Below are 55,367 nucleotides of genomic sequence, written 5' to 3'. Positions count from 1 at the left end.
GAAGGCCAATGATTGTTCGTGCACACTCATAGACCGCTGGAAGTAGCTACCTATTCGATGATGCCCTCCCGCTCTGTGCCGTCGATTGGCTGATTAGCAGTGACTTTCCCGAAATAAAGATACACACCAGTTAGCAGGCTAACTTTTCCGCCGAATATCGTTCCATACAAAATCTGAACGCCAAGACTGGACGCGGTCGACTGGAATGTGTAGTTATTGGTCAAGCCGTGGCCTTGAATGTATTGCTGCGTCATATCATCGGGCGCGTTTGGGGTTGTGCCTGCACCAATGAACTCGTAATCGGCTGGCACTCCATTTCTAGAATATCTGATCAACTCTGAAACAGGGGCCACTGGAATTTTTGTTGTATCTTTGCTTCCAATGCTAAGATTTTTTAGCATGGCTGATGGGACGGCTCGGCTGGGGCTAAAATTTATTTGATGAGATTGATTTTCCCCTGGATTAACCGGAGCCAAAAATCGAATCTTCACCCTCTGTGCCGGCAGTGTGCTGGTATTGGAAAGGCTGAGTGTTAAATAGTCTTCGCTATCCGATGCCCATTTCTCAATTTTAGCGGAGGCTAAGTCCAATTTGGTTGGATTTGAGGCTTCGATATATCTCTCTATTTTTGCGAGTGCATCTGCCGCATCCTTTGCGACAGAGAATTTCGGGCAGTACTGCGCAGGGAATGATTTTGGTGTAGCCGAATTAACTACAATATTGCAGTCGCCGGTGACGATTTGCGCATTCCCTGCACCTTCAGCGCTAGTGGACAACGAGGGGCATGAAGAGAGTGCGGCAACTAGAGCGATGAGCGAAATTTTCACTTTCACTTCTGTTTCCCCGCTTGGTTGGTAACATTATTGTTCGAGCCATTCACCACCTGGACATTATTGGACAAAAGGCCTCCCGTATTAATGCCGGTGACAACAGGAGCCGACGATCCCGAAGCGGGTGCAATCGGGGCCGCATTTAGTTGTACATTCCCTACGGATGAAGATGCGCCTTGCGCAACACTGTTGCCATTGCCATTGCCATTGCCATTGCCATTGCCATTGCCATTGCCATTGCCATTGCCATTGCCATTGCCATTGCCATTGCCATTGCCATTGCCATTGCCATTGCCATTGCCATTGCCATTGCTTGATTGTGCTCGCGCGTTCTCAACCGAGCCTCGATTCTGGCCTAAGACTGTACCGGCAGATACAAGGAGAACACCAAGGGAGATGAGGAAAAAGCACACAACCGCCAGTTGGATGATTTTTTTATCCGATTTCTTGGTTTTCAGCACGGCGAAGACGACGCCAGACGCGACTGAAACCACGAAAGCAGCGCAGACAATAGGATTATTAAGATATGGAGCCCAAGCTCCGGATTCAATTGCCACTCAACCACCTCCTAGTCGTCCATTGATCGCGAGCGCATTTATTGCACCCACATGGATAACGGCATGAATTCATCAGATCTTTACATTGGCATGACCCTAGCCCACAAAACTGTCCCATTTGAAAGTGGAAAATTCCGGCATGGCGTTGTCATCGAGACCAGGAGGTCATGCCGTGAAGAAGAGCAAGTTCACCGAGGAACAGATCACATACGCATTGAAGCAGGCCGAGCTGGGCACGCCTGTCGCGGAGGTGTGCTGCAAGATGGGGATCAGCGACGCGACGTTCTACAATTGGCGGACGAAATATGGCGGGCTGTCGCGCTCGGAACTGCGCCGGCTGAAGCAACTTGAGGAAGAGAACGCCAAGCTCAAGCGGCTCGTGGCCGATCTGTCGCTGGACAAGGCCATGCTGCAGGACGTGCTGTCAAAAAAGCTCTGAAGCCTTCTCGGCGCCGTGAGCTTTTCACGGACTTGATGCAGCGTTTCGGCGCAAGCCAGCGGCAGACCTGCGCGTTATTGCAGCTGTTCCGCACGGTCTACCGCTACGAGTCGGTCGCGCGGGATCAAAGCGCACTGGAAATGCGCATCAAGTAGATCACGGAAGTGCGAGTGCATTACGGTGCGCATCGGCGGAATTCGCCCGCCAGTGCACCGATCGGGCCGGTTCGGCCCGCCCCGAAGAGCCGGAATTTTCCAACTAAGACTGGGACGGAAATTGGGCCAGCCTCAGAATTGAAGCCATTCCAGTTTCTTGTGAGACCGGAGTGGGACAAGATCGATTTTTCGTATGCTAGCAGTCAGATTCGAGGCGATTTCGTCAAACGAAGGTGATACCGGGGTGGCCGGTATGGAATCGAAGAAAGGATTTACGAAACGGAGTCTTATTCCTCCGCCTTCCAGTCCCCCGACTTCCCGCCGCGTTTCTCGCGCACGCTCACGTCGGTGATCACCATCCCGCGATCGACGGCCTTGCACATGTCGTAGACGGTCAGCAGCCCGACCTGCACGGCGGTCAGCGCTTCCATCTCGACGCCGGTGCGCCCGAACGTCTCGACCTGCACGACGCAGTGGACGCCGGGCAACGCGTCGTCGAGTTCGAACTCGACGGCCACGCGCGTCAGCGCGAGCGGATGGCACAGCGGGATCAGGTCGGCCGTGCGCTTGGCGCCCTGGATGGCCGCGATGCGCGCGACGCCGAGCACATCGCCTTTCTTGGCCTTGCCGTCGCGGATCAGCGCGAACGTGGCCGGCAGCATCCGGATCGTGCCGCGCGCGATCGCGATGCGTCGGGTTTCCTGCTTGCCGCCGACGTCGACCATGTGCGCATGGCCGGCGGCATCGAAATGGGTGAGTCCTGACATGTCTTCCTCTAGTGGAACGGCGGGCGCGAGCACGTCCCGCGATCGCGCATCGCGATTGGCCGGGGCATCGAATCCCGTCTCTGCGCCCCGATCCGATCCAACGGTTCAACGGGCGCCTATCATAGCAGTGGCATACGCGGCGCCGGGGATGCAGATGGCGTCCATGCCGAACGGGACAGTCACGCTGCCGCCGGTACAATGACCCGAATATTCAGACCAAACGCCGCGATGCGCGCCCGGCGCGCGGGACGGCGTCGTTTTCATCCTGCCATGCGTGTCAAACAGTTGCTTGCCGTGTCGCTGTCGGTGGCGCTCGCATTGCCGCCGAGCGGCCGTGCGCAGAGCGCGTCCGCGCCGCCGCTCGAATCGGCGGCCGGCGGCGCGCGGTCGATTTCCACCGTGCCGTCCGGCATCGCGGCCGGCGTGTTCGGCACGTACGGCGGCGCGGAGAGCCGGTTTTCGGACGCAGGCGGCGCGTCGGCACCGGCCGCGAGCCTGCGCGCGCCGCTTCGCTCGCTGGAGCTGCCCGACCTGGGCGACGGCTCCGGCGGTTCGCTGACGCCGCAGGCCGAGCGCCGGCTCGGCGAGCGCGTGATGCGCGAAGTGCGGCGCGATCCCGACTATCTCGACGACTGGCTCGTGCGCGACTACCTGAACGCGATGGCGGCGCGGCTCGCGGCCGCGGCGGCCGCGCGCTTCATCGGCGGCTACACGCCGGACTTCGACCTGTTCCCGGTGCGCGATCCGCAGATCAACGCATTCTCGATGCCGGGCGGCTTCATCGGGATCAACAGCGGCCTCGTCGTCACGACACAGACGGAGTCGGAACTCGCATCGGTGGTCGGCCACGAGATGGGGCACGTGCTGCAGCGGCACATCGCGCGGATGATCGGCGCGAATGAGAAGACCGGCTACACGGCGCTCGCGACGATGCTGCTCGGTGTGCTGGCCGGCGTGCTCGCGAGAAGCGGCGACCTCGGCAGTGCGATCGCGATGGGCGGGCAGGCGTATGCGGTGGACAACCAGCTGCGCTTCTCGCGTTCGGCCGAGCGCGAGGCCGATCGTGTCGGCTTTCAGCTGCTCGCGGGCGCGGGCTATGACCCGTACGGGATGCCGGGCTTCTTCGAGCGGCTCGACCGCGCGTCGATGGGCGATGCGGGCGTGCCGGCGTACGCGCGCACGCACCCGCTGACCGGCGAGCGGATCGCCGACATGGAGGATCGCGCGCGCCGCGCGCCGTACCGGCAGCCGCGCCAGTCGCCCGAATACGGGTTCGTGCGTGCGCGGCTGCGCGTCCTGCAGAACCGCGCGCCGACCGACATCGCGGCCGAGGCGCGGCGAATGCAGTTCGAGATCGACGATCGCACCGCGCCGAACGTCGCGGCGAACTGGTACGGCATCGCACTCGCGGATGCGCTGCTCGGCGAGTACGACGCGGCCGGCAAGGCGCTCGCGTCGGCACGCAGTGCGTTCGACGCCCGCGAGCGGCGTGAGGACGATCCGGCGACGGGCTCGCCGAGCCTCGACGTCCTGGCCGCCGACATCGCGCGCCGCGCGGGGCAGGCCGACGACGCGGTGCGGCTCGCGGCGCTTGCGCAGCGGCGCTGGCCGGCGTCGCACGCGGCGATCGTCGCGCATCTTCAGGCGCTGATCGCGGCGCGCCGCTTCGCGGAAGCGCAGGCGCAGGCACGCGCGCAGGCGAAGGCCGACCCCGAGCAGCCGGACTGGTGGGACTATCTCGCGAAGGCGAGCGACGGCAAGGGTGACCTGCTGGCGCGGCGCCGCGCGCTCGCGGAGAAGCTCGCGCTCGACGGCGCGTGGCCGTCGGCGATTCGCCAGCTGAAGGAAGCGCGCGACGCGAAGGACGTGTCGTTCTACGAGCAGTCGATGATCGGCGCGCGGCTGCTGGAATTCGAGGCGCGCTACAAGGAAGAGCGCGAAGACGAGAAGAATGGCCGCGGGTAGCGGCCGATACTCGGGAAGCGCGGGCGCGGCCGCTGCGGGTCAGTTGCCGCTGTCAGCCGTATTGCGGGCCTGTTGCGCCGGGCTGGCGACGTAGCCGAACCGCGCGGGCACGTCCGCACCGACGATGCTGCCGAGCGGCAGCGTGCGGCCGTCGCGCCAGCGCAGCACGGGCGGCGCGGCATCGAAATCCGCATGATCGGCGAACAGCCCGAGGTCGTGATCGTGCAGCGCCGCGATGCGCGGCGGCGTGCCGGCCGCGCGAAACAGCACGCCGCCCGCGTCGTCGAGCCAGGCTTCGTCCGGTTCGAACGGCGCGCCGGTCTGGTCGGTGAGCGTGAGCTGCCCGTCGCGCTCGGCGAGCCGGACGATCCACGGTGTATAGGCGAGCTCGACGTACACGCGCTGCGGCCCGTTCTGGAAGAACCACTGGCCCTGCGCATCGCATTCGTAGTTGCGGCCGATGAACGCGTTCAGCGCCGCATGCCGGATCGGCGAGCCGAGTTCGCCGGCCGCCTGCGCCGCGTCGTCGCGCAGCCGCCATTCGCCGCGCCGGTCGAGCAGCAGCCAGCCGGTACAGTGCGGCACGTTCGGCCACTTGGCGAGGGCCTGCGTGACGATGTCATCCATGGTCGACGAATTTGGAGCAATAGCCGAACACCCGCGCCGACAGCCAGTCGAGGCGGCCGGGGAACGGCCCGGTCATGAATCCCGCGTGCCCGCCGGCCGCAGGCTGGTCGAGCTCGACGGCCGGCGATACGTCGGCCGGGCCCGGTAGCGCCGATTCAGGCAGGAACGGGTCGTTGCGGGCGTTGAGGATCAGCGTCGGCACATCGATCGCGGGCAGCAGCGGCCGTGTCGTCGCCTTCGTCCAGTAGTCGTCGGCGTTCGCGAAACCGTGCAGCGGCGCGGTCACGACTTCGTCGAAGTCGCGCATCGTCACGGCCTGCAGCATGGCGTCGCGGTCGAACAGCCCCGGGTACTGGTCGAGCTTCGCGAGTGCCTTGCGCTTGAGCGTCTTCAGGAAGCTGCGCGTGTAGACCATCGCAAAGCCTTGCGACAGCGCGCGCCCGCCGGCGTGCACGTCGATCGGCGTCGAGATCGCGGCGGCCGCCCGCAGGATCGACGTGTCGCTGCGATGCTCGCCGAGCCAGCGCAGAAGCACGTTGCCGCCGAGCGACACACCGGCCGCGACGAGCGGCCCGCGATGCTGCGCGGCGAGCCGGCGCAGGATCCAGTCGACCTCGGCGCTGTCGGCGAGATGGTAGAAGCGCGGCTGGCGGTTGATCTCGCCGCTGCAACTGCGGAAGTGCGGCACGACGGCGTGCCAGCCCTTCGCGCGCGCGGCGGCCATCATCGCGAGCGCGTAGTGCGAGCCGGAGCTGCCTTCGAGGCCGTGGAACAGCACGAACAGCGGCGCATCGGGCGCCGGCGCCGCGCTGTCGAGATGCGCGACCCAGTCGAGATCGATGAAGTCGTGATCGGGGGTTTCCCATCGCTCTCGTCGGTAGGCGACGACGGGACGCCGCGCGAACAGCGCGGGCACGATGGTTTGCGCATGGCTGTTAGGCAGCCAGCGTGGTGCGCGATAGCGCAGTATGTCGTCGTCGGGGGCCGGGGCCCCGGTCAGCGGCGAGGTGGGCGGAGAAGCCGTACTCATGATCGCCCCGCGTATGCGTTGCTTCGTCTTTTCGTCAGTGCAGCGGACCCTGCCCATGACGGATCTTCGCGGCGAATTGTCCGGCCGCTTGTTCGGGAATCGGGCTCGCGTGAATGTGCGCGATGCGCCACTCGCCACGTTCGTGAATCATCACGTACGTCGCGAAAACCATGTCGGGTTCGGCCGTCAGGTCGGCCTGCTGATGCGCTTCGGCGATCGTATAGACGACCGTGCCGAGGCTGTCGTACACGCGGATGTCGAGCGGCTCGATCGTCACGGGGCGCGTGGCGAGCCGGTTGGCGAGCCCGCTGCGGATCTGGTCGAGGCCGTGCAGATGCTCGCCGTCCGCCCATACGCAGCTGGCGAAATCCTCGTCGATCCACAGTCCCAGCAGCGCGTCGAGATTGGCATCGGCGACGGCCTGGTAGTAGGCGTTCAGCGTATCGGCGGCGGCTTCGAAGAGGCGGGCAAAACGTGGCATCGGGGTTATCTCTCGCGCGCGTCGCGCGCCGTATTCAGCACGGCGGCCCGGATGGAGCCGCCGTACACCGGTGAATCGGATTGCCCGGCGCGCCGTGCGACGCTGCCGGCCAGGGTCAGCGCTGCCCGACGAGCATGCCGCGCAAATCGCCGAATACCTGCTCGGGACCGAGTTCGCGCAGGCACTTCAGGTGGCCGAGCGGGCACTCGCGTTCGAAGCAGGGACTGCATTCGAGATGAAGCCATTGTACCTTCGCCAGGTCCGACAGCGGAGGGGTGTGGCGCGGATCGGTCGATCCGTACAGCGCGACGAGCGGCCGGCGTAGCGCGGCGGCAACGTGCATCAGCCCCGAATCGTTGGTGACCACCGCGTTCGCGCGCGCGATCAGCGCGCACGCCTCCGACAGCGACGTCTGCCCGCACAGGTTGCGCACGTTCGGCGCGTGGTCGGCGATCGCCTGCGCGGCCGCGGCGTCCTTCTGCGAGCCGAGCGCGACGATCTGCGTGTACGGGAACGACTGGTGGACGATGGTGGCGAGCGACGCGAAGTGCTCGGGCGGCCAGCGCTTGGCCGGGCCGTATTCCGCGCCCGGGCAGAACACGACGAGCGGCTTGCGCGTATCGAGATTGAAACGTGCGGACACGCGCGCCGTCTCGTTGAGATCGGCGTCGAGGCGCGGCGCGGGCAGCGTCTTCATCGACTCGGGCAGCTTCGCGCCCGGCGCGTATGCAAGCGCCGCGTAGTGGGCCGTCATCGGCGGCCGCTCGTCCGATTTGTCCGGGTTCGCGTGCCGCACGTTCAGCAGCCCGTAGCGGTGCTCGCCCGTGTAGCCGACCCGCAGCGGGATGTTCGCGAGCCACGGGATCACCGCGGATTTCAGCGAGTTCGGCAGCACGTACGCCGCGTCGTAGCCGACGTCGCGCAGGTCGCTCGCGAGCTGCCAGCGGCGCAGCAGTTGCAGCTTGCCGTGCGCGAGATCGGTCGCGTAGACATCGTGGATCTCGGGCATCCGCTCGAGCACGGGCGCGACCCACGAGGGCGCGACGGCATCGATCGCGATGCGGGGATGGTTTTTCTTCAGCAGCGCAAAAAGCGGCTGCGCCATCAATGCGTCACCGATCCAGTTCGGTGCGATAACCAGCGCTCGACGCATCAGGTCGACTTCCGATGTCGTAATGAAGCACGGCGCTCAGGCGCCGCGTTCGGGTTGCCAGAATGGAGAACGGCGGCGCGCCGGCAATCCGGCTGCGCCGCCTGGGCGATCGGCGGGCCTGCATCAGCCTGCAGGCCCGGCCGCCGGGGCTCAGTGGCCCTTGACGACCTCGCCGTCACGCAGCTTGTAGCGCGTGCCGCAGTACGGGCAGCGTGCCTCGCCGTGCGAGACGTCGATGAAGACGCGCGGGTGGGCGCTCCAGCGCGCCATGGCCGGGTTCGGGCAGTACGCGGGAAGATCCTTGGCCGTCAGCTCGACCAGCGGCATTTCCTTGATTTCACTCATGAGACTTTCTCTTATCACTCTTTTGTGGGGCGGTCGGTGGCGCGGCGCGCTCAGACCTTCGTCAGCCAGTTCGCGTACTTCGCGTTCTTGCCCGACACGATATCGAAAAACGCCGACTGGAGCTTTTCCGTGACGGGGCCGCGCGCGCCGCTGCCGATCGTGCGGTTGTCGAGCTCGCGGATCGGCGTGACTTCAGCGGCCGTGCCGGTGAAGAACGCCTCGTCGGCCGTGTAGACCTCGTCGCGCGTGATGCGCTTCTCGATCACCTCGATGCCGGCGTCCTTCGCGAGCGTGATCACGGTATCGCGCGTGATGCCGTCGAGGCACGACGACAGGTCGGGCGTGTACAGCTTGCCGTTGTTCACCAGGAAGAAGTTCTCGCCGGAGCCTTCCGACACGTAGCCGTCGACGTCGAGCAGCAGCGCTTCGTCGTAGCCGTCGGCGGTGGCTTCCTGGTTCGCGAGGATCGAGTTCACGTACCAGCCCGACGCCTTCGCGCGCACCATCGACACGTTCACGTGGTGGCGCGTGAACGACGACGTCTTCACGCGGATGCCCTTCGCGAGGCCTTCCTCGCCGAGGTACGCGCCCCACGGCCATGCGGCGATCGCGACGTGGATCGTGTTGCCCTTCGCGGCCACGCCGAGCTTTTCCGAGCCGACCCAGATGATCGGGCGCAGGTAGCACGACTCGAGCTGGTTCTCGCGCACGACTGCGAGTTGCGCGGCTTCGAGCGTTTCCCGGTCGAACGGCACGTCCATCTGGAAGATCTTCGCCGAATTCAGCAGACGTTTCGTGTGCTCGTACAGGCGGAAGATCGCGGTGCTGCCGTCGGCCGACTTGTACGCGCGCACGCCCTCGAAGACGCCCATGCCGTAGTGCAGCGTGTGGGTCAGGACGTGGATCTTGGCGTCGCGCCAGTCGATCAGCTTGCCGTCCATCCAGATCTTGCCGTCGCGGTCGGCCATTGACATAGATTTCTCCTGGGATGCGGTTGTATGCAGCGTTGAGCCGGAAAGACGCATATTTTAGCGTCATTTGAAGGCGATCCGGTCGGTCGGCGCGGGGCCGGCGCTATAATCGCCCGGTACCGATTCCAATAACGAAGGGTCGACCCGGCAGGAGGCGCCGGCGCCCCGACGAACCGCCCGCTGCGGCCCGCTTCCCATGCTCGCTCGATTGTCCGCCACCGACCGCTTCGCGCTGATCCAGGGCGCGCGCGACTATTCCCCGACGCTGATGGCGATTTTCTCGTGGGGGCTCGTCACCGGCATCGCGATGAGCAAGTCGGTCATGACCCTCTGGCAGGCGAGCGCGATGTCGCTGCTGGTCTACGCGGGCTCGTCGCAGCTCGCGGTGCTGCCGCTCCTCGCGGCGAAGCTGCCGATCTGGACCATCCTGCTCACGGCTGCGATGGTCAACACGCGCTTCGTGATCTTCAGCGCCGGGCTTGCTCCCCATTTTTCCTACCTGCCGCTTTGGCGGCGCCTCGCGATCGGCTATTTCAACGGCGACGTGATCTACCTGCTGTTCCAGAAACAGGGCTTTGCGTACGGCCACGTGCCCGGCAAGGAAGCGTATTTCTGGGGGATGGCGCTCGCGAGCTGGCTGTCGTGGCAGGTGTCGTCGCTCGCCGGCATCCTGCTCGCGAGCTTCTTTCCCGCGAGCTGGGGGCTGGAACTGGCCGGCACGCTCGCGCTGATCCCCATCATGGTGTCGGCGGTCGCGAACCGCTCGACGCTCGCGGCCGTCGCGGTCGCCGGTGTCGTGTCGCTCGTCGCGTTCGACCTGCCGTACCGGCTCGCGCTGCCGCTCGCGGTGCTCGCCGCGCTCGCGGCCGGCTGCACGGCCGATTTCTTCGTCGAGCGGGCCGACTGGCGGCGCATTCGCACCGAAACCGTGCACGAAAAGGAAATCGATTGACGTCCTCCGCCGCCTAAAGGGGGCGGATTCCCACAGCTGGCGATGCACGTCCGCATCGGAGAATGTTCAAAGCAGCGTTGGTATCTCGATCATGCACGACACCACAGCCATCGCAGGCCCACTCTCTTACTCGCAGTCCCGCGATACCTTTCGGCCGCGTCGTGCTGTCTTTCGACCCGCACGCCGAACAGGACTGGGTGGAACCGCTTTCGTCGATTTCCTCGAACGTGGCCCCGTGCGCGATCGCCTTGTAACGGAGCTTGTTTCGGAAGGACGACCAGGATGCGTCGTAGACGCTCTTCGCCATCCGGGTTGTGGCGAGTTTCGCGGGCGACACGCTGCCGACCACGATGTAATCGAAGCGCCGCACCAAATCGAGCGCCAACTTGTGCTGGAAATCAGCACGCGCATTCGCCACCTTGGCGTGCAATTTCGCGATATGTCGCTTGTGCTTTCGCGCTCGCTGGGCCTTTGCCAGCTTATCGGCCGCTCGCTGGCCGAACCGGTCGTTCGGCAGCTTCTCGCCCGTCGAAAGTGTGGCGAAGTCTTTCAGGCCGAGATCGATGCCGACGCCGGAACGGATCGGGCGGGCCTGAACATCTGGCATCTCGATCACGATGTTCAAGAACCAATTGCCGCGCGCATCCTGCGCAAAGTTGGTTCCGTCCTTGATCTTGCCTTCGGGAAGCGCCCGGCTGTTGAACACGCGAAAGGTGCTGCCGGCAAAGCGAAATGCGTCGCCTTCGCGCTTCAGGTCACGCCCCTTCGACGGCACCCAGCCAAGAGATTTCTTGCCGCGATAGCGCAAGTAAGGCCGACGGCGCTGATTGCGCGACTTCGCGTATTGCTCGCACGTTGCGTTGACCGTGCCGGAGTGGATGCCGAGTATCTTGCTGCAGCCCGTCGTCAGTACGTTCAGATCGAAACCCGTCGGCCACCTCTTGTTCCACTTCAGGGCATGTTTCTGCGTGTCGTTGCAGAAGTTCCAGACATAGTTCACCGCACGGCTCTGCTTGTTGAGCAGTCCGTTGAGCGACTTCACCCGGTAGCGATAGACAAGAATCATGCCGGTGATCCTAGTCGATGGAAGAAGCTGCCTGTCAAGGGTATGTCTTTCTTGCCCGCCATCGATGGCAACATTTCAAGGAGTAGTTGATGAGCGCGACGGAAATCTGGATCGTCATCATCGGGATGACGATCGTCACGGCCGTGACGCGCGCGTTGTTCCTGATCGGCGGCGAACGCACCGTGCTGCCCGAGCGCGCGCAGCGCGCGATGCGCTACGCGCCGGCGGCGGCACTGGTCGCCGTCGTGCTGCCCGACGTGCTCGAAACGCCGGCCGGGTTGTCGTTCGCGCTGTCCAACCATCCGTTCTACGCGGCGCTCGCCGGCCTCGGCTGGTTTTTGTGGCGGCGCAGCATGCTCGGCACGATCGTCGTCGGGATGCTCGTATTCACCGTGCTGCGCCTGATCTTCTGATGGGCCGCCGTTCCGGCCCGCCGGGCGCCGGCCGCTCGCGCGGATGCATTGCTGCATTGCGGCAATGGGTCCGTTCCCGCGCGCGATCCCAAATAGGCGGAATTCGCCGCCCGCGGGTCAGTCTGCCGGGTGGATCGGCTAGAATGCCCGTTCGAGATTTTTTACCCGTGCGCGTCATGCGAACCGCCAGCCACGGCCGCATCCGGCGCCCTTTCGCGGCAGCCCGCGCACGTCCAGCGTGAACCCCCTTTCCCCATCCACTACTTCAATTTGTTCAACATGAGCCAAGTCAAGCGTCTTACCGACCTGATCGCCGCCGGCCAGCTCGCCGGCAAGCGGGTATTCATCCGTGCCGACCTGAACGTCCCGCAGGACGACCAGGGCAACATCACCGAAGACACGCGCGTGCGCGCGTCCGTGCCGGCCATCCAGGCCGCGCTCGACGCCGGCGCGGCCGTGATGGTCACGTCGCACCTCGGCCGCCCGACCGAGGGCGAATTCAAGCCGGAAGATTCGCTCGCGCCGGTCGCGAAGCGCCTCGCCGAGCTGCTCGGCCGTGACGTGCCGCTCGTGTCGAACTGGGTCGAGAACGGCGTGAACGTCGCGCCGGGCCAGGTCGTGCTGCTCGAGAACTGCCGCGTGAACAAGGGCGAGAAGAAGAATTCTGACGAGCTCGCGCAGAAGATGGCGAAGCTCTGCGACGTGTACGTGAACGACGCGTTCGGCACCGCGCACCGCGCGGAAGCGACCACCCACGGGATCGCGAAGTACGCGCCGGTCGCGTGCGCGGGCCCGCTGCTGGCTGCCGAACTCGACGCGCTCGGCAAGGCGCTGGGCAACCCGGCGCGCCCGCTGGTGGCGATCGTCGCCGGCTCGAAGGTGTCGACCAAGCTCACGATCCTGAAGTCGCTGGCCGGCAAGGTCGACCAGCTGATCGTCGGCGGCGGCATCGCGAACACGTTCATGCTCGCGGCCGGCCTGTCGATCGGCAAGTCGCTCGCGGAAGCCGACCTCGTCAACGAGGCGAAGGCGATCATCGACGAAGCGCGCGAGCGCGGCGCGTCGGTGCCGATCCCGACCGACGTCGTGACGGCCAAGGAATTCTCGCCGACGGCCGCGGCCACGGTGAAGCAGGTCGCCGACATCGAAGCGGACGACATGATCCTCGACATCGGCCCGGATACCGCCAAGGCGCTCGCGAGCCAGCTCGAGAAGGCCGGCACGATCGTGTGGAACGGCCCGGTCGGCGTGTTCGAGTTCGACCAGTTCGGCAACGGCACCAAGACGCTCGCGGAAGCGATCGCCAAATCGTCCGCGTTCTCGATCGCGGGCGGCGGCGACACGCTCGCGGCCATCGCGAAGTACGGCATCCATGACCAGGTCAGCTACATCTCGACGGGCGGCGGCGCCTTCCTCGAGTTCCTCGAGGGGAAGAAGCTGCCGGCGGTGGAAGTGCTGGAAACGCGGGCGGCCTGAGCGTGGCGGCGCGCGCAGGGGTGACGAAGGCCGCGCGCTCCGCGAAAGCGGAGCAGCCGGCCGGCGCGGGCAAGCGCAAACGCGCGCCCGCGCGGGCGAACACCGCCCCGCGCGCACCGGCGGCCGCCGGCGACGCGGCCGAGCAGCACCACGAGATTCAGAACAAAGCGATGCCGGGCGCAAGCACCGGCACGCCCCCCGGAGCGGCGGCCGCTGGGCCTGCCGCTTCCGGCTCTCGCAGCGTTTCACCCAGCGCATCCACCTTGATCCAGATGAGGAGTTTCATGCAGCGCGCCACCAAGATAGTCGCCACGATCGGCCCGGCTTCCAGTTCGCCGGAGATTCTGCTGCAGATGATGCAGGCGGGCCTCGACGTCGTGCGGCTCAATTTTTCGCACGGCACGGCCGACGATCACCGCCAGCGCGCCGAGATGGTGCGCGAGGCCGCCCGCAAGGTCGGCCGCGAGATCGCGATCATGGCCGACCTCCAGGGCCCGAAGATCCGCGTCGGCAAGTTCGAGAACGGCAAGACGACGCTCGAGCCGGGCCAGGCCTTCATCCTCGACGCGGGCTGCGAGCTGGGCAACGACGAGCGCGTCGGGCTCGACTACAAGGAGCTGCCGCGTGACCTGCGCACGGGCGACCTGCTGCTGCTGAACGACGGCCTGATCGTGCTGACCGTCGAGCGCGTGCTCGGCGACGAGATCCACACGATCGTCAAGGTGGGCGGCGAGCTGTCGAACAACAAGGGCATCAACCGCCAGGGCGGCGGGCTGTCGGCGCCCGCGCTGACTGCGAAGGACATGGAAGACATCCGCACCGCGATGTCGCTCGGCGCGGACCTGGTGGCGGTGTCGTTCCCGAAGAACGCGACCGACATGGAAATGGCGCGCCAGCTCGCGAACATCGCGGGCGCGCCGTACGGCATCAAGCCGAAGATGATCGCGAAGATCGAGCGTGCGGAAGCGATTCCGGCGCTGCAAAGCATTCTCGACGCGTCCGACGGCATCATGGTCGCGCGCGGCGACCTCGCGGTGGAAGTGGGCAACGCGGCCGTGCCGGCGCTGCAGAAACGGATGATCCGGATGGCGCGCGAGTCGAACAAGCTCGTGATCACCGCGACGCAGATGATGGAATCGATGATCCACGCGCCGGTGCCGACCCGCGCGGAAGTGTCGGACGTCGCGAACGCGGTGCTCGACGGCACCGACGCGGTGATGCTGTCCGCCGAGACGGCCGCCGGCAAGTATCCGGTCGTCACGATCGAGACGATGGCGGCCGTGTGCGTCGAGGCGGAAAAGTCGGAAGAAGTCGAGCTGGACAAGGATTTCCTCGACCGCACGTTCACGCGGATCGACCAGTCGATCGCGATGGGCGCGCTGTTCACCGCGTACCACCTGGGGGCGAAGGCGATCATCGCGCTGACCGAATCGGGCGCGACCGCACTGTGGATGTCGCGTCACTACACGCACGTGCCGATCTTCGCGCTGACGCCGCGCGTCGGCAGCGAGCGCACGATGGCGCTGTACCGCAACGTGACGCCGCTGCACGTCGACTTCAACAGCGACCGCGACTCGGCGTTGCAGGCGGCGCTCGAGATCGTCGTCAAGCAGGGCTACGTGCAGCACGGCGACATGGTCGTGCTGACCGTCGGCGAGCCGATGGGGCAGGCGGGCGGCACCAACACGCTGAAGATCGTGCGGGTTGGCGAGCACTATTGAGCGCCCGCTGAATCTCGGGTCGGCCTGCAGGCCGGCCGCCCGGGTCGGCTGAAAAATCGATCCGGCACCGTTTTTCGCGCGAAAGCCGCGTGGGGTCCGAAGCCCCGCGCGGCTTTTTTTCTCATTTTTGCCCGCATTGTGCCGTGCGAACGTAACAAATTGCGAGTCGGCGCCACCGGGCGGTCGGAATCGGAGGCGCTTCGCGATAAAATGCGGCTATTCGACGCTCAGCCGCGCCGCGCCACCCCGGGTTCGACCGGGAGCGAGCGCCGCGCCGGCGTCAGGGCGCACCGGTTTTCATTCCATGGAGTTCCACAATGCCTCTCGTATCAATGCGTCAATTGCTGGACCACGCGGCAGAGCACGGTTACGGCCTGCCGGCCTTCAACGTGAACAACCTGGAACAGGTCCAGGCGATCATGGCGGCGGCGGACCAGGTCGGCGCGCCCGTGATCATGCAGGCATCGGCCGGCGCGCGTAAGTACGCGGGCGAGCCGTTCCTGCGCCACCTGATCGAAGCAGCGGTCGAGTCGTACCCGCACATCCCGGTCGTGATGCACCAGGATCACGGCCAGTCGCCGGCAGTCTGCATGGCCGCGATCCGCAGCGGCTTCACCAGCGTGATGATGGACGGTTCGCTGGAAGCCGACGGCAAGACGGTCGCATCGTACGAGTACAACGTCGACGTGTCGCGCAAGGTCGTCGAGATGGCGCACTCGATCGGCGTGACGGTCGAAGCCGAGCTCGGCGTGCTCGGCTCGCTCGAGACGATGAAGGGCGACAAGGAAGACGGCCACGGCGCGGAAGGCACGATGACCCGCGAGCAGCTGCTGACCGATCCGGAGCAGGCCGCCGACTTCGTGAAGCTCACGCAGTGCGATGCGCTTGCGATCGCGATCGGCACGTCGCACGGCGCGTACAAGTTCTCGAAGAAGCCGACGGGCGACATCCTGTCGATCCAGCGCATCAAGGAAATCCACGCGCGCATCCCGAACACCCACCTGGTGATGCACGGTTCGTCGTCGGTGCCGCAGGAACTGCTGGCCGAGATCCGCGAATTCGGCGGCGACATGAAGGAAACCTACGGCGTGCCGGTCGAGGAAATCCAGGAAGGCATCAAGCACGGCGTGCGCAAGATCAACATCGACACCGACCTGCGTCTGGCGATCACCGGTGCGATCCGCCGCTACCTGTTCGAGAACCCGGGCAAGTTCGATCCGCGCGACTACCTGAAGCCCGCGCGCGAAGCGGCGAAGCAGGTCTGCGTCGATCGCTACCTCGCGTTCGGCTGCGAAGGCCAGGCCGGCAAGATCAAGCCGGTGGCACTCGACAAGATCGCCGAGCAGTACAAGTCCGGCGCGCTCGCACAGGTCGTGCGCTGAGACTGTAGTACGATTGCCGCGCCCGATGTGGGCAACGGCAAGGCTGTCCGGCCGGATCTGATCCGGCCCCGCAGCCGCTCCGTCCGGCCGAACGAGGGCCGGCCGGCAACCGCCCGGGCGCCGTCGCCCGGCCGGTTCGCCGACGTATTGCAAGACCGCCGTTCCCGCCTGCCGCGGGGAACGGCGTTTCCCTTTTTGTTTGGCTCCTTATCTGCGAAAAGACGATGTCTACCCTCTACGAATCCACGCTCCGCTCGCTGCCGCTCCTCGGCCGCGGCAAGGTCCGCGATAACTACGCGGTCGGCAACGACAAGCTCCTGATCGTCACGACCGATCGCCTGTCGGCATTCGACGTGGTGATGGGCGAGCCGATTCCGAACAAGGGCCGCGTGCTGAACCAGATGGCGAACTTCTGGTTCGACAAGCTCGCGCACATCGTGCCGAACCACCTGACGGGCGACGCGCCGGAAACGGTTGTCGCCGCCGACGAGGTCGAGCAGGTGAAGGGCCGCGGCGTGGTCGTCAAGCGCCTCGAGCCGATCATGATCGAAGCGGTCGTGCGCGGCTACCTGGCCGGCAGCGGCTGGAAGGAATACCAGGCGTCGGGCGCCGTGTGCGGCGTGCAGCTGCCGGAAGGCCTGCAGAACGCGCAGAAGCTGCCCGAGCCGATCTTCACGCCGGCCGCGAAGGCCGAGATGGGCGAGCACGACGAGAACATCACGTTCGAGGAAACCGAGCGCCGCATCGGCACCGAGCTGGCCGCGACGATCCGCGACATCTCGATCAAGCTGTACAAGGAAGCGGCCGACTACGCGGCCACGCGCGGCATCATCATCGCCGACACGAAGTTCGAATTCGGCCTCGACAACCACGGCCAGCTGTACCTGATGGACGAAGTGCTGACCGCCGATTCGTCGCGCTTCTGGCCGGCCGACCAGTACGAAGTCGGCACGAACCCGCCGTCGTTCGACAAGCAGTTCGTGCGCGACTGGCTCGAGGCGCAGCCGTGGGGCAAGACGGCGCCGGCGCCGGCACTGCCGGCCGACGTCGTCGAGAAGACGGCCGCGAAGTACCAGGAAGCGCTCGAGCGCATCACGGGCCAGTCGCTGGCCTGATCGGGGAACGGAACACATGAGCGAAGTTCAGACTGCCCACACGCACAGCGCGCCGCTCGTCGGCGTGCTGATGGGTTCGAGTTCCGACTGGGACGTGATGAAGCATGCGGTCGCCATCCTGCAGGAATTCGGCGTGCCGTACGAAGCGAAGGTCGTGTCCGCGCACCGGATGCCCGACGAGATGTTCGACTATGCGGAGAAGGCGCGCGAGCGCGGGCTGCGCGCGATCATCGCGGGCGCCGGCGGCGCCGCGCACCTGCCCGGCATGCTGGCCGCGAAGACCACGGTGCCGGTGCTCGGCGTGCCGGTCGCGAGCAAGTACCTGAAGGGTGTCGATTCGCTGCACTCGATCGTGCAGATGCCGAAGGGCGTGCCCGTCGCGACGTTCGCGATCGGTGAAGCCGGCGCTGCAAATGCCGCGCTGTTCGCGGTGTCGATCCTGTCCGGCAATTCGGTCGACTATGCGAACCGCCTCGCCGCGTTCCGCGTGCGCCAGAACGAAGCCGCGCACGCGATGGTGCTGCCGCCGCTGGAATGACGGCGCACCGGCGGCCGCCCGGCCATTCGAGCGGCTGCCTGACCTCCCCACTTGCGGCGGGCAGCGCCCGCCGCGACCGACCACTGACATGACCGCAACTCCTGATTCCGTTTCCCCGATCCTGCCCGGCGCGTGGCTTGGCATGGTCGGCGGTGGCCAGCTCGGCCGCATGTTCTGCTTTGCCGCCCAGTCGATGGGCTATCGCGTCGCCGTGCTCGATCCCGATCCGACGAGCCCCGCCGGCGCGGTCGCCGACCGCCACCTGCGCGCGGCCTACGACGACGAAGCCGCGCTCGCCGAACTGGCCGACCTGTGCGACGCGGTATCGACGGAGTTCGAGAACGTGCCGGCTGCAAGCCTCGATTTCCTCGCGCGCACGACGTTCGTTGCACCGGCCGGCCGCTGTGTCGCGGTCGCGCAGGACCGGATCGCGGAGAAGCGCTTCATCGAAGCGTCGGGCGTGCCCGTCGCGCCGCACGTCGTGATCGAATCGTCGGCGGCGCTCGCCGCGCTCGACGATGCCGCGCTCGACGCGGTGCTGCCGGGCATCCTGAAGACGGCGCGCCTTGGGTACGACGGCAAGGGCCAGGTGCGCGTGAGCACCGCGCAGGAAGTGCGCGACGCGCATGCGGCGCTGAACGGCGTGCCGTGCGTGCTCGAAAAGCGCCTGCCGCTGAAATACGAAGTGTCGGCGCTGATCGCGCGCGGCGCGGACGGCCGCTCGGCCGCGTTCCCGCTCGCGCAGAATGCGCACCACAACGGCATCCTCGCGCTGACGGTCGTGCCCGCGCCGGCCGCCGATGCCGCGCGTGTCGAAGCGGCGCAGCAGGCCGCCGTGCGGATCGCCGATACGCTCGGCTACGTCGGCGTGCTGTGCGTCGAATTCTTCGTGCTGGAAGACGGTTCGTTCGTCGCGAACGAGATGGCGCCGCGCCCGCACAATTCCGGCCACTACACGGTCGATGCGTGCGCAACGAGCCAGTTCGAGCAGCAGGTGCGTGCTATGACGCGCATGCCGCTCGGCAACCCGCGCCAGCATTCGCCGGCCGCGATGCTGAACATCCTCGGCGACGTGTGGTTCCCGAACGGTGCGGCGGCCGATGCCGTCACGCCGCCGTGGGACACGGTCGCGGCGATGCCGACCGCACACCTGCACCTGTACGGCAAGGAAGACGCGCGCGTCGGCCGCAAGATGGGCCACGTGAACTTCACGGCCGAAACGCGCGACGAAGCCGTTGCCGCGGCCACCGCGTGCGCGCAGCTGCTGCGCGTGCCGCTCGACTGAGACGCCAGCCGATGTCCATCGATCTCCCGAACGCCGTGACGGCTGCTCAGATCGACGCGGCCGCCGCGTTGCTCGACGCGGGCCAGCTCGTCGCGTTTCCGACCGAAACCGTCTACGGGCTCGGCGGCGATGCGGCGAATCCCGAGGCCGTCGCGCGCATCTACGCGGCGAAGGGGCGGCCCGCGAATCATCCGGTGATCGTGCACCTGCCGCCGGGCGGCGATCCCGGCTACTGGGCCGACGATCTGCCGGCCGACGCGCAGGCGTTGATCGATGCGTTCTGGCCGGGCCCGCTGACGCTGATCCTGAAGCGCCACGCGCGCATCCCGGACGCCGTGAGCGGCGGCCAGGATTCGGTCGGGCTGCGCTGTCCGTCGCATCCGGTCGCACAGGCGCTGCTGGCCGCGTTCAGCGCGCGGCGCGGCGGGCATGGCGGCGTGGCTGCGCCGTCCGCGAACCGGTTTGGCCATGTGAGCCCGACCACCGCGCAGCACGTCCGCGACGAATTCGGCGACACCGTGCACGTGCTCGACGGCGGCGCATCGGAAGTCGGTATCGAATCCACGATTCTCGACCTGTCGCGCGGCTTCCCGGCGCTGCTGCGCCCGGGCCACGTGACGCCGCAGCAAATCGCCGCCGTGCTCGGTCGCGCACCGCAACTGCCGGACGGCAGCGACGCGACCGCGCCGCGCGCGTCGGGCACGCTGAAGGCGCATTACGCGCCGCGCACGCCGCTCGCGCTGCTGCCGTTCGACGCGCTCGAGCCGCTGCTCGCGGCCGCGCAGACCGACGGCGAGCGTGTCGCGCTCGTCGCACGCGCATCGCGCGCGGGACGCTGGGCGCAGGCTGACGGCGTGCATTTCGTCGCGGCGCCGGAAGATCCGCAGGCGTATGCGCGCGACCTGTACGGGATGCTGCGTGCGCTCGACCGCGCGCAGGTGGCGCGGATTCTCGTCGAGAAGCTGCCCGAGACCGTCGAATGGATCGCGGTCAACGATCGCCTCGGCCGCGCGGCCGCCGCGTTCGAAGCGCGCGACTGATACCCGTCGCGGTTCACGAATGAAAAAACGCCCGACCGGCAAACCGGTCGGGCGTTTTCGTTTGGGCGCGTGGCCGGCGGCTTACTTGCCGACGCCCGAGGCCGCGATCTTCGACTGCGCGAACTGCGCGAACAGCGCATGCAGGCGCGTCGTCGGGTGGACCGTGTCGGCGAACATGTAGGTTTGATCCGCGTTCGCGACCGTGTAGGTCTGCGGCGAGCAGAACAGCGACGAGCCGAATGCGGTTGCGTTCGCGACGCCGTACTGGGTGGCAGCCTGGACCATCGCCTTCAGGTTACAGGCGGTGTCGGTGTTCGACACGGCGAAGCCGTTCGCCTTGTAGTTCGCGAGGATGCCGTCCTGCCACGTGAACGTGTCGAGCAGCACGTACTTGGTCGTGTCGACCTTGAGTGCCTGCAGCGTCGCGGCGAGCGTGCCGTTGAACAGCATCGACAGTTGCGTGAGGGTCGTCTGCGAGCCGCCCTGGAGCGCGAGCGGCGTGCCGCCGATATCCGGCACGTTCGACACGAACACGTGCGTCGCGCCGGCGGCGACGATCTGCTGCACGATGCCCGCGAGCTGTTGCGCGGCGGCGCCGATGTTCTGCTGCAGCTGCGTCGGCGTGATCGCGCCGGCCTGCAGCGCCGCGACCTGGTAGAAGATGTCGTTCGCGCCGCCGTTCAGCAGCACGATCTGGCCGGCGTTGAAGCTGCCGTGCTGCGACACGTATTGCTTGACCTGGTCGGCGATCGGCGTCGTGGTCGCTTGTGCGTAATCGGAATTCGGCACGCTGGCGTCCGCGTGGCCGATGCCCGGCTGCTGCGTCACGCGCGAGCCGCCCTGTGCGTAGCCGAGGCCGCCGGTGGCCTGCAGCGGAATGCCGAAACCGCCCTGGTTCGCGGGCTGCAGCGTGTCGCCGTAGTACTGCGCGACGTTCTGCGTCCACACCTGGCCCGGGTTGGTCGTGAAGCGGCCGCCGCCGAAGCCGAGCTTGATCTGCGAGTAGGTGCCCGCGTCGGACAGGCTGTCGCCGAACGACACGACCTGCATTTTCACGCCCGACGGCGGCGTGTTCGATGCGCTGTTGTTGTTGTCGTCACCGCCGCCGCCGCACGCGGCGAGCAGCGCGAGCGCGGCGCCGGCGATCGCGAGCTGCGCGGTGCGCAGCATGCGCTGACGGGTGCGGGCGGGTGCGTGTTGTTGTGTCTGCATCGTTCGATCTCCTCGTAGATATGGCCTGATGTGTTTCTCATCTGCCGCGTGCCTGCTCGGTTTCGGGCTGCGCGGCGGCCGTTGGCTGAAACGGTTTATTGGTCTCGCGCGGCCGCAAGCGGCATGGTGCGCGGATCGGGGTTCGCGGCCTCGGCAATCTGCGCATGATAAGCGCTCGCCCATTCGGGCGGGCCGAAAATCGCGCGCAGCTTGTTGCGCCAGCCGGCGACGCGCAACGCGTCGCCGGCCATCGACACCCACTCGTGGAACGTCGCGACGAGCGGGTTGTTCGAGCCTAGCCGCTCGACGATCCCGTACTGCGGCGGATCGTCGGGCGTTTCCTCGACATAGCTGCCGAACAGGCGATCCCAGATCACCAGGACGCCTGCGTAATTGCGGTCGATGTAGCGCGGGTTGCGCGCATGGTGCGCGCGGTGGATCGACGGCGTGTTCAGCACGTATTCGAGCCAGCCGAGCTTGCCGATCGCCTGCGTATGCACGAAGAACTGGAACGCGAGGTTGATCAGCACGATGCCGACGACCTGTTGCGGCGGAAAACCGGCGAACGCGAGCGGCAGCCAGAACACCCACATTCCCGCGACCGGGTACATCAGGCTCTGGCGGAACGCGGTCGAGAAATTCATCCGCTCGGACGAGTGGTGCACGACGTGCGCGGCCCACAGCCAGCGCACGCGATGGCTCGCGCGATGAAAGACGTAGTAGAGGAAATCCTGCGCGACGAACAGCACCGCGAACGACAGCCAGCCGTCATGCCACGTGAACAGGCGATAGTGCTGGTAGCAGTACGCATAGACGGGGATCACGAACAGCCACGCGATCTTGTCGGCGCCCTGGTGCATCAGCGCGAGCGCCGCGTTGCACAGCGTGTCGCGCCACGCATAGACAGCATCGTGCGCACGGGTGCGGGCGAGGTGCCAGGCCTCCCACGCGATGCAGAGCAGGAAGACGGGCGCCAGCGCGAGCAGAAGCAATTCGACGTCGAATCGCATGGGCGTGTCTCCTTCTTTCCCCTGCAAGCCTTGAGGCCGGGCGTGTGGCCCGTTGTAGATATCGGTCAGGCCAACAGCCTACGCAATCGCCAGGCGCTAGGCGAGGGGGCAGCGTAGAGGGTTCCCTCTGAGGACAGGGTTTGTACGGAAGCCGCGCGGCACGGGGGCGGGCGGTGTGGCCCTGTTTTGCGGACGTGGGTGGCGCGCGATATGTCGTGCGCGGGTGGCGGCCGGCGTTTCAAACCGGAGAGGGCGGGATTCGGTGTGCGCAGGCGCTGGCAGGCCGTCCCGGCGGCGCGTCAGGGCGACCCGCTGCGCGGTGCCGCCCCGAGGCCGAGGCGGGCCGACACGCGCCGGCAGCAGGCCACCGGCGCGCCGTATGTCGCGGCGTGCGGCAACGTCAGTGCGCGCCGGCGTAGATCCACTCGAGCAGCGAGTCGTGCGCGGCGCGTGCGGCTTCCGCGTGATCGTTGTTGATGAAGCTCACGACGATGTAGCTCTGGCCGTCCGCACCGGCGACGTAGCCGGCGATCGCGCGCACGTCGCGCAGCGTGCCGGTCTTGATGTGCGCGTTGCCGAGCACGCCGGCGTTGGTGAGGCGGTTCTTCATCGTGCCGTCGATGCCGGCGATCGGCAGCGAATCGACGAACGCCTGCGCGACCGGGCTCGCGTTCGCGGCCTGCAGCAGCGCGGCGAGCGACAGCGCGCTCACATGTTCTTCGCGCGACAGGCCCGAGCCGTTCTCGAGCACGAGGTCGGGCATCGCGATGCCGTTCTTCTGCAGGAACGCCTGGATCACGCGGCTCGACTGCTCGGGCGTCGCGGGCGGCTTGCCGCTGACCGCGCCGATCGTCAGGAACAGGTTGCGCGCCATCACGTTGTTGCTGAACTTGTTGATGTCGTAGACGATGCTGCCGAGCACCGGGCTGTGATGCACGGCGAGGGGCCGCGCGGCGCTCGGCACCTTGCCCTCGCTCACGGGCCCGGCGATCGTGCCGCCGTCCTGCTGCCACAGCGCGAGGAAGCCGCGCGCGAAGAACGTCGTGTGATCGAGGATCGCGAGGTTGGTCGTGTGCGCACCGCAGCGCAGCGGGTAGTCGCCCGCGAACGAGGCGGTCATGATCCCGCCGCCGGCCGTCAGCGTCGGGCGCGCGGCCGCGGCGGCCGCGCTGCACGAGCCTGAGCCTTCGACCAGCTGGTTGTCGATCGACAGGTCCGCGAGCGGCGGCAGCACGTCGACGGCCACCTTGCCGTCGTCGCCCGGCGTGACCGTGAACGACACGGCCTTGAATGCGTACAGCAGCGGATCGGGGCCGACGTTGTACGGCGCGCTCGCATCGTCGTCGAACGAAGGGAGATCGCGCGTCGAGGTCGCGAAGTAGCTCTTGTCGAGCACGAGGCCGCCGGCCACGCGCTTGACGCCGGCCTTGCGGAGCTTGTCGACGAGATCGATCAGCTCTTCGGGCACGAGCTTCGGATCGCCGGTGCCCTTGATGTACAGGTTGCCCTGCAGCGTGCCGTCCGGGTCGATCGTGCCGTCCGTGTAGGCGGTCGTGCGCCAGCGGTAGTCGGGACCGAGGATCGACAGCCCCGAGAAGGTCGTCACGAGCTTCATCGTCGAGGCGGGCATCATCGGCCGGCTCGCATTCCACGCGATCAGCGGCTCCGGATCGCCGACGCGCTCGACGACGACGCTCATCGCCGACGCCGGCACCTTCGCGCGCTGCAGCGCGACGAGCACGGACGCCGGCAGGCCGGCCGCGCGCGCGGCCGGCGACACGACGGTCGTCTTGCGTGCTTCCTTGTGGGATTTCTTGCGGGCCTGCGCGGGCGGCGCGAAGGCGAGGGCCGTGCAGGTGGCGACGATGGCGGCCGCCTTCAGGCAGACGCGGGCGCGGGGGGCGAACCGGGTGGAAAGATCGGAAATCGGCATGAGCGAATACGGGGGAAGCACGACGTTCGGGCAGGGCGCGCGCGGCGCCAAAGCGCACATTGTAGAGACAAGTCCGGACAGCCCCCTTGCAATCCGCCTTTCTGTTGCATTGCACGGTGCCGCGCGCCCGGTTCGCGGCGCTACAATGGTCGGCGTGTTTGACTCGCCCCATGGATGCCTGTCCCGATGCGGATTCTGCTTGTCGAAGATGATCGAATGATTGCCGAAGGCGTGCGCAAGGCGCTGCGCTCGGACGGCTTTGCGGTCGACTGGGTGCAGGACGGCGACGCCGCGCTGACGGCGCTCGGCGGCGAGACGTACGACCTGCTGCTGCTTGATCTCGGCCTGCCGAAGCGCGACGGCATCGACGTGCTGCGCACGCTGCGCGCACGCGGGCTGGCGCTGCCGGTGCTGATCGTCACCGCGCGCGACGCGGTGGCCGATCGCGTGAAGGGGCTCGACGCGGGCGCCGACGACTACCTCGTCAAGCCGTTCGACCTCGATGAGCTGGGCGCGCGGATGCGCGCGCTGATCCGCCGCCAGGCCGGGCGCAGCGAATCGCTGATCCGCCACGGCGCGCTGACGCTCGATCCCGCTTCGCACCAGGTGACGCTCGACGGCGCGCCCGTCGCGCTGTCCGCGCGCGAGTTCGCGCTGCTCGAGGCGCTGCTCGCGCGGCCGGGCGCGGTGCTGTCGAAGAGCCAGCTCGAGGAGAAGATGTACGGCTGGGGCGAGGAGATCGGCAGCAACACGGTCGAGGTCTACATCCACGCGCTGCGCAAGAAGCTCGGCTCGGACCTGATCCGCAACGTGCGCGGGCTCGGCTACATGGTCGTCAAGGAAAGCTGACGCGTGAGGTCGATTCGTCATCAATTGCTGATCTGGCTGCTCGCGATCGTCGTCGCGGGCGTGGGCCTCGCGGGCTGGCTCATCTACCGGCAGGCGCTCGCCGAAGCGAACGAACTGTTCGACTACCAGTTGCAGGAAATCGCCGCGGCCTTGCCGTCCGAGCCGTTCTCGCAGGTGTTCGGTTCGCGCACCAACGGCGACGAAGGCATCGTGATCCAGATCTGGAACCGCAACGGCGTGCTGATGTACTTCTCGCATCCGCGTGCGCCGATCGCGCCGCGCGCGGAGCTCGGCTTCTCGACCGAACGCACCGATCGCGGCGAATGGCGCGTGTACGGCGCGATCGTCGGCGACAACGTCGTGCAGCTCGCGCAGCCGCTGTCGGTGCGCAACCGGCTCGCGGCGAACGTCGCGCTGCGCACGCTGTGGCCGCTGATCGTGCTGTTGCCGTTCCTCGGCGCGGCCGTGTGGGTGATCGTCGGACGCGGGCTCGCGCCGCTCGGTCGCGTGACGCGCGCGGTCGAGGCGCGCCGGCCGGAAGCGCTCGACGCGCTGCCCGATGGGCGCCTGCCGCTCGAGGTGCAGCCGCTCGTCCGCGCGCTGAACGGCCTGCTCGCGCGGCTGGCGGCCGCGCTTGACACGCAGAAGGCCTTCGTGGCCGATGCCGCGCACGAACTGCGTACACCGCTCGCGGCCGTGCAGATCCAGGCGCAGCTCGTCGCCCGTGCGAAGGACGACGCGTCGCGCCGCGAGGCGATCGCCGATCTCCAGGATGGCGTGTCGCGTGCGACGCGCCTCACCGAGCAACTGCTTGCGCTCGCCCGCGCCGAACCGGATGGCGCGACGATGCGCGAGCCGGTCGACCTGCAGGCGCTGCTCGCCGAATGCGTGGCAGCGCTTGCGCCGCTCGCGCAACGGCACGACATCGATCTGGGCTTCGAGGAGACGCGCGCGGCGAGCGTGGTCGCGGACGTCGGCGCGCTGCGCGTGATGTTCGGCAACCTGCTCGACAACGCGGTGAAGTACACGCCGGACGGCGGCCGCATCGACGTATCGCTGACCCGCGACGCGGCCGGCCGCGCGTGCGTGCAGATCGGCGACAGCGGGCCCGGCATTCCGGCCGACGAGCGCGAACGCGTGTTCGACCGCTTCTACCGCGACAGCTCCGCGCGGGCGCGCACCGACGTGTCGGGCAGCGGGCTCGGGCTCGCGATCGTCAAGCGCGTGGCCGCGCAGCAGGGTGCGACGGTGTCGCTCGGCGACGCGGCCGCGGGCGGCCTGCTCGTCAGCGTCGTGTTTCGCGATGCCGAGATGCCGGCCGAGGCGCCGCAGCCGTCCGAATCCGTGTGAAGCACGCCCCGGCGCGGGCGCCGGCAGCCGCTTAAGCCCCGCTTAAGGCTGATTAAGCCTCCTTTAAGTCAGGGTCGTTACGCTGCGTCCTAACAAAGAGGAGGTCCTACGATGAACACCCGATTCCTTGCGCGCGGCGCCGTCGCGGTCGCCGTGGCGGCCGCCCTGTCCGCCGGCTATGTCGCCGGCACCCGCCGCGCCGATCCGCAGATCATCACGCCCGCGCAGGCCGCCGCATTGATGCCGGCCGAAGCGGCCGCGAAGACCGGCATCCCCGATTTCTCCGGGCTCGTCGAGACCTACGGCCCGGCGGTCGTGAACATCAGCGCGAAGCACGTCGTGAAGCAGGTGTCGCGGCGCGTGCCGCAGCCGCAGCTGCCGATCGATCCGAGCGACCCGTTCTACCAGTTCTTCAAGCACTTCTACGGCCAGGTGCCGGGCATGGGCGGCGACGCGCAGCCGGACGACCAGCCGAGCGCGAGCCTTGGTTCCGGGTTCGTCATCAGCTCCGACGGGTACATCCTCACCAATGCGCACGTGATCGACGGCGCGAACGTTGTCACGGTCAAGCTGACCGACAAGCGCGAATACAAGGCGAAGGTCGTCGGCTCCGACAAGCAGTCGGACGTCGCGGTGCTGAAGATCGACGCGAGCGGCCTGCCGACCGTGAAGATCGGCGACCCGGCGCAGAGCAAGGTCGGCCAGTGGGTCGTCGCGATCGGTTCGCCGTACGGCTTCGACAACACGGTCACGTCGGGCATCATCAGCGCGAAGTCGCGCGCGCTGCCGGACGAGAATTACACGCCGTTCATCCAGACCGACGTGCCGGTGAACCCCGGCAACTCGGGCGGCCCGCTGTTCAACCTGCAGGGCGAGGTGATCGGCATCAACTCGATGATCTACTCGCAGACGGGCGGCTTCCAGGGCCTGTCGTTCGCGATCCCGATCAACGAGGCGATCAAGGTGAAGGACGAGCTCGTGAAGACGGGCCACGTGAGCCGCGGCCGCCTCGGCGTTGCCGTGCAGGGACTGAACCAGACGCTCGCGAGCTCGTTCGGATTGCAGAAGCCGGACGGCGCGCTCGTCAGCTCGGTCGATGCCAACGGCCCGGCCGCGAAGGCCGGCCTGCAGCCGGGTGACGTGATCCTGGCGGTCAACGGCTCGCCGGTCGCCGATTCGACGTCGCTGCCCGCGCAGATCGCGAACCTGAAGCCGGGTTCGAAGGCCGACCTGCAGATCTGGCGCGACAAGTCGAAGAAGTCGATCAGCGTGACGCTCGGTGCGATGGCCGACGCGAAGCTCGCGTCGAACGACGGCGGGCCGGTCGAGCAGGGGCGCCTGGGCGTCGCGGTGCGTCCGCTGTCGCCGCAGGAGCGCAGTGCCGCCAACCTGTCGCATGGCCTGATCGTGCAGCAGGCCGGCGGGCCGGCCGCCAACGCGGGCATCCAGCCCGGCGACGTGATCCTCGCGGTCAATGGCCGCCCGGTCACGAGCCCCGAGCAGTTGCGCGACGCGGTCAAGGGGGCGGGCAACAGTCTTGCTCTGCTGATCCAGCGCGATAATGCACAGATCTTCGTGCCGGTCGACCTGAGCTGACCGGCCACGGCCGATGGCCGGCCAGGCCGGCCGCGGCGGGCGCCGCCGCCGTACTGAAGGTGTGACGCGGCGCCCTGTATGTGTTCCGACCCCAAGGAGAGAGCCATGCAATATCTACGCAACGTGTCCCGATTTGCCGTCGCCGCGGCGCTGGCCGCCGGCCTCGCAGCCGGAGCGACCGGCGCGTACGCGCAGTCGGACGGCTTGCCCGCCGCGCGCCAGCAGGGCGACGTCACCTTCGTGTCCGGCGGCGTCGGGCTGGACGAATCGACGGCGTTCCAGCGCAGCGAGCCGAGTTGGCCGCTGGCGCTGCGGTTCACCGGCAAGGGCGGTGAGTTCCTGGCCGACGTCCATGTGCGGATCGTCGACGGCAAGGGTACCGAAGTGCTGAAGACCGACGCGCGCGGGCCGTACATGCTCGTGAAGGTGCCGCCGGGCCGCTATACGGTGCAGGCTTCGTACCAGGGCAACGAGGAATCCCGCGCCGTCACGGTCGGCGCGAAGGGCGGCGCGAAAGCCGCCTTCCAGTGGAGCGCGCAGTAGCCCGCCGCGCGCGGCCCCGCCCGGGGTTGCGCATTCGGCTGCGGTTTCGCCCATAATGAAAGCCACGGCACCCGTGCCGTGGCTTTTTCGTTTCCTGAGTCCGGCCTGGCCGGGCCGCCCCAAGGAGAAACGATGTCCGACGCAGCCGACCCTCGTCTCGAAATCGTGCCGAACCGCCATCGCGTGCGCGTGATCCATCGCGGCATCACGTACGCCGATTCGCACGGCGCGCTGACCGTGCGCGAAGCGGGCCTGCCGGACACCCACTACCTGCCGCGCCGCGACGTCAACATGCGCCGGCTCGTGAAGTCGGGCGTCACGTCGGCCTGTCCGTTCAGGGGCGAGGCCGTGCACTTCGACTTGCAGACCGAAGACGGCGTGATCGAGAACGCCGCATGGAGTTATGAGGAACCGAAGGCGGCTGCGCTGGCGCTCGCGCACTACGTTGCCTTCGACGCTGCACGGATCGACAGTCTCGTCGAGACGTCATGATGCGGCGCGTGTTCATCGGGGAGGCGTCATGGAACTGAACGACACGTTACGCATACCGCTCGCCCCGCCCGTCGTGCGGGAGGCATTCGAGGATCTCGCGTTGCTGCGCGCGAGCTTCGACCATTGCGAATCCTTCGTGAAGCTTGCGCACGGCGAGTTTGCGCTGACGATCACGGTGCCGCTCGGCCCGCTGCGCGCCCGCTACGACGTGCGTGCGCATGCGGCCGCGGAGCAGGGCGACGCGGAAGGGCAGCCGCGCCGCGTGCTCAACTTCAAGGCGCGGGCCGACGGGCTCGGCGCGCTGCGCGGCCAGGTCGAGCTCGTGCTGATGCCGGATGACGACGCGAACGCCACGCGCATCGAGTACGTCGTCTGGGCGACGGCGAGCGGCCCGCTCACCGAGCTGCCGGGGCGGCAGATCGAAAATACGCTGCGCGAATGGACCGACGATTTCTTCCGTGAATTTTGCGCGGTCGTGCAGGCGAAGCACGGTCTTGCGCCGAACCGCGCGCGCTCGGCCGCGCCACGGCGCCAGCACGTGTTCCTGCGGCCGGCGTCGCTGGTGGCCGCGACGAAACGTGCGCTGCCGCCGCACCTCGGCGGTGCGCTGACCGGGCGTGCCGCCGGCGCGCTCCCGCATCGCGGCGCCGGCACGGTGCCCGTGTGGGCGTGGGCCGCGATGATCGTCTTCGTCGCGCTGCTGCTTTACGCGGCGCGCTGGATCAACGGCGGCTGAGCGGCCGGCCGGCTCCGCTGCGAGGCTGCTCGCCGCGCGCGTTACCGCACGACATCGGCGCCGCGAAATTCCCTTCGATATGCCGACGGCGACGTGCCGAGCGCGCCCGCGAAATGCTGGCGCAGTGACACGCTCGACCCGTAGCCGGCCGCCTGCGCGATCGCATCGATCGATTGCCCGGTGGTTTCCAGCAGATGCTGCGCGCGCGCGAGCCGCTCGGCCTGCAGCCACGCAGTGATGGTCGTGCCGGTCGCCTGGCGGAAGTGGCGCGTGAACGTGCGCCGGCTCATCAGCACGCGTTCGGCGAGCGAATCGACGCTGTGTGCGGCGTCGAGGTGGGCGCGCACCCAGTCGAGCAGGCCTGCGAGCCGCGCATCGCGCGGGTGCGCGGCCACCGGCTGCGGCACGTACTGCGCCTGCCCGCCCTGCCGGTGCGGCGGGATTACGAGGCGGCGCGCGATCTGGTTCGCGGCGTGCGAGCCGAAGCGCAGCCGGACGACGTGCAGGCAGCAGTCGAGCCCGGCGGCCGTGCCGGCCGACGTCATCAGGTTGCCGTCTTCCACGTACAGCACGTCCGGATCGAGCTTCACGCGCGGAAAGCGTCGTGCGAAGTCGTCGGCCCACGCCCAGTGCGTGGTGGCCGGGCGGCCGTCGAGCAGGCCGGCCGCGGCGAGCACGTAGGCGCCGAGGCACAGCCCGACGAGTTGCGCGCCACGCGCGGCGGCCGCGCGGACGGCGTCGAGCAGCACGTCGGGCGGCGCTTCGTCCGGGTCACGCCAGGCCGGCACGATGACGATGTCCGCATCGTCGAGCCCGTCGAGCCCGTACGGCGCGGTGATCGTGAAGCCGCCCGTCGTCGACAGCGGGCCACGTTCGGCCGAGCAGACGCGGAACTCGAACGCGGGCGAGGCGGCCGCGTCGCGCTCCTTGCCGAACACGACCGACGGCACCGACAGATGGAACGGGCTGATGCCGTCATACGCGATCACGGCAACGACGGTCGGAGCAGGCTGGGCGGTCCGGGTGGACGAGGCGGCGGCGGTCATGGCGGGCTCCGGAATGGCGATGGCCCGATTTTATCGAAGAATGGCTATCGGGCCACTGTCCCCGTGAACGATGCGCGCCGACAATGCATCGCATCGCGCCGCTGGCCGTCCCGTTCCGGGGCGGGGCCGCGCCCCCGGACCAGGAGCCCGTCATGTCGAACGCCGTCCCGCATTCCGCTTCCCAAGCCGTTTCCCGTCCGGCTAACCGTCGCGCACTGATCGTGATCGACGTCCAGAACGAATACGTGACGGGCAACCTGCCGATCGAATATCCGCCGCTCGACGTGTCGCTCGCGAACATCGGCCGTGCGATCGACGCCGCGCATGCGGCCGGCGTGCCGGTGATCGTCGTCCAGCACGTCGCACCGGCCGGCGCGCCGATCTTCGCGCCCGGCTCCGACGGCGTCGCGCTGCACGCGGTCGTTGCCGGCCGGCCGTATGCGCACCTGATCGAGAAGAGGCAGGCAAGCTCGTTCGCCGGGACCGACCTCGCCGCGTGGCTCGACGCGCACGGGATCGACACGCTCGCGGTGGCCGGCTACATGACGCACAACTGCAACGCGTCGACGGTCTATCACGCGGCGCACGCGGGGCTGAATGTCGAGTACCTGAACGACGCGACGGGTGCGCTGCCGTACGAGAACGAAGCAGGCGCGGTAAGCGCCGAGGAGATTCACCGCACGTACGCGGTCGTGTTCCAGTCGAATTTCGCGGCCGTGATGTCGACCGATGCGTGGATCGCGGGACTGGCCGGTGCGCCGATGCCGAAGCGCGATTCGGTCGCCGCGTCGAACCGGCGGGCCCGCGCGCAGCGTGCGAACATGAAGGCGGCCTGAAACAGCAGGGACAGGGGGGAGGGCGCGGGCAGCGCGTTGGCGCGGCCCGGCGCGCCGCCCGATGAAACAGACAACGCCGCAAGCGAGCGCTCGTCGCGCGGTCAGTCGCCGTCCTTCAGCATCGCCGGGCTGAAGCGCAGCATGTCGAAACAGCCGTCGACGAGCTTTTCCGCATGCTGCTCGGCGTCGATCTCGTCGGGCAGCATCAGCATGTCGCGCACGAAACCGCTGACGAGCGTGTGCAGCATCAGCGTCGCGCGCCACGTATCGAGCCGCTCGGGCAGCAGCTTGAGCCGCACGGCCCCCGCGAGATCGGCATCGATCGCGTGCAGCGCCTCGCTCATGCCCGCACGGTTGCGCTGGAGCAGCGGCTCCAGATCCGCGACGTACTCGCACTTCATGAACAGGATGCTGAACACGCGGCGCAACTGCGCGTCGCGCTGCACGCCGAGCAGGCACCAGATCAGGATCTGCCGGATCTTCTCGAGCGGATTGCCGCCCGGCGCGTCGAGCGGCATCCGCTTCAGCTCGTCGATCGGCAGAAACACGCGGTCGAACATCGCGTCGAACAGTTCGCTCTTGTTCGCGAAATGCCAGTAGATCGCGCCGCGCGTCACGCCGGCATGCTGGGCGATGTCCGCGAGCGACGTGTGCGACACGCCCTTCTCGAAGAACACGTGTTCGGCGGCGTCGAGAATGCGGTTACGCGTCTCGAGCGCCTCCTCCTTGGTACGTCTGACCATGTGCAGGCCTGATTGGAATGATCGTAGGTGAATTTAGGGTCTGCAACCCTCGGCGCAGTCATATAGACTGGCTATGCTTGCGATTGGTAACAATCCGTAAGACTGGACGGCAGGCGGGGCACAAACGGGCTTTTTACATACATTCATGAATGTATATACAATACCACCCTACGATCGAATGACCCAAGTGGCAATCAGTTAATATCCCACTCTGCTGATTCCCGCCAAAGTTCCAGTCCGCAGTGCGGGGCAACCTGTCGGCACGGAGGTTTCGTGCCGCTTGCTGTATCTAGCAGTCCAGTATTTCAGGTGTTCGATCTGCGCCGTGAGGCGCATCCGTGTCGCGCTCCCTCCGGTCGGGTGCGGCACTTATTCCATTGGTTATACACAGAGGTCGCTCCATGCGCGTCGAACGGGTTCCATACCGCTTAATCACTGTCGCGACGGCCGCCGTTTTCCTGGCCGCGTGCGGGAAAAAAGAATCGGCACCGCCGCCGCAAACGCCGGAAGTCGGCGTCGTCACCGTCCAACCGCAAGCCGTACCGGTCTTCAGCGAACTGCCGGGCCGCACCAGCGCATTCCTCGTCGCGCAGGTCCGCGCGCGGGTCGACGGCATCGTGCTGCGTCGTGAATTCACCGAAGGCACCGACGTCAAGGCCGGCCAGCGTCTGTACAAGATCGATCCGGCGCCGTACGTCGCCGCACTGAACAGCGCGAAGGCAACGCTCGCGAAGGCGCAGGCGAACCTCGTCACGCAGAACGCCCTGGTCGCGCGCTACAAGGTGCTGGTGGCCGCGAACGCGGTCAGCAAGCAGGACTACGACAACGCGGTGGCCACGCAGGGCCAGGCCGCGGCGGACGTCGCGGCCGGCAAGGCGGCGGTCGATACCGCGCAGATCAACCTCGGCTACACCGACGTCGTGTCGCCGATCACCGGCCGCGTCGGCATCTCGCAAGTGACGCCGGGCGCGTACGTGCAGGCGAGCCAGGCGACGCTGATGTCGACGGTGCAGCAGCTCGATCCGGTGTACGTCGACCTCACGCAGTCGAGCCTCGAAGGCCTGAAGCTGCGCCAGGACGTGCAGAGCGGCCGCCTGAAGACGAGCGGCCCGGGCGCCGCGAAGGTGTCGCTGATCCTGGAAGACGGCAAGACCTACTCGGAAGCCGGCAAGCTGCAGTTCTCGGACGTGACGGTCGACCAGGCCACCGGTTCGGTGACGATCCGCGCGGTGTTCCCGAACCCGGGCCGCGTGCTGCTGCCGGGCATGTTCGTGCGCGCACGGATCGAGGAAGGCGTGAACGAGAACGCGTTCCTGGTGCCGCAGATCGGCGTCACGCATGACCAGAAGGGCCAGGCGATCGCGATGGTGGTGAACGCCAGCAACAAGGTCGAGCCGCGTCCGCTGAAGACCACCGGCATGCAGGGCGCGAACTGGATCGTCGAAGGCGGTCTGCAGGCGGGCGACCACGTGATCGTGCAGGGCGGCGAGAAGGTGCGCCCGGGTGCGACCGTGAAGTCGGTACCGGCACAGCTCGCACCGGCGGCCGCAGCCGCATCGGGCGCCGCCGCCACCGCCGCGCCGGCTGCCGCCGGTTCCGGCGCCGCTGCCGCTTCCGGTGCTGCCGCATCGGGCGCCGCGCCGGCGAGTGCTGCCGCTGCTTCGAGCGCGCAATAACAGGGAGCCTGTTTCATGGCAAAGTTTTTTATCGATCGCCCGATCTTCGCGTGGGTGATCGCCATCATCCTGATGCTGGCCGGGGTTGCGGCGATCTTCACGCTGCCGATCTCGCAGTATCCGACGATCGCGCCGCCATCGATCCAGATCACCGCGAACTACCCGGGCGCTTCCGCGAAGACGGTGGAAGACACGGTGACGCAGGTGATCGAGCAGCAGATGAGCGGTCTCGACAACTTCCTGTATATGTCGTCGACCAGTGACGACTCGGGCAACGCGACGATCACGCTGACCTTCGCGCCGGGTACCAACGCCGACATCGCACAGGTTCAGGTGCAGAACAAGCTGTCGCTCGCGACGCCGATTCTGCCGCAGGTCGTGCAGCAGCTCGGCCTCTCGGTGACGAAGTCGAGCAGCAGCTTCCTGCTGGTGCTCGCCTTCAACTCCGAAGACGGCAGCATGAACAAGTACGACCTCGCGAACTTCGTGGCGTCGCACGTGAAGGACCCGATCAGCCGGTTGAACGGCGTCGGTACCGTCACGCTGTTCGGCTCGCAGTACGCGATGCGGGTCTGGCTCGATGCGACCCGCCTGACGAACTACGGCCTCACGCCGGTCGACGTGTCGACCGCGATCTCCGCACAGAACGTGCAGATCGCAGGCGGCCAGATCGGCGGCACGCCGTCCACGCCGGGCACGATGCTGCAGGCGACGATCACCGAGTCGACGCTGCTGCAGACGCCCGAGCAGTTCGGCAACATCCTGCTGAAGGTCAACCAGGACGGCTCGCAGGTTCGCCTGAAGGATGTCGCGAAGCTCGAGCTCGGCGGTGAAAACTACAACTTCGACACGAAGTACAACGGTCAGCCGACCGCGGCACTCGGTATCCAGCTCGCGACCAACGCGAACGCGCTGGCGACCGCGAAGGCCGTACGCGCGAAGATCGACGAACTGGCGCCGTTCTTCCCGCACGGCCTCGTCGTGAAGTACCCGTACGACACGACGCCGTTCGTGAAGCTGTCGATCGAGGAAGTGGTCAAGACGCTGCTCGAAGGTATCGTGCTGGTGTTCCTCGTGATGTATCTGTTCCTGCAGAACCTGCGGGCGACGATCATCCCGACGATCGCGGTGCCGGTCGTGCTGCTCGGCACGTTCGCGATCATGTCGATGGTGGGCTTCTCGATCAACACGCTGTCGATGTTCGGCCTCGTGCTCGCGATCGGCCTGCTGGTGGACGATGCGATCGTGGTGGTGGAGAACGTCGAGCGGGTGATGGCGGAAGAGGGCCTGTCACCGAAGGAGGCGACCCGCAAGGCGATGGGCCAGATCACCGGCGCACTCGTCGGCGTGGCGCTCGTGCTGTCGGCGGTGTTCGTGCCGGTGGCGTTCTCGGGCGGCTCGGTCGGCGCGATCTATCGTCAGTTCTCGCTGACGATCGTGTCGGCGATGGTGCTGTCGGTGCTCGTCGCGTTGATTCTGACGCCGGCCCTGTGCGCGACGATCCTCAAGCCGATCCCGCAAGGGCATCACGAAGAGAAGAAGGGCTTCTTCGGCTGGTTCAACCGCACGTTCAACAACAGCCGCGACAAGTACCACGTCGGCGTGCACCACGTGATCAAGCGCTCGGGCCGCTGGCTCATCATCTACCTGGTCGTGATCGTCGCGGTCGGCCTGCTGTTCGTGCGCCTGCCGAAGTCGTTCCTGCCGGATGAAGACCAGGGCCTGATGTTCGTGATCGTGCAGACGCCGTCGGGCTCGACGCAGGAAACGACCGCGAAGACGCTCGCGAACATTTCCGACTACCTGCTGAAGGACGAGAAGGAAATCGTCGAATCGGCGTTCACGGTCAACGGCTTCAGCTTCGCCGGCCGCGGCCAGAACTCCGGTCTCGTGTTCGTTCGCCTGAAGGACTACGCGCAGCGTCAGCATGCGAACCAGAAGGTGCAGGCGCTGATCGGCCGGATGTTCGGGCGCTACGCGGGCTACAAGGACGCGATCGTGATCCCGTTCAACCCGCCGTCGATTCCTGAACTCGGCACCGCTGCCGGCTTCGACTTCGAGCTGACGGACAACGCGGGTCTCGGCCACGATGCGCTGATGGCCGCGCGTAACCAGCTGCTCGGGATGGCCTCGAAGGATCCGACGCTGCAGGGTGTGCGTCCGAACGGCCTGAACGATACGCCGCAGTACAAGGTCGACATCGATCGCGAGAAGGCGAACGCGCTCGGCGTGACGGCGGATGCGATCGACCAGACATTCTCGATCGCGTGGGCGTCGAAGTACGTGAACAACTTCCTCGATACCGACGGCCGGATCAAGAAGGTCTACGTGCAGGCAGACGCACCGTTCCGGATGACGCCGGAAGACCTGAACATCTGGTACGTGCGCAACGGGTCGGGCGGGATGGTGCCGTTCAGTTCGTTCGCGACCGGTCACTGGACATACGGTTCGCCGAAGCTCGAGCGCTACAACGGTGTGTCGGCGATGGAAATCCAGGGTCAGGCCGCACCGGGCAAGTCGACGGGTCAGGCGATGGCCGCGATGGAACAGATCGCGAAGAAGCTGCCGGTCGGTATCGGCTACTCGTGGACGGGCCTGTCGTTCCAGGAAATCCAGTCCGGTTCGCAGGCGCCGATCCTGTATGCGATCTCGATCCTCGTCGTGTTCCTGTGTCTGGCGGCGCTGTATGAAAGCTGGTCGATCCCGTTCTCGGTGATCATGGTGGTGCCGCTCGGCGTGATCGGCGCACTGCTCGCGGCAACGATGCGCGGCCTCGAGAACGACGTGTTCTTCCAGGTCGGCCTGCTGACGACCGTGGGCTTGTCCGCGAAGAACGCGATTCTGATCGTGGAGTTCGCGCGCGAACTGCAGATGACGGAGAAGATGGGGCCGATCGAGGCCGCGCTGGAAGCGGCGCGCCTGCGGCTGCGTCCGATCCTGATGACGTCGCTCGCGTTCATTCTCGGCGTGATGCCGCTCGCGATCAGCAACGGCGCGGGCTCGGCGAGCCAGCACGCAATCGGTACGGGCGTGATCGGCGGGATGATCACGGCGACGTTCCTCGCGATCTTCATGATCCCGATGTTCTTCGTGAAGATCCGCGCGATCTTCAGCGGCGAGAAGGAAGACGTCGACGAGGCGCTGCGCCTGGCTCAGGAGCACTCGCACCACGAAGAGAAGCCGGGCAACGGCGACGAAGGCAACAAGGGACAGTGATGATGCAAAAACACGCTTTGACTGCAATCGCGGTCGCGCTCTTTGCCACGGGCTGCACGATGGCGCCGCATTACAAGCGGCCCGATGCACCCGTCGCGCAGGCGTACCCGGCCGGTGGCGTCTACGCGACGCAGCCGGGTGCGGCCGGCGCGCGCAGCGCGAACGGGCAAGCTGCGACCGCCATCGGCTGGCGCGAGTTCTTCGTCGATCCGCGCCTGCAGCGGCTGATCGAGATCGCGCTGAAGAACAACCGCGACCTGCGCGTGTCGGTGCTGAACATCGAGGCGGCGCGCGCGCAGTACCAGATCACGCGCGCGGGGTTGTTCCCGACGCTCGACGGCACGGGCACGGGCAATATCCAGCGCGTGCCGCAGGGTCTTTCGCAGACCGGTGCGCCGTACATCTCGCGCGCCTACAACGTCGGCCTGTCGGCGTCGTGGGAACTCGACCTGTTCGGCCGCGTGCAGAGCCTGAAGGATCAGGCGCTCGCGCAGTACCTGTCGACCGCGTATGCGCGGCAGGCGTCGGAGATCTCGCTGGTGTCGCAGGTGGCTGACCAGTACCTGACGCTGCTGTCGACCGATGACCTGCTGCAGGTCACGGAGAACACGCTGAAGACCGCGCAGGCGTCGTACGACCTGACCAAGCTGCAGTTCGACAACGGCACGGGCTCCGAGCTCGAGCTGCGTCAGGCGCAGACGGTGGTCGAGACGGCGCTCGCGAACCAGCAGGCGCAGGCGCGTGCGCGTGCACAGGCGTTGAACGCGCTGGTGCTGCTGGTCGGCGAGCCGCTGCCGGACGATCTGCCGGCGGGCATGCCGCTCGACGCGCAGAACCTGCTGACGGACGTGCCGGCAGGCCTGCCGTCGGATCTGCTGACGCGTCGCCCCGACGTGATGCAGGCCGAGCAGGCGCTGCTGGCCGCGAACGCGAACATCGGCGCGGCGCGCGCGGCGTTCTTCCCGAAGATCTCGCTGACGGGCGCATTCGGCACGGGCAGCCCGACGCTGGGCGGCCTGTTCAAGGCCGGCACGGCGGCGTGGTCGTTCGCGCCGAGCATCGCGCTGCCGATCTTCGAGGGCGGCGCGAACATCGCGAACCTCGATCTTGCGCACGTGCAGAAGCGCATCGAGATCGCGAACTACGAGAAGGCGATCCAGTCGGCGTTCCGCGACGTGGCGGACGGGTTGGCCGCACGCGGCACGTACGACCAGCAGATCGCGGCGCTGGAGCGCAACGAGCACGCGCAGCAGCGTCGCTTCGACCTGTCGGACCTGCGCTACAAGAACGGCGTGGACAGCTATCTGTCGGTGCTGACCGCGCAGACGGACCTGTATTCCGCGCAGCAGTCGCTGATCAGCGCACGTCTGGCACGCTGGACGAACCTGGTCAACCTGTACCGCGCACTCGGCGGCGGCTGGATCCAGCATGCCGGCGAAGCGCCGCGCGCGCCGGATGCACCGGTCGACTACGACAAGGCGGCCGCTCCGGCGCCTGCGTCGGCAACGGCGACGAACGGGTAAGTGCAGTTATCCTGCCTGCGTGCGGTCGCTTCGCGCGCAGGCAGGACGTTGTTAGTCCTGTCGTAAGCTGGCCGTTACGAACGATGCGAAGCGTAACGAAGGAAACGTAAGGCTAGTCCATGATTGTTGGTCCTTAAGTGCGCGGTAACCACGCGTGGGAATGCTGCGGCGATCCACGCGGGACACGCGTGTACATCTGCAGTGGGCGCGAAATCCAGGGGCCTGGCGCCGTCGAGCACGACGCGTACGGACTAACCGTGCAGATTCTCGTTTCGCCCAATCGATGATCATCCCTCTCCGGTGGTCTGTAGCCCGGCCGCCAAATCCCCGCTCATTTCGCCCAATTCAGGCTCATTTGCTGTTGGACGGTCTTTATAACGATTAGTTATACGAAATTCGAACTCGTCTGATTGGTTCTTCTTTCTCGTCCGTGCAAATTTTGCTTGAAGCGTTTCTCACCCATTGTCGAGAAAGGAAATCCGGATGAAGAGCGAGCAGACTGCACCGACCCATCTTTTTGCCACCATCGGCGCGCTCACTGAGCGCGGTGGGCGGGTAACCGAGGCCACGAGCGGCCTCACAGTCGCCGGGCTTGTCGTTGCCCGTGTTGGCGATGTCGTCACTTACGAGGATGGCAGCGAGGCCGTCATTGTGGATGGTGCAGGCGAATATGCGATTTGCAGCGACAAGCCGTTTGCGCTGGTGGGTAGCAGGTTGAGCAACGGCGATCGTATCGTCGAAACGCTTCAGCGGTTGTCGGGAATTCACGTACCGGCTGGCGAAACGGCCGGAGGGTTGTTTAACGAGGATTATGCGCCGCCGCCTGCACTGCCGCGATACAGGTTGGCTGTACGAGGAGCCACGACCGCGCGAGGCGGTGCGTTGCGCGAAGCTACCGGCACGTGGGACACCGGTGTTGGGCTTGGCAAGGCTGGCGTCGTGGGTAATCAAATTCACTACGCAGACGGTTCGACCGCGCGAATCATAAGCGGTCTTGGGCTGGTGGATAACGGAGACTTCCAGCCGCTGGCTTTCGTCGGTAGCGAACTAGATAACGGCGACGTCATTACCGATAGCCCTGAGCGTAATGGTCTGGTATCTGCTAACGCCTTCACAGTGGTGAAACGTTCAACCGTTGTGCATCGAGGCGAGACCTCATGATTCGTTATTTCCTTGCCAAAGGGGATCAGGGCGGCAGCGCCACGATTACGGAAGGATTGGAGGACGTAACCTGTTCCAATCCGCCGCCGCGCGTGCATATCGCAACGCTGTACATGAAGACGTACTGCACGGCATGCAAGCAGGAAGGGTTTGTCGCCCCGGAGGGCCCACGCTGGCCGGGCACAGGGCCAAACGGCAAGCCGTGGGCGTTGAGTGGTGATATCAACGTCTGCGATTGCAAGCCGCCACCTGTTTTCTATGCCGAGCGCGGCATGAAGATGACATTTACCGCAGACGAGGTGGCGCGGTTGACGGGGAAGCATGGCTTAGGCGTCGCCCCTGTAAGAAGAGGCATGGCAGTCCACGATCAGCAGTTCGTTATTCGCAACAAGAAATCCAGGAAACCTGTTGTGGGCGCGCGGTATTGGATCACAAATTGCCGTGGCGACGTGCTGGCTTCAGGGATTACCGATGCGCAGGGGCATACCGTGCGAGTGATCACGCCGGAGGCTGAATCGGTAAAGCTCGAGGTCATCGGAGAAATAGAATGAGTGACGGTGATCGTGTGGCGATTGCAGAGGCGATGACGGACACGAAAGAAGGTTCGTTAATCGAAGCATTGATATCGAATGGGCCACCCATCTGCCCAAACATGACTGATGCGGAATTTCGCCGTATGGTCCTAACGTTACGCGATAGAGCCGTACAAATGATTGATGTACGGCTCGTAGACTTGCGCAAGTGGGGGGCGCTCGAACGTCAACGCGTCGCAACGTGGTTTGGCTCAAGCGATGAAACGATTCGGCAACGTCTGACAGTCGGCCTCGCACGAGTAAGTCGGGTGATGCGCGATCTCAAGCCTGGAAACTTTGTTCGTCAATCAGAGGAGCTTGATCGATATCTTGGTTGTACGCCGAACAACAAGGACCCTGATGGTGCCGTCGCTCATGTTTGCGCCCCTGACACCGCTACACATACTATTTGTATCCACGAAAAATTTTGTGGGATGCGCCCCATATCCAGTGCGAAGGACTCGATGCTATCGACTCTGATTCATGAGTGCACTCACTTCTCCGACACTTTTGGCGCTCAGGATCATCAATATTTCATGCGCAAGTGCTTGGTCTTGGCTCGGACGCGCCCCGATCTCGCAATCAACAATGCGGATAGCATTGCCGGGTATATTATCTATGAGGATTAGAGGCAGTGTGGCAGCGCGATCCTGGTTGAATCTGATTGGGTCCAACGGAAAATTGATATGGTAAAAGGACCTGCATGTATCGCACTCGCATTTTTCTCGGCAGGGACATTCGCCTGCTCCCCAGTCCATACACTTGATGTTTCGTTTGAAAGAGATTCTGCCAAGGTGTCCAGCGATGAGATCACAAGGCTGGCCAATTGGGCGATAGACCTTCAACTCAAATATCCCAATCTCGATCGTACGTCTGTCGGTGGCCTTGCCGAAGCTGACGAAAGACAGCCGCACGTGCTGGCTCAACAACGCGCGGAAAGTATCAAGGGGCTTCTAGTCACATTGGGGCTTGGTCGAGCACCTATCGACGTCGATGCCAGGCTTTATAAGTCGCATCATTTGAGCGGTGTGCCGGATAATGGCCGACGAGTAGAAATCGACTTCCTTCCCGGTTGCCCGCATGAATGTCCTTGCCAAGTGAAATGAGGCCTTGGCCGCGAGCCGCCGCGCAGTGCTGCACATTTTGATGGTGTGAAGCAACCCCTTGCACACCATGCAGTAAGCGCCGGCCGTCACAAGCCGGCGCGTGCTTGGTGTGTCCGTCACAGCACTTCGCACGATCGCTCCGTGCGTCCCCGCCTTTCGCCGCACCCGCAAAGCAAAACGCCACGGCATGCCGTGGCGTTTTTCGTTACCGCTTACCGCTTCTCCGCGCCGTCGTCCGGCGCGAGGCGATCAGTGGTGCACGTCGGCGGGACGCCCGTCGAAGTCGTGTCCGGCGCGACGGATGTCGCAGCGTGCGTCCTTCTCGCCTTTCACGCCGTTGAACACGATGTTCAGGATCACGGCCGTCGCCGATGCCAGCAAAATGCCGCTGTGCAGGATCGGCGCGAGCGCGGGCGGCAGCTTCGAGAAGAAGTGCGGGGACACGACCGGCACGAGGCCCATGCCGACGCTCACGGCGACGATGAACAGGTTGTGCGTGTTGTTCACGAAGTCGACCTTCGACAGCACCTTGATGCCGTTCGCCGCCACCATCCCGAACATCACGATGCCCGCACCGCCGAGCACGAACGGCGGCACCGATGCGACGACCTGCGCCATCTTCGGGAACAGGCCGAGCAGCACGAGGATCACGCCGCCGGTGGCGCACACGAAACGGCTCTTCACGCCCGTCACGCCGATCAGGCCGACGTTCTGCGAGAACGACGTATGCGGGAACGAGTTGAAGATGCCGCCGATCAGCGTGCCGAGGCCGTCGACGCGCAGGCCGCGCACGAGGCGCTCCTGGTTGACCGGGCGATCGACCATGTCGCCGACCGCGAGGAACATGCCGGTCGATTCGATGAACGTGACGAACATCACCGTGACCATCGTCACGATCGACAGCGGGTCGAAGTGCGGCAGGCCGAAGTGGAACGGCATCACGAAGCCGACCCAAGGTGCGTGCGCGACGCCGTCGGTATTCACGCGGCCGATCGCGAAGGCGATCGCGAAGCCGGCGACGATGCCGAGCAGCACCGAGATGTTCGCGACGAAGCCGCGGCCGTACTTGTTGATCAGCAGGATCAGCGTAAGCACGAGCAGCGACAGGCCGAGATAGACGGGGCTGCCGTATTCGGGGTTGCCGACGCCGCCGGCTGCCCAGTTGATGCCCACTTCCATCAGCGACAGCCCGATCACTGCGATCACGGTGCCGACGACGACGGGCGGGAAGAACCGCAACAGCTTGCCGATCATCGGCGCGAGCACGATGCCGATGATGCCGGCCGCGATGGTCGAGCCGAAGATGTCGAGGATGCCGAGGCCGGGGTTGGTGCCGATCGCGATCATCGGGCCGACTGCCGCGAACGTGCAGCCCATGATGACGGGCAGGCGGATCCCGAAGATCCACAGGCCGAGCGTCTGGATCAGCGTCGCGATGCCGCACGAAAACAGATCGGCGCTGATCAGGAACGCGATCTGGTCTTTCGGCAGCTTGAGCGCGGCGCCGACGATAAGCGGCACGGCGACAGCGCCGGCGTACATGACGAGGACGTGCTGCAGGCCAAGCGTTACCAGCTTGCCGGTCGGCAGCACCTCATCGCACGGATGGACCGTGTTCGATTGCATCTGTCTCACTCCATGATCTTGTTTTCGGGGTGATACGAAGTTATGCGGAATGAATCAACGCAACAAGAGCGCTGGGTACTATTCCGTTCTTTGCTGGTTCGATATGCCATTTCGGCATGGAACAGGGTGTCGATCATCGGGAAACGGCCGCAGGAGTGAGGTTCCCCGGTTTTATAGCCCTTCAAAATAGCGCCGGCCCCCGTGTCAAATATAGGCCGCCTTATGGTGTGTATCGGGTGGGCGGCATAGTGGCAAAAAGTGCCTGGGAAAAATCGTGCCGGGTTAACCCGCGAACGGCCGCTTTTGCCTGCAAGGTGCAGCCGGGTGGAACCCGGCCGGCGACCGCGTGTTCGGCCCGCCGCGGTAGCGGCAAAAAACGGGGCGCGCATCACGATCCCGTTATCATCGACATCCGTTCATTCGAATTCGCCCTCACGTCATGCGCCTGCTCGGAATCGACCTCGGCACCGGCTCCGTCAAACTCGTCACGCTCGATGCCGACGGCGTCGAGCGGGCAGTCGCGAGCGAACCTTATGCGCTGTCGTCGCCGCAGCCCGGCTGGGCGGAGATCGTGCCCGATACGTGGTGGCAGGCGCTCGTGCGCGCGGCCGCGCGGCTGCCGGCCGACGAGCGTGCGCAGGTGGCGGCGATCGGGTTCTCGGGGCAGATGCACGGTGTCGTGCTGATCGACGCGGCCGGGCAGCCGGTGCGTCCCGCGCTGCTGTGGCCCGACACGCGCGCGGTGCGCGAAGCGGACGTGGCCGATTGGCCGGCCGCCGGCTTGCCCGTCGCCCCGAACCCCGTCGCGCCGGGCATGGCCGGCCCGCTGTTGCGCTGGCTGGCCACGCATGAACCCGAAGCGCTGCGCGCCGCGCGCTGGGCCGTGCAGCCGAAGGACTGGCTGCGCATTGCGCTGGGCGGCGACGTCGCGGCCGATCCGAGCGACGCGTGCGCGACCGCGCTCGCGACACCCGACGGTGCATGGGATCTCGTGTTGATCGACGCGCTCGGCCTGCCGGCCGACCGGTTCGCACCGGTCCTTCCGTCGAGCGCGCGCTGCGGCACGCTCGGCGCGCAGGCGGCCGCAGCGCTTGGCCTGCCGGCCGGCGTGCCGCTGGCGACGGGCGCGGCCGACACCGCATGCGCGGCGCTCGGCAGCGGGCTGGCCGCCGCCGGCGACGCGCTGCTGACGACCGGCAGCGGCGGCCAGATCGTCGTGCTCGCGGATGCGCTACCGCCCGCACGACGCGGGCTGCATCGCTATCGCGCGGCGGCCGGCGGCGGCTATTACACGATGGCCGCGATGCAGAACGTCGGGCTCGCGCTCGAAGCCGTGCGCGGCTGGCTCGGCTACGCGCAGTGGGCCGATGCGTATGACGACGCGTTCGCCCACGCGGCGTCGGAACGCCTGTGCTTCCTGCCGTACCTGACGGGCGAGCGTTCGCCGTGGATGAACCCCGATGCGCGCGGCGGCTGGCTCGGCCTCGGGCTCGGCGACACGCGCGGCGCGATGATGCGCGCCGCGTTCGAAGGCGTCGCGTTCGCGTTGCGCGCCGGGCTCGATGCGATCCGCGATGCCGAGCGCGGCGATCCGGTCGCGATGCTGCGTCTCGCGGGCGGCGGCTCGGTCGATCCGCGCTGGCGCCAGTTGCTGGCCGATGCGCTCGGCGCGTCGCTCCACGCGATCGACTGCCCGAACGCCGCGACGCGCGGCGCCGCGCTGCTCGCGGGCGTCGCGATCGGGCACTGGCGGGAAGACGCGCTGCACGCGCTGGCGCCGGCCGCGTCGCCGGTTGCCGCGCCGCACGACGATCGCGCGCTGGCCGCGCGCCACGCACGCTTCGTCGATCTGTATGCGCGAACGGATGCATGGTTCACGACGGGCGATTAAACTCGAACACTTGTTCTTTTGCGCCAGCGATGACGCATCGTGGCAAGCCGGCGACCGTTTCCCGCACGCGATGCGCGGCCGGACCGGCCATCATGGCGAGCACGAGATTCTTTCGCCGTGCCGTGCGCGATGCCGCCCGGCACGGCTTCGACCGCTTTGCCTGGAACCCGGGGCGAAGCATGGAACCGGCGTCGGTGCTCGCGCACCCGCGCCGGCCGACATGAGCGCTGACGCGCCGACCCGGGCCGACCTCACACACAGACAGGAGTCACACGATGAAGACGAAAGCAGCGATTGCATGGAAGGCGGGCGCGCCGCTGACGATCGAGGAAGTCGATCTGGAAGGGCCGCGCGCCGGCGAAGTGCTGATCGAGGTGAAGGCGACGGGCATCTGTCACACCGACTACTACACGCTGTCGGGCGCCGATCCGGAAGGGATCTTCCCGGCGATCCTCGGCCATGAAGGCGCGGGCGTCGTGGTCGACGTCGGCCCCGGCGTCGGCACCCTGCGCAAGGGCGACCACGTGATTCCGCTCTACACGCCGGAATGCCGCGAGTGCAAGTTCTGCCTGTCGCGCAAGACCAACCTGTGCCAGAAGATCCGCGCGACGCAGGGCAAGGGCCTGATGCCCGACGCGACGTCGCGCTTCTCGCTCGACGGCAAGCCGCTGTTCCACTACATGGGCACGTCCACGTTCTCGAACTACATCGTCGTGCCGGAGATCGCGGTGGCGAAGGTGCGCGAGGACGCGCCGTTCGACAAGATCTGCTACATCGGCTGCGGCGTGACGACGGGCGTCGGCGCGGTCGTGTACTCGGCGAAGGTCGAGGCGGGCGCGAACGTCGTCGTGTTCGGCCTCGGCGGCATCGGCCTGAACGTGATCCAGGGCGCGAAGATGGTCGGCGCGGACAAGATCATCGGCGTCGACATCAACCCGAAGCGCGTCGAGCTCGCGAAGAAGTTCGGGATGACGCACTTCATCAACCCGAACGAAGTCGAGAACGTGGTCGACCACATCGTGCAGCTGACCGACGGCGGCGCCGACTACTCGTTCGAATGCGTGGGCAACGTGAAGCTGATGCGCCAGGCGCTCGAATGCACGCACAAGGGCTGGGGCCAGTCGTTCATCATCGGCGTGGCGGCAGCCGGCGAGGAAATCAGCACGCGTCCGTTCCAGCTCGTGACGGGCCGCGAGTGGAAGGGGTCGGCGTTCGGCGGCGCGCGCGGCCGCACCGACGTGCCGAAGATCGTCGACTGGTACATGGAAGGCAAGATCAACATCGACGACCTGATCACGCACACGCTGCCGCTCGAGCGGATCAACGAAGGCTTCGACCTGATGAAGGCCGGCGAGTCGATCCGTTCGGTCGTGCTGTACTGACCGGGAGCGCACCGCGATGCTCGAACTCGTTTCCTCGCATGCGTGCCACGGCGGCGAGCAGCGTTTCTACCGTCACGATTCGGCGGCCGTCGGCCTGCCGATGAAGTTCTCGGTGTACCTGCCGCCGCAGGCCGCGCACGGCCGCGTGCCGGCGCTGTTCTATCTCGCGGGGCTCACGTGCACCGACGAGACGTTCGCGATCAAGGCCGGCGCGCAGCAATACGCGGCGCAGCACGGCCTCGCGCTCGTGATGCCCGACACGAGCCCGCGCGGCGCGGGCGTGCCGGGCGAGACCGATGCGTGGGACTTCGGCGTCGGCGCGGGTTTCTACGTCGATGCGACCGAGGCGCCGTGGTCCGCGCATTACCGGATGGAGTCGTACGTGACGGGCGAGCTGCGCGAGCTCGTCGCGGCCGAGCTGCCGATCGACGGCGCGCGGTTGGGGATCTTCGGCCACTCGATGGGCGGGCACGGTGCGCTGACGCTCGCGTTGCGCCATCCGGGCCTGTACCGGTCGGTGTCGGCGTTCGCGCCGATCGCCGCGCCGACGCGCTGCCCGTGGGGCGAGAAGGCGTTCTCGGGTTATCTGGGCGCCGATCGGGAAGCATGGAAGGCACACGACGCGAGCGAACTCGTCGCGCGTGCCGACGCGCCGAAGTTCGCGGACGGCATCCTCATCGATCAGGGTCTTGCCGATCAGTTCCTCGCGAACCAGCTGAACCCCGACGTGTTCGAAGCCGCGTGCGCGAAGGCCGGCCAGCCGCTGACGCTGCGCCGCCATCCGGGCTACGACCACGGGTACTACTTCATCTCGACGTTCATCGCCGATCACATTGCGCATCACGCGCGCGTGCTCGTACGATGAGCGGGAAGGGAAGCAGCTAACGCTTACGTCGGCACACGGCGCGCGGCACGATCGCGGGCGCATGAAAAAACGCCGGCGCTGCCCTCGGGCACGCCGGCGTTTTCTATTTCCTTCGGGCGGCAATCCGCCTGGCGGTGCTCAGTGGCGCCGCAACAGGCTCGCGCCGTACACGAGCGCCGACAGCGCGGTGATCCAGAAGCTCGTCGGCCAGTCGGTGTGATACGCGAGCACGATGCCGAGCCACGCTTCGAACAACGCGAACAGCGCGGCGAGCAGCACGCCGGTCGACAGCCGCGTCGTCACGTTCTGCGCGGCGGCAGCCGGCCCGACCAGCAGCGTGAACACCAGCAGCACGCCGACGATCTGCGTCGCCGCGGCCACCGCGAGCGCGCACACCGCGAGGAACAGCATCGACACCGTGCGCAGCGACACGCCCTTGGCTTCGGCCAGTTCGGGCTGCAACGACGCGAACAGCAGCGGCCGTGCGATCAGCGCGAGCGCGAGCAGGCTCACCGCGCCGATGCCGGCGAGCACCGCGAGCGTGTCGTGGCTCACCGCGAGCACGTTGCCGAACAGCAGTGCGGTGACCTGCGTCGCGAACGACGTGTAGAAATGCAGGAACAGCAGGCCGAAGCCGAGCGCGCCGGACAGGATCACGCCGATCGCGACGTCGCGGCCCGCGAGCTTCTCGCCGAGCGCGCCCATCCCGATGCCGGCCGCGAGCGTGAAGCCGACCATCCCCCAGATCGGCGAGATGCCGAGCAGCACCGCGCCCGTCGCGCCGGTGAAGCCGACGTGCGACAGCGCATGGCCGGCGAAGGTCTGCCCGCGCAGCACCAGGAAGTAGCCGACGATGCCCGCGAGCACCGCGACGATCCCCGACGCCGCGAAGGCGTTGATCATGAAGTCGTATTCAAACATCGTGCGAATGCCCGGGATGAGCGTGTCCGTGGTGGTGATGGCCGTGGCCGCCGCCACCGCCACCGCCGTGCGAGTGACCATCGTCGTCCTCGTGTTCGTGATCGTGCTTCTCGACCTCGACGTCGCCCGACATCACGAAGATCTTGCCGTTCACGCGCATCACGTCGATCGGCGAACCGTAGAGCCGTGACAGCACCGGCTTCGTGATCACCTCGTCGACGGTGCCGAGCGCGGCCACGCCGTTGCCGAGATACAGCACGCGGTCGAGCGCGTTCAGCAGCGGATTCAGTTCGTGCGCGGAGAACAGCACGGTGATGCCGAGCTCGCGCTGCACGTTGCGCACGAGTTCGACGACGCCGCGCTGGTGGTTCGGGTCGAGGCTGATCAGCGGCTCGTCGAGCAGCAGCAGCTTCGGGTTGCCGAGCAGGCACTGCGCGAGCAGCAGGCGCTGCCGCTCGCCGCCGGACAGTTCCGACAACGGCCGGCGCGCGAGCGTCGGGCCGCCGACGAGGTCGAGCACGCGGTCGACGTCGCGGCGCGTCGCCGCGTTCGTGTGCGGCAGCCCCCAGCGGTGGCCGTCGGCGGCCATCGCGACGAAGTCGTAGCCGCGCATCCGGCGGTTCGCGAGGCCGCTTCGGATCTGCGGCATGTAGCCGATCGACGCGTTGCCGCGCACGACCGGCACACCGCCGACGGACAGCGTGCCGGCCGACACGGGCACGAGGCCGAGCACCGCGCGCATCAGCGTCGTCTTGCCCGCGCCGTTCGGCCCGAGCACGCCGACGAATTCGCCGGGTTCGATCGAGAAGCTGACGTCGCGCAGGATCGTGCGCCCGCCCAGTTCGAGCGTGACGCGATCGACGGCGAGTGCGTGAGGAGTGACGGTCATGTCGTTACGGAGTGTTTATTTCTTGCCGGCGGCCAGCGCGGTCGAGAGCGCGTCGAGCTGGCCGGCCATCCATTGCTGGAAGGTCTTGCCGGCCGGCTGCGTCTCGGTGACGCTGACGGTCGGCACGCCGCCGTCGCGCGCGATCTTCAGCATGCGCTTGGTCATCGGTTCTTCGGCCTGGCTGTTGTAGATCAGCACTCGTACCTGCTTCTTGCGCAGGTCGTTCTCGAATGCGGCGACGTCCTGGGCGCTGGCTTCGGTGTCGTTCATCGTCGCGAGCTGGAAGCGCTGGTTGCGCATGTCGAGGCCGATCGCGTCGGACATGTAGCCGAACACGGGCTCGGTGGCCGTCACCGGCACGCCCTTGTACTGCGCGCGCAGCGCGGCGACCTTGTCGTCGACGGGCTTGAGCGACGCGACGAACTTCTGCAGGTTCGCATCGTATTCGGCCTTGTTCGCCGGGTCGGCGCGGCCGAGCTCGGCCGCGATCGCGCGCGCGGCGGCCGGCATCGTCGCCGGGTCGTACCACAGGTGCGGGTTGTCGCCGGCCTTCTTGCCGACCAGATCGGCGACGACGATCGTCGCGCGCTTGGCCTGCTTCGACGCGCCGAGCAGCTTGCTCATCCACGGATCGTAGTTGGCGCCGTTGTAGATCACGACCTGCGCGTGCTGGAGCGCCCGGGCGGTCTTCGGGCTCGCTTCGAACAGGTGCGGATCCTGGTCCGGATTGCTGAGGATGCTCGTCACCGCGACATGGCTGCCGCCGATCTGCGACGCGACGTCGCCGTAGAAATTCTCGGCAGCCACGACGTTGACGGTCGCGGCCTGCGCCAACGCGGGCGCCGCGAGCGACAGGGCGGCAACGGTGGCGGCGAGCCAGCGGACAGGCGACAGGGCGCGCCGCGGCGCGCGCTTCAGGGCAATGGACATGGAACTCCTCGTTGGAAGGGGCGGCGCGGGCGCCGCGCGAAACGCGTCAGCGTTGCACGGGCTTGTGCTTGCAGTGCCCGCACAGGCCGCTCAGCTCGACGACCTGGTGGTGGACTTCGAAACCGTGCGCGGGCTCGCTCGCGGACAACTGCTTCGCGAGGTCGCCGCCGGGAATCTCGACGGTGTCGCCGCACGAGTCGCAGATCAGGAACTGGCCTTCGTGCGGCACGCCGATCTCGCAGCACGCGAAGAACGCGTTCTTCGATTCGATCCGGTGGATGAAGCCGTGCTCGACGAGGAAATCCAGGGCGCGGTAGACGGTCGTGGGCGGCACGCGGCCACGCTGCGGCTCGAGCTCGGCGAGCAGGTCGTACGCGCCGATCGGGCGCTGCGCGGCCAGCACGCGTTCGTAGACCTGGCGGCGCAGCGGCGTCCACGCGAGCCCGTGCTCGGCGGCGAATGCGTCGGCCCGGGACAGCCGGGCGTCAATGGACGATGAGGTAGCCATGGCGTGAAGCAGGGCGATGAAACAAAGTATGGCGATGATATAACGTATCGCCGCGCCGTGCAGCGCGAAATCCCGTTTCCGTCCTCGCTCCGTCCCCTTCATCGCCGCTACGACCGCGCCGCACCGTGTGCGCTACGCCTTGCCGGGTGTGCGCGGCGGGCCGCCACGCTGCGCCGTTGTGCCGCAGCGCGTCATAGAAAGCCGTCACGTCGCCTTGACAGCGCGAATCGCGTGTCCGATCATTCGATCACTAACAGAGCAATTGATCGGTTGGCGAGCGTTCGCTCACCTCGCGGCCGTCGACAAGCAGAACGAACCGGAGACAGCCAGTGAGACTGGAAGACAAGGTCGCAATCCTGACGGGCGCCGCAAGCGGCATCGGCGAGGCGGTCGCGCAACGCTATCTGGACGAGGGCGCACGCTGCGTGCTCGTCGACCTGAAGCCGGCAGGCGGCTCGCTCGCGCGGCTCATCGAGGCGAACCCCGGCCGCGCGGTGGCCGTCACCGCGGACGTCACGCGCCGCGACGACATCGAGCGGATCGTCACCACGGCGGTCGAGCGCTTCGGCGGCGTCGACATCCTGTTCAACAACGCGGCGCTGTTCGACATGCGGCCGATCCTCGACGAATCGTGGGACGTGTTCGACCGGCTGTTCTCGGTCAACGTGAAAGGGCTGTTCTTCCTGATGCAGGCCGTCGCGCAGCGGATGGTCGAGCAGGGCCGTGGCGGCAAGATCGTCAACATGTCGTCGCAGGCCGGGCGTCGTGGCGAGGCGCTCGTTTCGCACTACTGCGCGACCAAGGCCGCGGTGATCAGCTACACGCAGTCGGCCGCGCTCGCGCTCGCGCCGCACCGGATCAACGTGAACGGTATCGCGCCGGGTGTCGTCGACACGCCGATGTGGGAGCAGGTCGATGCGCTGTTCGCGCGCTACGAGAACCGGCCGCTCGGCGAGAAGAAGCGGCTGGTGGGCGAAGCCGTGCCGCTCGGCCGCATGGGCGTGCCGGGCGACCTGACGGGTGCCGCGCTGTTCCTCGCGTCGTCCGACGCCGATTACATCACCGCCCAGACGCTGAACGTCGACGGCGGCAACTGGATGAGCTGATATGGCGCCGCTCGCACGCGCCACCCGCCGGCCGGCCCGAGACGAGGCCGTTGTCGCGCACGTCGCGGCCGCCGTCGAACGAGGAGGGCTCGCCTGATGGCCGAGATCGTCGTGGCAGGCGAACTGCTCGCCGAATTCGTCGCCGCCGAGCGCGGCCAGGGTTTCGATACGCCGGGCCTGTTCGAGGGGCCGTTCCCGAGCGGTGCGCCGGCGATCTTCGCCGACCAGGCCGCGCGGCTTGGCGTACGTGTTGCGTATGCGGGCTGCGTCGGTCGCGATGCATTCGGCGACGCGATCGTCGCGCGGCTCGAACGTGACGGCGTCGACGTCGCGCGCATCCGCCGCGTCGCACGCCCGACCGGCACCGCGTTCGTCGCGTATCGCGACGACGGCTCGCGCAGCTTCGTGTTCACGCTGTCCACCAGTGCGGCCGCGTGTGTCGACGATTCCGATGTCGATACCGCGATGTTCGACGGCTGCCGCTATTTCCATGTGATGGGCTCGTCGCTGACGAGCGAATCGGCGATCGCGGCCGTGCAGCGCGGCGTGATCGAGGCCGCGCGCGCCGGCGCCAAGGTGTCGTTCGATCCGAACGTGCGGCCGGAAATGCTGAGTTTTCGCCCGATGCGCGCGGCGCTCGACGCGATGCTCGCCGCGTGCCACCTGTTCCTGCCGAGCGAAGCCGACCTGCCGTTCTTCTGCGGGCCGCAGCCGGCCGAGCGGGCGATCGCGGGCCTGCTCGCGACGCATCCGCTGCTCGAGCGGGTCGTGCTGAAACGCGGTGCGCAAGGCAGCGTCGCATTCGATCGAGCGAACCGTGCGGAAGCGCCGGCGTTCCAGGTCGACGAAGTCGATCCGACCGGCGCCGGCGACTGCTTCGGCGGCACGCTGGTCGCGAGCCTCGTCGCCGGCGTGCCGATCGAGGTCGCGCTGCGCCGCGCGAACGCGGCCGGGGCGATCGCGGTCACGCGGCGCGGCCCGATGGAGGGCAACAGCAGCGCGGCCGAAATCGACCGTTTCCTGACCGAACGAGGTATCGCATGTCCGGCCTGACGACCTTCGCCGAACGTTCGCGCACCGCGCACGCGGACGCCGTGCTGCGGATGATCTTCGACGCAAACCGCGCTAACGCGCAGCGCGGCATCTATGCGATCTGCAGCGCGCACCGGCTCGTGCTGGAGGCCGCGTGCGAAGCGGCGCGCGCGGACGGCTCGCCGTTGCTGATCGAGGCGACCTGCAACCAGGTGAACCATCTCGGCGGCTATACGGGCATGACGCCTGCCGATTTCCGCCGCGACGTGGACGCGATCGCGCAGCGCTGCGGGCTGCCGCCGTCGGCGCTCGTGCTCGGCGGCGACCATCTCGGCCCGAACCCGTGGCGGCATCGCCGCGCGGCCGATGCGATGCGCGAAGCGAGTGCGATGGTCGCCGCATACGTCGAAGCCGGCTTCGAAAAGATCCACCTCGATGCGAGCATGGCGTGCGCGGACGATCCGGCGCGGCTCGACGATCGCACGATCGCCGCGCGCGCGGCCGAGCTGTGCCGCGCGGCGGAAGACGCGGCAGCGCGCGCCGGCCTCGCGCCCGTCTACGTGATCGGCACCGAGGTGCCGACGCCGGGCGGCGAAGTCAGCGGCCACGGCGACGACGGCGAAGCAGCGATCGCGCAGATCGCCGTCACGCGCAGCGACAGCATCGCGGCGACGCTCGATGCGCACCGCCACGCGTTCGCGGCGGCCGGGCTCGACGATGCGTGGACGCGTGTCGTCGCGATCGTCGCGCAGCCGGGGGTCGACTTCGACGATCGCCACGTGCTCGACTACGACAGCGCCAAGGCCGCGTCGCTCGGCGCGAGTATCCTGCAGACACCGGGCCTCGTGTTCGAAGCGCATTCGACCGACTACCAGACCGAGGGTGCGCTCGCCGCGCTCGTGCGCGACCACTTCGCGGTGCTGAAGGTCGGCCCCGCGCTGACGTTCGCGCTGCGCGAGGCGCTGTTCGCGCTGACCTTCATCGAGGACGCGTTGATCGACGACGTCGCGCAGCGCTCGCGGTTGCGCGACGTCGTCGATGCCGCGATGCGCGCGCAGCCCGAGCACTGGGCACCGTATTACCGCGGCGACGAAACCGAGCAGCGGCTCGCGCGCCAGTTCAGCTACAGCGACCGGATCCGCTACTACTGGCTGCAGCCGGCCGTCGCGGCCGCGGTCGAGCAACTGTTCGACAACCTCGCGCGGCAGCCGGTGCCGGAAACGCTCGTCGCGCAGTGGTTGCCGGACGTGTACGCGGCCTGCCGCGCGGGCGGCCTCGCGAAAGCGCCGCGCGCGTGGGTGCGGCACCGGATACGCGACGTGATCGCGCACTATGCGCGCGCGTGCGGAATGCAGCGGCCGGCGTGACGGGCCGCGAAGGAAACGCAGTACCGACGACACTTCGAACAAACACAGGAGACATGCCATGCAACGAAAGATGCTCGACGCCGCCGCACGCTGCTTCGCCGGAGCCGCGCTCGCGACGGCGGCCTGCGCCGCGTCCGCCGGCACGCTGACGATCGCGACGCTGAACAATCCCGACATGATCGAGCTGAAGAAGCTGTCGCCGGCCTTCGAGAAGGCGAACCCGGACATCAAGCTGAACTGGGTGATCCTCGAGGAGAACGTGCTGCGCCAGCGCGCGACGACCGATATCACGACCGGCAGCGGCCAGTTCGACGTGATGGCGATCGGCACCTACGAGACGCCGCAGTGGGGCAAGCGCGGCTGGCTCGCGCCGATGACGGGCCTGCCTGCCGACTACGACCTGAACGACATCGTGAAGACCGCGCGCGACAGCCTGTCGTACAACGGCCAGCTGTACGCGCTGCCGTTCTATGTCGAAAGCTCGATGACGTTCTACCGCAAGGACCTGTTCGCGGCGAAGGGGCTGAAGATGCCCGACCAGCCGACCTACGACCAGATCGCGGAATTCGCGGACAAGCTCACCGACAAGGCGAAGGGCACCTACGGGATCTGCCTGCGCGGCAAGGCCGGGTGGGGCGAGAACATGGCGTACGTGTCGACGGTCGTGAACACGTTCGGCGGGCGCTGGTTCGACGAGAACTGGAATGCGCAACTCACGTCGCCGGAGTGGAAGAAGGCGATCAATTTCTACGTGAACCTGCTGAAGAAGAACGGCCCGCCGGGAGCGAGCTCGAACGGCTTCAACGAGAACCTGACCCTCACTGCGTCGGGCAAGTGCGCGATGTGGATCGACGCGACGGTCGCGGCCGGGATGCTCTATAACAAACAGCAGTCGCAGGTGGCCGACAGGATCGGCTTCGCGGCCGCGCCGGTCGCCGCCAC

52 protein-coding genes and 1 pseudogene (1 of these 53 running past the window's edge) are annotated in these 55,367 nt (G+C 66.9%); 32 read left to right on the top strand and 21 right to left on the bottom strand.

Features of this window, described 5'->3' with window-relative positions; translation table 11 throughout:
• Positions 1-50 precede the first annotated feature (50 nt).
• Both QZM35_RS20060 and QZM35_RS20055 read right to left on the bottom strand, forming a co-directional pair.
• Positions 51-833 carry a hypothetical protein gene (locus QZM35_RS20060; RefSeq protein ID WP_301776670.1) on the bottom strand — a complete coding sequence of 261 codons (783 nt, stop codon included), beginning with the start codon at positions 831-833 and terminating at the stop codon, positions 51-53.
• Complete coding sequence (locus QZM35_RS20055) at positions 830-1,387, bottom strand: hypothetical protein (RefSeq protein ID WP_301776669.1); 558 nt, start codon at positions 1,385-1,387, stop codon at positions 830-832. The genes QZM35_RS20060 and QZM35_RS20055 overlap by 4 nt, the downstream gene beginning before the upstream one ends.
• 172 nt (positions 1,388-1,559) lie before the next feature.
• Between QZM35_RS20055 and QZM35_RS20050 the strand changes: the two are divergent.
• Positions 1,560-1,978 (top strand): annotated as a pseudogene (locus QZM35_RS20050) (transposase); the annotation flags it as partial.
• 290 nt (positions 1,979-2,268) lie between these two features.
• On the opposite strand, the gene moaC reads toward QZM35_RS20050, so the two are convergent.
• Positions 2,269-2,748 (bottom strand): cyclic pyranopterin monophosphate synthase MoaC, encoded by a 480-nt coding sequence (moaC, locus tag QZM35_RS20045; protein WP_089431647.1) that lies wholly within the window; start codon positions 2,746-2,748, stop codon positions 2,269-2,271.
• Positions 2,749-3,018: 270 nt separating this feature from the next.
• On the opposite strand from moaC, the gene QZM35_RS20040 reads away from it, so the two are divergent.
• Entirely contained in the window at positions 3,019-4,713 is a 1,695-nt protein-coding gene (locus QZM35_RS20040; protein WP_301776668.1) for a M48 family metalloprotease, read from the top strand.
• Between the two features lie 39 nt (positions 4,714-4,752).
• On the opposite strand, the gene QZM35_RS20035 is transcribed toward QZM35_RS20040, so the two are convergent.
• From QZM35_RS20035 to QZM35_RS20010, 6 genes are all read right to left on the bottom strand, one after another.
• Complete coding sequence (locus QZM35_RS20035) at positions 4,753-5,340, bottom strand: DUF2946 family protein (RefSeq protein ID WP_089426241.1); 588 nt, start codon at positions 5,338-5,340, stop codon at positions 4,753-4,755.
• Positions 5,333-6,370: a hydrolase gene (locus tag QZM35_RS20030; protein ID WP_089426646.1), complete on the bottom strand. Its 1,038-nt coding sequence runs from the start codon at positions 6,368-6,370 to the stop codon at positions 5,333-5,335. The genes QZM35_RS20035 and QZM35_RS20030 overlap by 8 nt, the downstream gene beginning before the upstream one ends.
• Before the next feature lie 34 nt (positions 6,371-6,404).
• Entirely contained in the window at positions 6,405-6,851 is a 447-nt protein-coding gene (locus tag QZM35_RS20025) for a nuclear transport factor 2 family protein (protein ID WP_006749968.1), read from the bottom strand.
• A 115-nt stretch (positions 6,852-6,966) separates the two neighbouring features.
• Positions 6,967-8,004 carry a lipopolysaccharide heptosyltransferase II gene (gene waaF, locus QZM35_RS20020; RefSeq protein ID WP_174972958.1) on the bottom strand — a complete coding sequence of 346 codons (1,038 nt, stop codon included), beginning with the start codon at positions 8,002-8,004 and terminating at the stop codon, positions 6,967-6,969.
• 150 nt (positions 8,005-8,154) lie between these two features.
• Positions 8,155-8,349, bottom strand: coding sequence for a zinc-finger domain-containing protein (locus tag QZM35_RS20015; RefSeq protein WP_006749970.1), 195 nt, complete (start codon positions 8,347-8,349; stop codon positions 8,155-8,157).
• A gap of 50 nt (positions 8,350-8,399) precedes the next feature.
• Positions 8,400-9,323, bottom strand: coding sequence for a branched-chain amino acid transaminase (locus QZM35_RS20010; protein ID WP_089426240.1), 924 nt, complete (start codon positions 9,321-9,323; stop codon positions 8,400-8,402).
• A gap of 193 nt (positions 9,324-9,516) precedes the next feature.
• Here QZM35_RS20010 and QZM35_RS20005 point away from each other — a divergent pair, with 193 nt between their 5' ends.
• Positions 9,517-10,272, top strand: coding sequence for an AzlC family ABC transporter permease (locus QZM35_RS20005; protein WP_089426239.1), 756 nt, complete (start codon positions 9,517-9,519; stop codon positions 10,270-10,272).
• A 13-nt stretch (positions 10,273-10,285) separates the two neighbouring features.
• On the opposite strand, the gene QZM35_RS20000 is transcribed toward QZM35_RS20005, so the two are convergent.
• The gene (locus QZM35_RS20000; RefSeq protein ID WP_301776667.1) at positions 10,286-11,338 is read right to left on the bottom strand and encodes a transposase; all 1,053 of its coding nucleotides are present in this window, start codon (positions 11,336-11,338) and stop codon (positions 10,286-10,288) included.
• 89 nt (positions 11,339-11,427) lie between these two features.
• Between QZM35_RS20000 and QZM35_RS19995 the strand changes: the two genes are divergently transcribed.
• Together QZM35_RS19995 and QZM35_RS19990 are read left to right on the top strand one after the other, a co-directional pair.
• Positions 11,428-11,751 (top strand): AzlD domain-containing protein, encoded by a 324-nt coding sequence (locus QZM35_RS19995; RefSeq protein WP_089426237.1) that lies wholly within the window; start codon positions 11,428-11,430, stop codon positions 11,749-11,751.
• A gap of 279 nt (positions 11,752-12,030) precedes the next feature.
• Positions 12,031-13,227: a phosphoglycerate kinase gene (locus tag QZM35_RS19990; protein WP_069257480.1), complete on the top strand. Its 1,197-nt coding sequence runs from the start codon at positions 12,031-12,033 to the stop codon at positions 13,225-13,227.
• A 157-nt stretch (positions 13,228-13,384) separates the two neighbouring features.
• Here QZM35_RS19990 and QZM35_RS19985 read toward each other — a convergent pair whose 3' ends face one another.
• Positions 13,385-13,513 carry a hypothetical protein gene (locus QZM35_RS19985; protein ID WP_256093618.1) on the bottom strand — a complete coding sequence of 43 codons (129 nt, stop codon included), beginning with the start codon at positions 13,511-13,513 and terminating at the stop codon, positions 13,385-13,387.
• On the opposite strand from QZM35_RS19985, the gene pyk reads away from it, so the two are divergent.
• The 6 genes from pyk to QZM35_RS19955 all read left to right on the top strand — a co-directional run bounded on the left by pyk (position 13,512) and on the right by QZM35_RS19955 (position 20,308).
• Positions 13,512-14,948 carry a pyruvate kinase gene (pyk, locus tag QZM35_RS19980; protein WP_039360687.1) on the top strand — a complete coding sequence of 479 codons (1,437 nt, stop codon included), beginning with the start codon at positions 13,512-13,514 and terminating at the stop codon, positions 14,946-14,948. The two genes, QZM35_RS19985 and pyk, sit on opposite strands and share 2 nt — an antisense overlap.
• A gap of 317 nt (positions 14,949-15,265) precedes the next feature.
• Positions 15,266-16,330 (top strand): class II fructose-bisphosphate aldolase, encoded by a 1,065-nt coding sequence (gene fba, locus QZM35_RS19975; RefSeq protein WP_034189083.1) that lies wholly within the window; start codon positions 15,266-15,268, stop codon positions 16,328-16,330.
• Between the two features lie 224 nt (positions 16,331-16,554).
• A complete protein-coding gene (locus QZM35_RS19970) occupies positions 16,555-17,445 on the top strand; it encodes a phosphoribosylaminoimidazolesuccinocarboxamide synthase (protein WP_089426236.1) in 891 nt (296 codons plus the stop codon).
• Between the two features lie 16 nt (positions 17,446-17,461).
• Positions 17,462-17,983: a 5-(carboxyamino)imidazole ribonucleotide mutase gene (gene purE / locus QZM35_RS19965; protein WP_039360624.1), complete on the top strand. Its 522-nt coding sequence runs from the start codon at positions 17,462-17,464 to the stop codon at positions 17,981-17,983.
• An 88-nt stretch (positions 17,984-18,071) separates the two neighbouring features.
• The gene (locus tag QZM35_RS19960; protein WP_089426235.1) at positions 18,072-19,268 is read left to right on the top strand and encodes a 5-(carboxyamino)imidazole ribonucleotide synthase; all 1,197 of its coding nucleotides are present in this window, start codon (positions 18,072-18,074) and stop codon (positions 19,266-19,268) included.
• Between the two features lie 11 nt (positions 19,269-19,279).
• The gene (locus QZM35_RS19955; protein WP_089426234.1) at positions 19,280-20,308 is read left to right on the top strand and encodes an L-threonylcarbamoyladenylate synthase; all 1,029 of its coding nucleotides are present in this window, start codon (positions 19,280-19,282) and stop codon (positions 20,306-20,308) included.
• An 81-nt stretch (positions 20,309-20,389) separates the two neighbouring features.
• Here QZM35_RS19955 and QZM35_RS19950 read toward each other — a convergent pair whose 3' ends face one another.
• The 3 genes from QZM35_RS19950 to dacB form a co-directional block, all read right to left on the bottom strand.
• A complete protein-coding gene (locus tag QZM35_RS19950; protein WP_089426233.1) occupies positions 20,390-21,520 on the bottom strand; it encodes an SGNH/GDSL hydrolase family protein in 1,131 nt (376 codons plus the stop codon).
• 95 nt (positions 21,521-21,615) lie between these two features.
• Positions 21,616-22,530 carry a sterol desaturase family protein gene (locus tag QZM35_RS19945; protein ID WP_206150456.1) on the bottom strand — a complete coding sequence of 305 codons (915 nt, stop codon included), beginning with the start codon at positions 22,528-22,530 and terminating at the stop codon, positions 21,616-21,618.
• A 400-nt stretch (positions 22,531-22,930) separates the two neighbouring features.
• Positions 22,931-24,463: a D-alanyl-D-alanine carboxypeptidase/D-alanyl-D-alanine-endopeptidase gene (dacB, locus tag QZM35_RS19940; RefSeq protein ID WP_089426231.1), complete on the bottom strand. Its 1,533-nt coding sequence runs from the start codon at positions 24,461-24,463 to the stop codon at positions 22,931-22,933.
• 186 nt (positions 24,464-24,649) lie between these two features.
• On the opposite strand from dacB, the gene QZM35_RS19935 reads away from it, so the two are divergent.
• The 6 genes from QZM35_RS19935 to QZM35_RS19910 all read left to right on the top strand — a co-directional run bounded on the left by QZM35_RS19935 (position 24,650) and on the right by QZM35_RS19910 (position 30,029).
• Complete coding sequence (locus QZM35_RS19935; protein ID WP_021164091.1) at positions 24,650-25,312, top strand: response regulator; 663 nt, start codon at positions 24,650-24,652, stop codon at positions 25,310-25,312.
• A 3-nt stretch (positions 25,313-25,315) separates the two neighbouring features.
• Entirely contained in the window at positions 25,316-26,662 is a 1,347-nt protein-coding gene (locus tag QZM35_RS19930; protein ID WP_089426230.1) for an ATP-binding protein, read from the top strand.
• 111 nt (positions 26,663-26,773) lie between these two features.
• Positions 26,774-28,258 carry a DegQ family serine endoprotease gene (locus tag QZM35_RS19925; RefSeq protein WP_089426229.1) on the top strand — a complete coding sequence of 495 codons (1,485 nt, stop codon included), beginning with the start codon at positions 26,774-26,776 and terminating at the stop codon, positions 28,256-28,258.
• 105 nt (positions 28,259-28,363) lie between these two features.
• Positions 28,364-28,801, top strand: coding sequence for a carboxypeptidase-like regulatory domain-containing protein (locus tag QZM35_RS19920; protein WP_089426228.1), 438 nt, complete (start codon positions 28,364-28,366; stop codon positions 28,799-28,801).
• 132 nt (positions 28,802-28,933) lie between these two features.
• Positions 28,934-29,293 (top strand): DUF427 domain-containing protein, encoded by a 360-nt coding sequence (locus QZM35_RS19915; protein WP_089426227.1) that lies wholly within the window; start codon positions 28,934-28,936, stop codon positions 29,291-29,293.
• Positions 29,294-29,321: 28 nt separating this feature from the next.
• The gene (locus tag QZM35_RS19910) at positions 29,322-30,029 is read left to right on the top strand and encodes a CoxG family protein (protein WP_089426226.1); all 708 of its coding nucleotides are present in this window, start codon (positions 29,322-29,324) and stop codon (positions 30,027-30,029) included.
• A 41-nt stretch (positions 30,030-30,070) separates the two neighbouring features.
• On the opposite strand, the gene QZM35_RS19905 is transcribed toward QZM35_RS19910, so the two are convergent.
• Positions 30,071-31,075 carry a helix-turn-helix domain-containing protein gene (locus QZM35_RS19905; RefSeq protein WP_301776666.1) on the bottom strand — a complete coding sequence of 335 codons (1,005 nt, stop codon included), beginning with the start codon at positions 31,073-31,075 and terminating at the stop codon, positions 30,071-30,073.
• A gap of 152 nt (positions 31,076-31,227) precedes the next feature.
• Here QZM35_RS19905 and QZM35_RS19900 point away from each other — a divergent pair, with 152 nt between their 5' ends.
• Positions 31,228-31,911, top strand: coding sequence for a cysteine hydrolase family protein (locus QZM35_RS19900; RefSeq protein WP_301776665.1), 684 nt, complete (start codon positions 31,228-31,230; stop codon positions 31,909-31,911).
• 101 nt (positions 31,912-32,012) lie between these two features.
• On the opposite strand, the gene QZM35_RS19895 is transcribed toward QZM35_RS19900, so the two are convergent.
• Positions 32,013-32,654: a TetR family transcriptional regulator gene (locus tag QZM35_RS19895; protein WP_089426224.1), complete on the bottom strand. Its 642-nt coding sequence runs from the start codon at positions 32,652-32,654 to the stop codon at positions 32,013-32,015.
• A 401-nt stretch (positions 32,655-33,055) separates the two neighbouring features.
• On the opposite strand from QZM35_RS19895, the gene QZM35_RS19890 reads away from it, so the two are divergent.
• From QZM35_RS19890 to QZM35_RS19860, 7 genes are all read left to right on the top strand, one after another.
• Entirely contained in the window at positions 33,056-34,330 is a 1,275-nt protein-coding gene (locus QZM35_RS19890; protein WP_089426223.1) for an efflux RND transporter periplasmic adaptor subunit, read from the top strand.
• Positions 34,331-34,345: 15 nt separating this feature from the next.
• Positions 34,346-37,546: an efflux RND transporter permease subunit gene (locus tag QZM35_RS19885; protein WP_069248738.1), complete on the top strand. Its 3,201-nt coding sequence runs from the start codon at positions 34,346-34,348 to the stop codon at positions 37,544-37,546.
• On the top strand, positions 37,546-39,069 hold the full coding sequence (locus tag QZM35_RS19880; protein WP_089431638.1) for an efflux transporter outer membrane subunit: 1,524 nt from the start codon (positions 37,546-37,548) through the stop codon (positions 39,067-39,069). Before QZM35_RS19885 ends, QZM35_RS19880 begins: the two co-directional genes overlap by 1 nt.
• 483 nt (positions 39,070-39,552) lie before the next feature.
• A complete protein-coding gene (locus tag QZM35_RS19875; RefSeq protein ID WP_089426221.1) occupies positions 39,553-40,230 on the top strand; it encodes a PAAR domain-containing protein in 678 nt (225 codons plus the stop codon).
• Complete coding sequence (locus QZM35_RS19870) at positions 40,227-40,781, top strand: hypothetical protein (protein ID WP_089426220.1); 555 nt, start codon at positions 40,227-40,229, stop codon at positions 40,779-40,781. Before QZM35_RS19875 ends, QZM35_RS19870 begins: the two co-directional genes overlap by 4 nt.
• The gene (locus QZM35_RS19865; RefSeq protein ID WP_089426219.1) at positions 40,778-41,431 is read left to right on the top strand and encodes a M35 family metallo-endopeptidase; all 654 of its coding nucleotides are present in this window, start codon (positions 40,778-40,780) and stop codon (positions 41,429-41,431) included. The genes QZM35_RS19870 and QZM35_RS19865 overlap by 4 nt, the downstream gene beginning before the upstream one ends.
• Before the next feature lie 57 nt (positions 41,432-41,488).
• Complete coding sequence (locus QZM35_RS19860) at positions 41,489-41,908, top strand: hypothetical protein (RefSeq protein WP_143329844.1); 420 nt, start codon at positions 41,489-41,491, stop codon at positions 41,906-41,908.
• Between the two features lie 249 nt (positions 41,909-42,157).
• Here the strand turns inward: QZM35_RS19860 and QZM35_RS19855 are convergent, their stop codons facing one another.
• Complete coding sequence (locus QZM35_RS19855) at positions 42,158-43,534, bottom strand: nucleobase:cation symporter-2 family protein (protein ID WP_174972934.1); 1,377 nt, start codon at positions 43,532-43,534, stop codon at positions 42,158-42,160.
• A 439-nt stretch (positions 43,535-43,973) separates the two neighbouring features.
• Between QZM35_RS19855 and QZM35_RS19850 the strand changes: the two genes are divergently transcribed.
• From QZM35_RS19850 to fghA, 3 genes are all read left to right on the top strand, one after another.
• Complete coding sequence (locus QZM35_RS19850; RefSeq protein ID WP_301776664.1) at positions 43,974-45,425, top strand: xylulokinase; 1,452 nt, start codon at positions 43,974-43,976, stop codon at positions 45,423-45,425.
• Positions 45,426-45,700: 275 nt separating this feature from the next.
• Positions 45,701-46,807 carry an S-(hydroxymethyl)glutathione dehydrogenase/class III alcohol dehydrogenase gene (locus QZM35_RS19845; protein ID WP_011353045.1) on the top strand — a complete coding sequence of 369 codons (1,107 nt, stop codon included), beginning with the start codon at positions 45,701-45,703 and terminating at the stop codon, positions 46,805-46,807.
• Between the two features lie 16 nt (positions 46,808-46,823).
• Complete coding sequence (gene fghA / locus QZM35_RS19840) at positions 46,824-47,672, top strand: S-formylglutathione hydrolase (protein WP_301776663.1); 849 nt, start codon at positions 46,824-46,826, stop codon at positions 47,670-47,672.
• A 138-nt stretch (positions 47,673-47,810) separates the two neighbouring features.
• Here the strand turns inward: fghA and QZM35_RS19835 are convergent, their stop codons facing one another.
• The 4 genes from QZM35_RS19835 to QZM35_RS19820 are packed head-to-tail and all read right to left on the bottom strand — an operon-like array spanning position 47,811 to position 50,920.
• Positions 47,811-48,593, bottom strand: coding sequence for a metal ABC transporter permease (locus QZM35_RS19835; RefSeq protein ID WP_027789245.1), 783 nt, complete (start codon positions 48,591-48,593; stop codon positions 47,811-47,813).
• Positions 48,586-49,482 (bottom strand): ABC transporter ATP-binding protein, encoded by an 897-nt coding sequence (locus QZM35_RS19830; RefSeq protein ID WP_089431633.1) that lies wholly within the window; start codon positions 49,480-49,482, stop codon positions 48,586-48,588. Before QZM35_RS19830 ends, QZM35_RS19835 begins: the two co-directional genes overlap by 8 nt.
• 15 nt (positions 49,483-49,497) lie before the next feature.
• Positions 49,498-50,412: a zinc ABC transporter substrate-binding protein gene (locus QZM35_RS19825; RefSeq protein WP_089431632.1), complete on the bottom strand. Its 915-nt coding sequence runs from the start codon at positions 50,410-50,412 to the stop codon at positions 49,498-49,500.
• Between the two features lie 46 nt (positions 50,413-50,458).
• A complete protein-coding gene (locus QZM35_RS19820) occupies positions 50,459-50,920 on the bottom strand; it encodes a Fur family transcriptional regulator (RefSeq protein WP_011353040.1) in 462 nt (153 codons plus the stop codon).
• A 329-nt stretch (positions 50,921-51,249) separates the two neighbouring features.
• Here QZM35_RS19820 and QZM35_RS19815 point away from each other — a divergent pair, with 329 nt between their 5' ends.
• From QZM35_RS19815 to QZM35_RS19800, 4 genes are all read left to right on the top strand, one after another.
• Positions 51,250-52,026 (top strand): L-iditol 2-dehydrogenase, encoded by a 777-nt coding sequence (locus QZM35_RS19815; RefSeq protein WP_089426211.1) that lies wholly within the window; start codon positions 51,250-51,252, stop codon positions 52,024-52,026.
• A gap of 96 nt (positions 52,027-52,122) precedes the next feature.
• Positions 52,123-53,079, top strand: coding sequence for a sugar kinase (locus QZM35_RS19810; RefSeq protein WP_301776662.1), 957 nt, complete (start codon positions 52,123-52,125; stop codon positions 53,077-53,079).
• The gene (locus tag QZM35_RS19805; protein WP_301776661.1) at positions 53,067-54,425 is read left to right on the top strand and encodes a D-tagatose-bisphosphate aldolase, class II, non-catalytic subunit; all 1,359 of its coding nucleotides are present in this window, start codon (positions 53,067-53,069) and stop codon (positions 54,423-54,425) included. Before QZM35_RS19810 ends, QZM35_RS19805 begins: the two co-directional genes overlap by 13 nt.
• Before the next feature lie 58 nt (positions 54,426-54,483).
• Positions 54,484-55,367: the 5' portion of a sugar ABC transporter substrate-binding protein gene (locus QZM35_RS19800; RefSeq protein ID WP_089426208.1), read on the top strand. The gene runs 442 nt beyond the window's last position; only the first 884 of its 1,326 coding nucleotides appear in the window; the start codon lies at positions 54,484-54,486; its stop codon lies off the right edge, out of view.

The sequence above is a fragment of the Burkholderia sp. AU45274 genome, assembly GCF_030482505.1.
In the GTDB taxonomy this organism is placed as follows: domain Bacteria; phylum Pseudomonadota; class Gammaproteobacteria; order Burkholderiales; family Burkholderiaceae; genus Burkholderia.
The sequence above is the reverse complement of the archived record's forward strand: the minus strand, read 5'-3'. Positions and strand labels throughout refer to the sequence as shown.

What these genes read in the sequence shown, in the direction of transcription:
- moaC (WP_089431647.1), bottom strand. Translation starts at nt 2,748, where the DNA reads ATGTCAGGACTCACCCATTTCGATGCCGCCGGCCATGCGCACATGGTC.
- QZM35_RS20040 (WP_301776668.1), top strand. Translation starts at nt 3,019, where the DNA reads ATGCGTGTCAAACAGTTGCTTGCCGTGTCGCTGTCGGTGGCGCTCGCA.
- QZM35_RS20035 (WP_089426241.1), bottom strand. Translation starts at nt 5,340, where the DNA reads ATGGATGACATCGTCACGCAGGCCCTCGCCAAGTGGCCGAACGTGCCG.
- QZM35_RS20030 (WP_089426646.1), bottom strand. Translation starts at nt 6,370, where the DNA reads ATGAGTACGGCTTCTCCGCCCACCTCGCCGCTGACCGGGGCCCCGGCC.
- QZM35_RS20025 (WP_006749968.1), bottom strand. Translation starts at nt 6,851, where the DNA reads ATGCCACGTTTTGCCCGCCTCTTCGAAGCCGCCGCCGATACGCTGAAC.
- waaF (WP_174972958.1), bottom strand. Translation starts at nt 8,004, where the DNA reads ATGCGTCGAGCGCTGGTTATCGCACCGAACTGGATCGGTGACGCATTG.
- QZM35_RS20015 (WP_006749970.1), bottom strand. Translation starts at nt 8,349, where the DNA reads ATGAGTGAAATCAAGGAAATGCCGCTGGTCGAGCTGACGGCCAAGGAT.
- QZM35_RS20010 (WP_089426240.1), bottom strand. Translation starts at nt 9,323, where the DNA reads ATGTCAATGGCCGACCGCGACGGCAAGATCTGGATGGACGGCAAGCTG.
- QZM35_RS20005 (WP_089426239.1), top strand. Translation starts at nt 9,517, where the DNA reads ATGCTCGCTCGATTGTCCGCCACCGACCGCTTCGCGCTGATCCAGGGC.
- QZM35_RS20000 (WP_301776667.1), bottom strand. Translation starts at nt 11,338, where the DNA reads ATGATTCTTGTCTATCGCTACCGGGTGAAGTCGCTCAACGGACTGCTC.
- QZM35_RS19995 (WP_089426237.1), top strand. Translation starts at nt 11,428, where the DNA reads ATGAGCGCGACGGAAATCTGGATCGTCATCATCGGGATGACGATCGTC.
- QZM35_RS19990 (WP_069257480.1), top strand. Translation starts at nt 12,031, where the DNA reads ATGAGCCAAGTCAAGCGTCTTACCGACCTGATCGCCGCCGGCCAGCTC.
- pyk (WP_039360687.1), top strand. Translation starts at nt 13,512, where the DNA reads ATGCAGCGCGCCACCAAGATAGTCGCCACGATCGGCCCGGCTTCCAGT.
- QZM35_RS19985 (WP_256093618.1), bottom strand. Translation starts at nt 13,513, where the DNA reads ATGAAACTCCTCATCTGGATCAAGGTGGATGCGCTGGGTGAAACGCTG.
- fba (WP_034189083.1), top strand. Translation starts at nt 15,266, where the DNA reads ATGCCTCTCGTATCAATGCGTCAATTGCTGGACCACGCGGCAGAGCAC.
- QZM35_RS19970 (WP_089426236.1), top strand. Translation starts at nt 16,555, where the DNA reads ATGTCTACCCTCTACGAATCCACGCTCCGCTCGCTGCCGCTCCTCGGC.
- purE (WP_039360624.1), top strand. Translation starts at nt 17,462, where the DNA reads ATGAGCGAAGTTCAGACTGCCCACACGCACAGCGCGCCGCTCGTCGGC.
- QZM35_RS19960 (WP_089426235.1), top strand. Translation starts at nt 18,072, where the DNA reads ATGACCGCAACTCCTGATTCCGTTTCCCCGATCCTGCCCGGCGCGTGG.
- QZM35_RS19955 (WP_089426234.1), top strand. Translation starts at nt 19,280, where the DNA reads ATGTCCATCGATCTCCCGAACGCCGTGACGGCTGCTCAGATCGACGCG.
- QZM35_RS19950 (WP_089426233.1), bottom strand. Translation starts at nt 21,520, where the DNA reads ATGCAGACACAACAACACGCACCCGCCCGCACCCGTCAGCGCATGCTG.
- QZM35_RS19945 (WP_206150456.1), bottom strand. Translation starts at nt 22,530, where the DNA reads ATGCGATTCGACGTCGAATTGCTTCTGCTCGCGCTGGCGCCCGTCTTC.
- dacB (WP_089426231.1), bottom strand. Translation starts at nt 24,463, where the DNA reads ATGCCGATTTCCGATCTTTCCACCCGGTTCGCCCCCCGCGCCCGCGTC.
- QZM35_RS19935 (WP_021164091.1), top strand. Translation starts at nt 24,650, where the DNA reads ATGCGGATTCTGCTTGTCGAAGATGATCGAATGATTGCCGAAGGCGTG.
- QZM35_RS19925 (WP_089426229.1), top strand. Translation starts at nt 26,774, where the DNA reads ATGAACACCCGATTCCTTGCGCGCGGCGCCGTCGCGGTCGCCGTGGCG.
- QZM35_RS19920 (WP_089426228.1), top strand. Translation starts at nt 28,364, where the DNA reads ATGCAATATCTACGCAACGTGTCCCGATTTGCCGTCGCCGCGGCGCTG.
- QZM35_RS19915 (WP_089426227.1), top strand. Translation starts at nt 28,934, where the DNA reads ATGTCCGACGCAGCCGACCCTCGTCTCGAAATCGTGCCGAACCGCCAT.
- QZM35_RS19910 (WP_089426226.1), top strand. Translation starts at nt 29,322, where the DNA reads ATGGAACTGAACGACACGTTACGCATACCGCTCGCCCCGCCCGTCGTG.
- QZM35_RS19905 (WP_301776666.1), bottom strand. Translation starts at nt 31,075, where the DNA reads ATGACCGCCGCCGCCTCGTCCACCCGGACCGCCCAGCCTGCTCCGACC.
- QZM35_RS19900 (WP_301776665.1), top strand. Translation starts at nt 31,228, where the DNA reads ATGTCGAACGCCGTCCCGCATTCCGCTTCCCAAGCCGTTTCCCGTCCG.
- QZM35_RS19895 (WP_089426224.1), bottom strand. Translation starts at nt 32,654, where the DNA reads ATGGTCAGACGTACCAAGGAGGAGGCGCTCGAGACGCGTAACCGCATT.
- QZM35_RS19890 (WP_089426223.1), top strand. Translation starts at nt 33,056, where the DNA reads ATGCGCGTCGAACGGGTTCCATACCGCTTAATCACTGTCGCGACGGCC.
- QZM35_RS19885 (WP_069248738.1), top strand. Translation starts at nt 34,346, where the DNA reads ATGGCAAAGTTTTTTATCGATCGCCCGATCTTCGCGTGGGTGATCGCC.
- QZM35_RS19880 (WP_089431638.1), top strand. Translation starts at nt 37,546, where the DNA reads ATGATGCAAAAACACGCTTTGACTGCAATCGCGGTCGCGCTCTTTGCC.
- QZM35_RS19875 (WP_089426221.1), top strand. Translation starts at nt 39,553, where the DNA reads ATGAAGAGCGAGCAGACTGCACCGACCCATCTTTTTGCCACCATCGGC.
- QZM35_RS19870 (WP_089426220.1), top strand. Translation starts at nt 40,227, where the DNA reads ATGATTCGTTATTTCCTTGCCAAAGGGGATCAGGGCGGCAGCGCCACG.
- QZM35_RS19865 (WP_089426219.1), top strand. Translation starts at nt 40,778, where the DNA reads ATGAGTGACGGTGATCGTGTGGCGATTGCAGAGGCGATGACGGACACG.
- QZM35_RS19860 (WP_143329844.1), top strand. Translation starts at nt 41,489, where the DNA reads ATGGTAAAAGGACCTGCATGTATCGCACTCGCATTTTTCTCGGCAGGG.
- QZM35_RS19855 (WP_174972934.1), bottom strand. Translation starts at nt 43,534, where the DNA reads ATGCAATCGAACACGGTCCATCCGTGCGATGAGGTGCTGCCGACCGGC.
- QZM35_RS19850 (WP_301776664.1), top strand. Translation starts at nt 43,974, where the DNA reads ATGCGCCTGCTCGGAATCGACCTCGGCACCGGCTCCGTCAAACTCGTC.
- QZM35_RS19845 (WP_011353045.1), top strand. Translation starts at nt 45,701, where the DNA reads ATGAAGACGAAAGCAGCGATTGCATGGAAGGCGGGCGCGCCGCTGACG.
- fghA (WP_301776663.1), top strand. Translation starts at nt 46,824, where the DNA reads ATGCTCGAACTCGTTTCCTCGCATGCGTGCCACGGCGGCGAGCAGCGT.
- QZM35_RS19835 (WP_027789245.1), bottom strand. Translation starts at nt 48,593, where the DNA reads ATGTTTGAATACGACTTCATGATCAACGCCTTCGCGGCGTCGGGGATC.
- QZM35_RS19830 (WP_089431633.1), bottom strand. Translation starts at nt 49,482, where the DNA reads ATGACCGTCACTCCTCACGCACTCGCCGTCGATCGCGTCACGCTCGAA.
- QZM35_RS19825 (WP_089431632.1), bottom strand. Translation starts at nt 50,412, where the DNA reads ATGTCCATTGCCCTGAAGCGCGCGCCGCGGCGCGCCCTGTCGCCTGTC.
- QZM35_RS19820 (WP_011353040.1), bottom strand. Translation starts at nt 50,920, where the DNA reads ATGGCTACCTCATCGTCCATTGACGCCCGGCTGTCCCGGGCCGACGCA.
- QZM35_RS19810 (WP_301776662.1), top strand. Translation starts at nt 52,123, where the DNA reads ATGGCCGAGATCGTCGTGGCAGGCGAACTGCTCGCCGAATTCGTCGCC.
- QZM35_RS19805 (WP_301776661.1), top strand. Translation starts at nt 53,067, where the DNA reads ATGTCCGGCCTGACGACCTTCGCCGAACGTTCGCGCACCGCGCACGCG.